Annotated in this window: 49 protein-coding genes (1 of these 49 running past the window's edge); 25 read left to right on the top strand and 24 right to left on the bottom strand. The window is 72.6% G+C overall.

Annotated elements, in window-relative coordinates:
• From CW362_RS24075 to CW362_RS24050, 6 genes are all read right to left on the bottom strand, one after another.
• Positions 1-496, bottom strand: the 5' portion of a protein-coding gene (locus CW362_RS24075) for a VOC family protein (protein WP_103551603.1). It extends 296 nt beyond the left edge of the window; only the first 496 of its 792 coding nucleotides appear in the window; it begins with the start codon at positions 494-496; the stop codon falls past the left edge of the window.
• Positions 493-1,377 (bottom strand): ATP-grasp domain-containing protein, encoded by an 885-nt coding sequence (locus CW362_RS24070; RefSeq protein ID WP_376453997.1) that lies wholly within the window; start codon positions 1,375-1,377, stop codon positions 493-495. Before CW362_RS24070 ends, CW362_RS24075 begins: the two co-directional genes overlap by 4 nt.
• A 70-nt stretch (positions 1,378-1,447) precedes the next feature.
• A complete protein-coding gene (locus tag CW362_RS24065; RefSeq protein WP_103551602.1) occupies positions 1,448-1,867 on the bottom strand; it encodes a VOC family protein in 420 nt (139 codons plus the stop codon).
• A 54-nt stretch (positions 1,868-1,921) separates the two neighbouring features.
• A complete protein-coding gene (locus CW362_RS24060; RefSeq protein ID WP_103551613.1) occupies positions 1,922-2,302 on the bottom strand; it encodes a helix-turn-helix transcriptional regulator in 381 nt (126 codons plus the stop codon).
• 171 nt (positions 2,303-2,473) lie between these two features.
• Positions 2,474-2,893: an SHOCT domain-containing protein gene (locus CW362_RS24055; RefSeq protein WP_103551601.1), complete on the bottom strand. Its 420-nt coding sequence runs from the start codon at positions 2,891-2,893 to the stop codon at positions 2,474-2,476.
• A gap of 636 nt (positions 2,894-3,529) precedes the next feature.
• Entirely contained in the window at positions 3,530-4,882 is a 1,353-nt protein-coding gene (locus CW362_RS24050) for a DUF2254 family protein (protein WP_103551600.1), read from the bottom strand.
• A gap of 482 nt (positions 4,883-5,364) precedes the next feature.
• On the opposite strand from CW362_RS24050, the gene CW362_RS24045 reads away from it, so the two are divergent.
• Complete coding sequence (locus tag CW362_RS24045; RefSeq protein WP_037620896.1) at positions 5,365-5,562, top strand: hypothetical protein; 198 nt, start codon at positions 5,365-5,367, stop codon at positions 5,560-5,562.
• A 137-nt stretch (positions 5,563-5,699) separates the two neighbouring features.
• On the opposite strand, the gene sodN is transcribed toward CW362_RS24045, so the two are convergent.
• Positions 5,700-6,095 carry a superoxide dismutase, Ni gene (sodN, locus tag CW362_RS24040; RefSeq protein WP_053662116.1) on the bottom strand — a complete coding sequence of 132 codons (396 nt, stop codon included), beginning with the start codon at positions 6,093-6,095 and terminating at the stop codon, positions 5,700-5,702.
• A 145-nt stretch (positions 6,096-6,240) separates the two neighbouring features.
• On the opposite strand from sodN, the gene sodX reads away from it, so the two are divergent.
• A complete protein-coding gene (gene sodX / locus CW362_RS24035) occupies positions 6,241-6,675 on the top strand; it encodes a nickel-type superoxide dismutase maturation protease (RefSeq protein WP_103551599.1) in 435 nt (144 codons plus the stop codon).
• Here the strand turns inward: sodX and CW362_RS24030 are convergent.
• Positions 6,579-7,208 carry a CGNR zinc finger domain-containing protein gene (locus tag CW362_RS24030; protein WP_103551598.1) on the bottom strand — a complete coding sequence of 210 codons (630 nt, stop codon included), beginning with the start codon at positions 7,206-7,208 and terminating at the stop codon, positions 6,579-6,581. The genes sodX and CW362_RS24030 overlap by 97 nt on opposite strands.
• 100 nt (positions 7,209-7,308) lie before the next feature.
• Here CW362_RS24030 and CW362_RS24025 point away from each other — a divergent pair, with 100 nt between their 5' ends.
• The 3 genes from CW362_RS24025 (at position 7,309) to CW362_RS24015 (ending at position 9,457) form a co-directional block, all read left to right on the top strand.
• Positions 7,309-8,067: a class I SAM-dependent methyltransferase gene (locus tag CW362_RS24025; RefSeq protein ID WP_103551597.1), complete on the top strand. Its 759-nt coding sequence runs from the start codon at positions 7,309-7,311 to the stop codon at positions 8,065-8,067.
• 125 nt (positions 8,068-8,192) lie between these two features.
• Positions 8,193-8,681, top strand: coding sequence for a SigE family RNA polymerase sigma factor (locus CW362_RS24020; RefSeq protein WP_103551596.1), 489 nt, complete (start codon positions 8,193-8,195; stop codon positions 8,679-8,681).
• Entirely contained in the window at positions 8,678-9,457 is a 780-nt protein-coding gene (locus CW362_RS24015) for a hypothetical protein (RefSeq protein ID WP_103551595.1), read from the top strand. The genes CW362_RS24020 and CW362_RS24015 overlap by 4 nt, the downstream gene beginning before the upstream one ends.
• Before the next feature lie 110 nt (positions 9,458-9,567).
• On the opposite strand, the gene CW362_RS24010 is transcribed toward CW362_RS24015, so the two are convergent.
• From CW362_RS24010 to CW362_RS24000, 3 genes are read right to left on the bottom strand one after another with little or no spacing between them, the layout of a single operon-like run.
• Positions 9,568-10,368, bottom strand: a complete 801-nt coding sequence (locus CW362_RS24010) for an amino acid ABC transporter ATP-binding protein (RefSeq protein ID WP_103551594.1) — start codon at positions 10,366-10,368, stop codon at positions 9,568-9,570.
• On the bottom strand, positions 10,365-11,294 hold the full coding sequence (locus tag CW362_RS24005; RefSeq protein WP_103551593.1) for an amino acid ABC transporter permease: 930 nt from the start codon (positions 11,292-11,294) through the stop codon (positions 10,365-10,367). The genes CW362_RS24010 and CW362_RS24005 overlap by 4 nt, the downstream gene beginning before the upstream one ends.
• A gap of 34 nt (positions 11,295-11,328) precedes the next feature.
• Entirely contained in the window at positions 11,329-12,294 is a 966-nt protein-coding gene (locus tag CW362_RS24000; protein WP_103551592.1) for an ABC transporter substrate-binding protein, read from the bottom strand.
• A 537-nt stretch (positions 12,295-12,831) separates the two neighbouring features.
• On the opposite strand from CW362_RS24000, the gene CW362_RS23990 reads away from it, so the two are divergent.
• From CW362_RS23990 to CW362_RS23975, 4 genes are all read left to right on the top strand, one after another.
• Positions 12,832-14,055 carry an NAD(P)-dependent malic enzyme gene (locus tag CW362_RS23990; RefSeq protein WP_103551591.1) on the top strand — a complete coding sequence of 408 codons (1,224 nt, stop codon included), beginning with the start codon at positions 12,832-12,834 and terminating at the stop codon, positions 14,053-14,055.
• Between the two features lie 351 nt (positions 14,056-14,406).
• A complete protein-coding gene (locus CW362_RS23985; RefSeq protein ID WP_103551590.1) occupies positions 14,407-15,372 on the top strand; it encodes a zinc-binding dehydrogenase in 966 nt (321 codons plus the stop codon).
• Between the two features lie 193 nt (positions 15,373-15,565).
• Complete coding sequence (locus CW362_RS23980; RefSeq protein WP_010984411.1) at positions 15,566-15,775, top strand: helix-turn-helix domain-containing protein; 210 nt, start codon at positions 15,566-15,568, stop codon at positions 15,773-15,775.
• The gene (locus CW362_RS23975; RefSeq protein WP_103551589.1) at positions 15,775-16,374 is read left to right on the top strand and encodes a Clp protease N-terminal domain-containing protein; all 600 of its coding nucleotides are present in this window, start codon (positions 15,775-15,777) and stop codon (positions 16,372-16,374) included. Before CW362_RS23980 ends, CW362_RS23975 begins: the two co-directional genes overlap by 1 nt.
• A gap of 306 nt (positions 16,375-16,680) precedes the next feature.
• Here CW362_RS23975 and CW362_RS23970 read toward each other — a convergent pair whose 3' ends face one another.
• Both CW362_RS23970 and CW362_RS23965 read right to left on the bottom strand, forming a co-directional pair.
• Complete coding sequence (locus CW362_RS23970; protein ID WP_103551588.1) at positions 16,681-17,760, bottom strand: PadR family transcriptional regulator; 1,080 nt, start codon at positions 17,758-17,760, stop codon at positions 16,681-16,683.
• Position 17,761: 1 nt separating this feature from the next.
• Positions 17,762-18,751 (bottom strand): DUF4097 family beta strand repeat-containing protein, encoded by a 990-nt coding sequence (locus tag CW362_RS23965; protein ID WP_103551587.1) that lies wholly within the window; start codon positions 18,749-18,751, stop codon positions 17,762-17,764.
• Positions 18,752-18,915: 164 nt separating this feature from the next.
• Here CW362_RS23965 and CW362_RS23960 point away from each other — a divergent pair, with 164 nt between their 5' ends.
• Complete coding sequence (locus CW362_RS23960; protein WP_103551586.1) at positions 18,916-19,755, top strand: hypothetical protein; 840 nt, start codon at positions 18,916-18,918, stop codon at positions 19,753-19,755.
• A 39-nt stretch (positions 19,756-19,794) separates the two neighbouring features.
• On the opposite strand, the gene CW362_RS23955 is transcribed toward CW362_RS23960, so the two are convergent.
• Entirely contained in the window at positions 19,795-19,977 is a 183-nt protein-coding gene (locus CW362_RS23955; protein ID WP_005312030.1) for a DUF6104 family protein, read from the bottom strand.
• Between the two features lie 182 nt (positions 19,978-20,159).
• On the opposite strand from CW362_RS23955, the gene CW362_RS23950 reads away from it, so the two are divergent.
• From CW362_RS23950 to fxsT, 8 genes are all read left to right on the top strand, one after another.
• Positions 20,160-20,672, top strand: coding sequence for a CU044_2847 family protein (locus tag CW362_RS23950; RefSeq protein WP_103551585.1), 513 nt, complete (start codon positions 20,160-20,162; stop codon positions 20,670-20,672).
• Positions 20,669-22,792 (top strand): VMAP-C domain-containing protein, encoded by a 2,124-nt coding sequence (locus CW362_RS23945; protein WP_103551584.1) that lies wholly within the window; start codon positions 20,669-20,671, stop codon positions 22,790-22,792. The genes CW362_RS23950 and CW362_RS23945 overlap by 4 nt, the downstream gene beginning before the upstream one ends.
• Positions 22,793-22,949: 157 nt before the next feature.
• On the top strand, positions 22,950-23,978 hold the full coding sequence (locus CW362_RS23940) for an AAA family ATPase (protein ID WP_103551583.1): 1,029 nt from the start codon (positions 22,950-22,952) through the stop codon (positions 23,976-23,978).
• 7 nt (positions 23,979-23,985) lie between these two features.
• On the top strand, positions 23,986-27,303 hold the full coding sequence (locus tag CW362_RS23935) for an SAV_2336 N-terminal domain-related protein (protein WP_103551582.1): 3,318 nt from the start codon (positions 23,986-23,988) through the stop codon (positions 27,301-27,303).
• A 66-nt stretch (positions 27,304-27,369) separates the two neighbouring features.
• Positions 27,370-27,753 carry an FxSxx-COOH cyclophane-containing RiPP peptide gene (fxsA, locus tag CW362_RS45680; RefSeq protein ID WP_240657998.1) on the top strand — a complete coding sequence of 128 codons (384 nt, stop codon included), beginning with the start codon at positions 27,370-27,372 and terminating at the stop codon, positions 27,751-27,753.
• A 408-nt stretch (positions 27,754-28,161) separates the two neighbouring features.
• Positions 28,162-29,397 carry an FxsB family cyclophane-forming radical SAM/SPASM peptide maturase gene (locus CW362_RS23920; protein ID WP_103551580.1) on the top strand — a complete coding sequence of 412 codons (1,236 nt, stop codon included), beginning with the start codon at positions 28,162-28,164 and terminating at the stop codon, positions 29,395-29,397.
• The gene (locus CW362_RS23910; protein ID WP_240657999.1) at positions 29,397-31,223 is read left to right on the top strand and encodes an aKG-HExxH-type peptide beta-hydroxylase; all 1,827 of its coding nucleotides are present in this window, start codon (positions 29,397-29,399) and stop codon (positions 31,221-31,223) included. The genes CW362_RS23920 and CW362_RS23910 overlap by 1 nt, the downstream gene beginning before the upstream one ends.
• A gap of 270 nt (positions 31,224-31,493) precedes the next feature.
• Entirely contained in the window at positions 31,494-34,505 is a 3,012-nt protein-coding gene (gene fxsT, locus CW362_RS23905; RefSeq protein WP_103551579.1) for an FxSxx-COOH system tetratricopeptide repeat protein, read from the top strand.
• An 88-nt stretch (positions 34,506-34,593) separates the two neighbouring features.
• Here the strand turns inward: fxsT and CW362_RS23900 are convergent, their stop codons facing one another.
• The 5 genes from CW362_RS23900 to CW362_RS23880 form a co-directional block, all read right to left on the bottom strand.
• A complete protein-coding gene (locus tag CW362_RS23900) occupies positions 34,594-38,385 on the bottom strand; it encodes a multifunctional oxoglutarate decarboxylase/oxoglutarate dehydrogenase thiamine pyrophosphate-binding subunit/dihydrolipoyllysine-residue succinyltransferase subunit (protein WP_103551578.1) in 3,792 nt (1,263 codons plus the stop codon).
• Positions 38,386-38,666: 281 nt separating this feature from the next.
• Positions 38,667-39,803, bottom strand: coding sequence for a HAMP domain-containing sensor histidine kinase (locus CW362_RS23895; RefSeq protein ID WP_240657996.1), 1,137 nt, complete (start codon positions 39,801-39,803; stop codon positions 38,667-38,669).
• A gap of 63 nt (positions 39,804-39,866) precedes the next feature.
• A complete protein-coding gene (locus CW362_RS23890; protein ID WP_037620929.1) occupies positions 39,867-40,604 on the bottom strand; it encodes a response regulator transcription factor in 738 nt (245 codons plus the stop codon).
• A gap of 113 nt (positions 40,605-40,717) precedes the next feature.
• Positions 40,718-41,395 (bottom strand): spermine/spermidine synthase domain-containing protein, encoded by a 678-nt coding sequence (locus CW362_RS23885; protein WP_103551577.1) that lies wholly within the window; start codon positions 41,393-41,395, stop codon positions 40,718-40,720.
• A gap of 1,341 nt (positions 41,396-42,736) precedes the next feature.
• Positions 42,737-43,015: a hypothetical protein gene (locus CW362_RS23880; RefSeq protein ID WP_103551576.1), complete on the bottom strand. Its 279-nt coding sequence runs from the start codon at positions 43,013-43,015 to the stop codon at positions 42,737-42,739.
• A gap of 213 nt (positions 43,016-43,228) precedes the next feature.
• Here CW362_RS23880 and lon point away from each other — a divergent pair, with 213 nt between their 5' ends.
• Complete coding sequence (lon, locus tag CW362_RS23875; RefSeq protein WP_103551575.1) at positions 43,229-45,643, top strand: endopeptidase La; 2,415 nt, start codon at positions 43,229-43,231, stop codon at positions 45,641-45,643.
• Between the two features lie 136 nt (positions 45,644-45,779).
• On the opposite strand, the gene CW362_RS23870 is transcribed toward lon, so the two are convergent.
• A complete protein-coding gene (locus CW362_RS23870; RefSeq protein ID WP_103551574.1) occupies positions 45,780-46,598 on the bottom strand; it encodes a lysozyme in 819 nt (272 codons plus the stop codon).
• A gap of 297 nt (positions 46,599-46,895) precedes the next feature.
• Between CW362_RS23870 and CW362_RS23865 the strand changes: the two genes are divergently transcribed.
• Positions 46,896-47,414 carry a MarR family winged helix-turn-helix transcriptional regulator gene (locus CW362_RS23865; protein WP_103551573.1) on the top strand — a complete coding sequence of 173 codons (519 nt, stop codon included), beginning with the start codon at positions 46,896-46,898 and terminating at the stop codon, positions 47,412-47,414.
• 28 nt (positions 47,415-47,442) lie between these two features.
• Here CW362_RS23865 and CW362_RS23860 read toward each other — a convergent pair whose 3' ends face one another.
• On the bottom strand, positions 47,443-48,231 hold the full coding sequence (locus CW362_RS23860; protein ID WP_103551572.1) for a protein phosphatase 2C domain-containing protein: 789 nt from the start codon (positions 48,229-48,231) through the stop codon (positions 47,443-47,445).
• A gap of 369 nt (positions 48,232-48,600) precedes the next feature.
• Here CW362_RS23860 and CW362_RS23855 point away from each other — a divergent pair, with 369 nt between their 5' ends.
• The 5 genes from CW362_RS23855 to CW362_RS23835 are packed head-to-tail and all read left to right on the top strand — an operon-like array spanning position 48,601 to position 54,504.
• Positions 48,601-51,657: a sensor histidine kinase gene (locus tag CW362_RS23855; RefSeq protein WP_240657994.1), complete on the top strand. Its 3,057-nt coding sequence runs from the start codon at positions 48,601-48,603 to the stop codon at positions 51,655-51,657.
• Positions 51,654-52,154: a roadblock/LC7 domain-containing protein gene (locus CW362_RS23850; protein WP_103551570.1), complete on the top strand. Its 501-nt coding sequence runs from the start codon at positions 51,654-51,656 to the stop codon at positions 52,152-52,154. The genes CW362_RS23855 and CW362_RS23850 overlap by 4 nt, the downstream gene beginning before the upstream one ends.
• On the top strand, positions 52,154-52,564 hold the full coding sequence (locus CW362_RS23845) for a DUF742 domain-containing protein (protein WP_103551569.1): 411 nt from the start codon (positions 52,154-52,156) through the stop codon (positions 52,562-52,564). Before CW362_RS23850 ends, CW362_RS23845 begins: the two co-directional genes overlap by 1 nt.
• Entirely contained in the window at positions 52,545-53,207 is a 663-nt protein-coding gene (locus tag CW362_RS23840) for a GTP-binding protein (RefSeq protein WP_103551568.1), read from the top strand. Before CW362_RS23845 ends, CW362_RS23840 begins: the two co-directional genes overlap by 20 nt.
• Before the next feature lie 34 nt (positions 53,208-53,241).
• On the top strand, positions 53,242-54,504 hold the full coding sequence (locus CW362_RS23835) for a styrene monooxygenase/indole monooxygenase family protein (protein WP_103551567.1): 1,263 nt from the start codon (positions 53,242-53,244) through the stop codon (positions 54,502-54,504).
• On the opposite strand, the gene CW362_RS23830 is transcribed toward CW362_RS23835, so the two are convergent.
• From CW362_RS23830 to CW362_RS23820, 3 genes are all read right to left on the bottom strand, one after another.
• Entirely contained in the window at positions 54,468-55,613 is a 1,146-nt protein-coding gene (locus CW362_RS23830; protein ID WP_103551566.1) for a C40 family peptidase, read from the bottom strand. The two genes, CW362_RS23835 and CW362_RS23830, sit on opposite strands and share 37 nt — an antisense overlap.
• Positions 55,614-55,721: 108 nt before the next feature.
• Complete coding sequence (locus CW362_RS23825) at positions 55,722-56,024, bottom strand: hypothetical protein (RefSeq protein WP_103551565.1); 303 nt, start codon at positions 56,022-56,024, stop codon at positions 55,722-55,724.
• A 10-nt stretch (positions 56,025-56,034) separates the two neighbouring features.
• A partial coding sequence (locus CW362_RS23820; protein WP_103551609.1) for a TetR/AcrR family transcriptional regulator occupies positions 56,035-56,708 on the bottom strand: 674 nt, incomplete at its 5' end.

Here is a 56,708-nt window from a genome sequence, read left to right as displayed (position 1 = left end):
AGACGGTCTCGGCCTCGAACACGCCCGGAGCCAGGTCGATGCTCACCTGGTCGAGCCGGCTCGTCGTCCCGTCCGGTCCCTCGGTGACCGGCGGCCGCGCGGACTGACCGTTCCAGGGCACCGCGCAGAACGGCTGGCCGCCGGGAGAGCGCAGCACGGCCCACTCCCCGTGGTCCGTGACGAGTCCGGCGCCCAGCCGCAGCGCCCGCTCCACCAGTGCCGGCACGTCCTCCACGGACAGGCAGAGGTGCGCGCCCCCGGGGCCCTCCTCGACGCCCTGCGCCTTCACGTACGCGTCGCCCCCGGCGGGCAGCAGCGTGACGAACTCGCCCCGTTCGCCCCGGCGTCCGGACAGCTTCGTGCCGGTGACCGCCGTCCAGAAATCGAGAGCGGTCCCGAGACCGGCCGCGGGCCGGTCGACGAAGACGTGGGTCCACCGGACGGCCGGACCCGTGACCGGCGGGGTGTCCTCCGCCGGAGCGCCGCCGCGGTTCACACCGTCTCCTGTGCGATCAGGGCGCGCAGCGACGTCTTCATCCGCGCGACGAAGGAGTCCCGGGCCTCGGGGGAGAGGACGTCCAGGGACAGATAGGGGTTGAGGTCCTCCAGCTCGACGAGGAGCAGTTCGCCGCCGGGGGCCCGGCAGGCGTCCACACGCTGGATGCCGTACGTGATGTCGTTCCATTCCACGAACCGCCGCGCGAACTCCCGGTCCTCGTCGGTCGGTTCGTAGGGCTCCAGGGCCCACCGCCGCTCCGGGTCGGGCGCGTACAGGGCGTACTGCAGGGTCCGGTCGACGAAGTAGAACGACACCTCGTAGCGGAACTCGATACGCGGCTGGACGAGGACGTCGCCGAACACCAGCCCGGCGAGCCGCTCGCGCGGCACGAACTCCAGGCCGATGGAGTCCGCCCCCTGCCTCGGCTTCACCACGTACGTGTCGGCCTCGGGCAGCAGGTGCAGGTCCTCGGCGCGGTCGACGGTCGGGATGACGGGGAACCCGGCCGCGGTCAGTTCCGGCAGGTAGCCCTTGCCGGCCATGTCCCCCTTGCCGGAGAGCTGGTTGTAGACGCGGACCCCCTCGGCGAGCGCCCGTTCGCGGAACGCGTCGTAGGCGGCCTGGTGGTGCAGGACCGGCCCGCTGTTGCGCACGACCACGGCGTCGAAGCCGGTCATCAGCGCGGCCGCGTCCAGCGGGTGGCAGACGGCGATGTCGAACTCCTCGCGCAGCCGCGAGGTCAGGGCGATGTCCTCGTCGCAGTACCGCCGCCCCTTGGCCGGATAGGCCAGGTCGCTGACGAACAGGACGCGGGGGCGCGCGGACGGCACGGACGGCTCCTCGAAACGTTCGGACGGTTCGTCGCGCGGGCGGATCATGCCCGCGCGGCACACGGACCCAGTGTCCCTCCCGGGTGCTCCCGCCCTCCCGCCGCCCCCGGCGTCCCGGTCAGCCGGCGGGGCGCTTCTGGGTGAAGCGCAGGAGGTTGCCCGCCGGGTCGCGGAACGCGCAGTCCCGCAGGCCGTACGGCTGGTCCTCGGGCTCCTGGACGACGTCGGCGCCCGAGGCGCGGACCCGCTCGAAGAGTTCGTCGCAGTCGGTCGTCGAGAAGATCACCCCGCGCAGCATCCCCTTGGCCAGCAGTTGGGCCATGGCCAGTCTGTCCGCGGGAGAGGCGTCCGGGTCCGCAGCCGGGGGTTCCAGGACGATCTCCACGTCCGGCTGGAGCGGCGATCCGACGGTGACCCACCGCATCCCCTCGAACCCGACGTCACCCCGGACCTCCAGGCCCAGCACGTCACGGTAGAAGGCGAGCGCCTTGTCGTGGTCGTCGACGGAGATGAAGCACTGGGACAGTTTCAGATCCATGCGTCCAACCTAGGCCCATCGAGGCCGCCCCCGCCGTTCCGTGGGCGACAGGCCCTAGAGCCGCGTGCCCGGTTCCGCCTCCGGGTTGGGGTGACGGGCCGGGCGGGTGAGCCGACGGGCCACGCAGGAGGGGATGGGCGCGCCGTGGTCGTGCGGGCGGGCCCGGTACGCGCTCGGGGTCTCGCCCACCAGCTCCGTGAACCGCGAGCTGAACGAACCGAGCGAGGTGCAGCCCACCGCGAAGCACACCTCGGTCACCGTCATGTCGCCGCGCCGCAGCAGCGCCTTCGCGCGCTCGATCCGGCGGGTCATCAGATAGGTGTACGGCGTCTCGCCGAACGCCTCCCGGAAGCTGCGCTGGAAGTGTCCGGGAGACATCAGCGCGGTGCGCGCGAGCGTGGCCATGTCCCACGGCTCCGCGTACTCGCGGTTCATCCGGTCGCGCGCCTGCCGCAGCCGGACCAGGTCGTCGAGCGGTCGGGGAATCGCCACGTCCCCAGGATGGCACACGGCCCGCCGTCCCCCGGGGGATCACTGGCCCGGGGGACGGCGGTGGTCTTCGTGCGCGGGGGTGTCCGTGCCGTCGGGCGGCCGGGACCGTGTCCGTCAGGCGGCGAGGACCTTGGCCTTGGCCCTCTCGAACTCCTCGGCCGTGATGTGGCCGTGGGTCTTGAGGTCCGCGAGCTTCGCCAGTTCGTCGGCCTTGCCGGTGGAACTGGTTCCGGCGGTCTCACGGATGTAGGCGTTCATGTCCTCCTGGCTCTTCTGCATGCGCCGCATCTCGCGCTCGCCCATGCTGCGGCCCCGCGCGATGAGGTACACGAAGATGCCCAGGAAGGGCAGGATGACGACGAAGACGCACCAGCCCGCCTTGCCCCAGCCGTTCAGGTCGTCGTCGCGGAAGATGTCCCCGATGACGCGGAACAGCAGCATGAACCAGAGGATCCAGAGGAAGAACCACATCGTGGTCCAGAAGACCTGCAGCAGGGGGTAGTCCGCTGCCAGATTGACCGTCGAGCCGTTCATGGTCGAACTCCTGTCGGTTGTGCGACATCTCCGCGAGCGTTGCCTTGGTGTCGGGCGGATCGAACTGTCGCCGGGCGCCGGGTCGCGATCTCGGGGATTCCGCCGGGCCCGGCCGGCGTGGGGTGGCGGCCGGTCGCGAGGGCCTGGCGGGTCAGTGCGCAGAGCGCGGTGGTGGGGCGGACGGGGACGGTGCCGTGGTGTCCGCCGACGGACAGACGCTCGAAGGCGGGGGGCGAGCGGGACCCCCCGGACACACGGGACGGGCCGTGACGACGCCGTCGGGTGCGTTCGGCGTGATCGGTACGACGTTCGGTGCGCCGTGAGGGGGCGGCAGTGGCCGCGTCGACGGCGTGCGCCGCGGGGGTCCGGGGAGCCGCGGTGACGCGAAGGACCGTTCGGGGTCCTCCGGGCCGTGGCGGACGGGCCCGGGGCACGGCACACCCGGCACGGGCCGGGTCTGCCGCTGGATGCAGGCCATGAGCGGTGCCCTCTCTGACGCGTGACGTCTTGCTCCGGCTCCAGAGTGCGGTCACCCCCCGCCCCGCCGGATCACCCTCCGCGGGTGAGCTCGCGGACCCGTCGGTACGGGGTCCCGGGCGGGGACCGGTCCGGCCCCCGCGGGCCCTCACCGCCCCTTCACCCGCCGTCCGGGTGCTCCTCGCCCGCCCGGCCCGCATCGCCCTCCGCGCGGCCCGCATCGCCCTCCGCGCGTTCCCCGCCCTCCGCGCGTTCCTCCGCGAGGGTCTCCCGCAGCCGGGGGAAACGGGTGTCGAGTTCGTCGTCCACCCAGGCCAGACGCCTGCCGATCGGCCCGTCGGCGCGGCCGTGGCCCGTGCCGCGCAGGTTCTCCAGCAGTGCGCGGAGGCGGATGAGGACCATCGGGGAGTTCCGGGCGGCCGGGATCACGTCGTCGAGCGCGGTCCGCAGGAAGTCCTCCCGGCCGGGCTGCGGGACGACGACGCGCACGGTGCCCGCCCGGTCGGCGACCTCGCGCTCCCGGGCCCGCGCCGGGGCCGGGCGGAGCAGCAGGTCCTCCATGGCGTCCACCGCCTGTACCGCCGTGGCGGGGTCGTTGACCGCCGGGGACAGCGCCCTGAGCGCGATGTCGGCGAGCAGCCGGAACGCGAGCCCGGGGTCCTGGTCGAAGACCCGTTCGGCGCCGGTCTCCAGGGTGCGCAGGACGGCGGAGGCGGGCAGTTCGCCGTCGTACACCTCGGCGACGGTGGTGCCGTGGCGCAGGGCGGCGCCGGGGCTCACCCGCAGGACGACGACCGCGTCCGCCGCCCGCGCGGCAGCCGCCAGCCGGTCCGTGTCCACGCGTTGCAGCACCGTGCCGGCTCCCGTCCAGCCGACCGTCGACCGCGGCCGGCCCCGGCCGGCCGGATGTCCCGGGCCCGCCGGACCCCCGGGGTCCTCGCCCCTTCCCGTGCCGCCCGCGCAGAGGAGGTCGAGGCCTCTCCGGCCCCGTTCGGAGACGGAGAGCAGCACCGGGGCCAGCTGGATCGCGGCGACGGCCTGGAGCAGAAGGCTGCGCAGCAGCGCCAGCAGCAGGAGCAGCAGGACGCCCGCGCCGACCGGCACGATCACCGAGACCTCGTCCCGGCCGGCGAGGGTCAGGGCCGCGGTGGCGCAGAAGACGGTCAGCCCGACGACGAAGGCGAAGGTCCGCCACACGATCGGCGCGTCCCGGAACAGGGTGAGCCGGGGGGTGAAGGTGGTGGCCGCCCACTGCACCACCAGGAACAGCACGGAGAAGATGACGGTGGCCGCGCCGAGCACCCCGAATCCGGTCGCGAGCAGCAGCTCGGCCACCTGGCGGGACGGCAGCACGGGGCCGCGGCCGATCTCCGGGACCGCCAGGCCGAGGCCCAGCCCGACGCCGACGGACACCAGCTGGAGGAGGCCCGCGCGAAGCCGTCTCCGGCGGCGGAACGCGGCGCGGCCGGTGCGGACGGAGGCGTTCCGGCCGACTGCCGCGAGAACGTTCATCGGACATCCTCCGGGGCGGTCCCGGGGCCGGCGGAACGCGGACCCGCCCCTCAAGGTTCGCCGCACGGGCGTCCCCCCGCATCACCGCTCGCAGACGCCCCCGGCGTCACCCCCGACGCCACCGTCCGGTGCCGGGCGACCCCGTGGCACCGCGTGCGTGTGCGCGGCCCCGCGTCACCGCTCGCCGCCCACGCGGCCGTCACGTCACCCGCCGGGTCGGGCACCCGGCCCCTCACCCGTCGAAGGTGAGCCCCGCCGTCTCACCCGCCGGCGCGGTGCCCGGATTTTCCGGCCTTTTTCCGCGTCCGGAGGGCGCGGCGCCGGGGCATGGGTGGAAGGTGGAGTGGCGAGGGTGCGAGCGGGAGTGTTCCGAGGTGGGCGGGGGGTCGCCCGCACCGGGGGATGTCACATCGGCGCGCGCGGCCGACGATGGCAGGGCATCACAGCGGACCCCGCGCCCCGGCCCCGAGGGAAGTGCTCGTATGCGCTACGAATTCCGCATCGCCGGCATTGTTTCGGACACGCTCGCCTCGGCCTTCGCCGAACTCGACAGGGTTCGTACGAAAGAGCAGACCCTGTTCTTCGGCACCGTGATCGACGACGCCCATCTGTACGGACTGCTCACCCGGTTCCAGGCACTGGGCCTGCGTGTGATCGAGATGCGCCAGTTGCCCGTGTGACCGGGGCGCGCCGGTCGCCCCCGGAAAGCAGTACGCACCCGGACCGTCGGGACGCCGGGAACGGCGACCCGCGGACCGGGTGCGGACAGGAGGGCGGCGCGACCCGCGAAACCGGGGTCGGGCGGTCCGGCCGGGGATCAGGCCTTCTTGGTCTCCCAGAAGATCTTGTCGATCTGGGCGATGTAGTCCAGCGCCTTCTGGCCCGTCGCCGGGTCGGTGGACGCCTTCGCGGCCGAGAGGGCCTTGAGGGTGTCGTTCACCAGCTGGTGCAGCTCCGGGTACTTCTCGAAGTGCGGGGGCTTGAAGTAGTCGCTCCAGAGCACCGACACGTGGTGCTTGGCGAGCTCGGCGCGCTGCTCCTTGATGACGGTGGCGCGAGCCTGGAAGTGCGGGTCGTCGTTGCCGGCCATCTTGTCCTGGACGGCCTTGACCGACTCCGCCTCGATGCGGGCCTGGGCCGGGTCGTACACGCCGCAGGGCAGGTCGCAGTGCGCGCTGACCTTGACCTTGGGGGCAAACAGGCGGGAGAGCATTGAGCTGTCCTTCCTCGTGATCGTCTTCTCAGGTGGGACATTACTCCGTGGGAGAGGGTATTTCGCGGGTGCCCCCATGGGCTTAGGGCAAAAGTCCGGGGTGAAACTGGGACTGGTGGAGGATAGGACCGGGGAGGTGCCGTTGATGCCGGAGCTGTCGCAGGAGACCGAGCGGGGGAAGGCCCTGCTGCCGTTCGGGGCGGCGGAGGTGACGGGCCCTTCGATGGTGCCCACGCTCCAGCACGGGGATCGGCTCGTCGTCCACTGGGGGGCGAGGGTGAGGCCGGGCGACGTCGTCGTCCTGCGGCACCCGTTCCAGCAGGACCTGCTCGTCGTGAAGCGGATCGCCGAGCGGCGCGAGGGCGGCTGGTGGGTGCTCGGGGACAACGCGTTCGCGGGCGGGGACAGCACCGACTACGGAACCGTTCCCGAGGAACTCGTCCTCGGGAAGGTGAGGTTCCGTTTCCGGCCGCCGAAGGCGGGTCAGCGCTCGCCGTTCGCCGTCGTCCGCTGGGCGCTGGTGGCCGCCAGGCCGGTGCTCCCCGCCCGCTCCGCCTCCAGGCGCTTGCGCGCGCGGTAGGCCGCGACGTTGGCGCGGGTCGCGCAGCGGTCCGAGCAGTAGCGCCGGGAGCGGTTGGTCGAGGTGTCCAGATAGGCGTTGCGGCACGGCGCGGCCTCGCACAGGCCGAGGCGGTCCACGCCGTACTCGGTCAGATGGAAGGCGAGGCCCATCGCCGCGATCGCCGCGTAGCCCGCGGTCGCGTTCGACGGGTGATCCGCCAGGTGCATGTGCCACAGCGGGCGGCCGTCGTCGTCCCGGTGGTCGTGCCCCGAGATCTGCGGGCTCACCGGGAATTCCAGGAGCAGGGAGTTCAGCAGGTCCACGGCGAGGGTCTCCTCACCGCCGGCCGCCGCCTCGAAGACCGCGCGCAGCCGTCCCCGTACCGAGCGGAAGCGGGTGACGTCCGCCTCCGTGGCGCGGCGGGCCGCCGAGGAGTTGCCCCCGAACAGGTCGCGGACGGCCTCGACCGAGGTCAGCGAGTCCTTGCCCCGGGCCGGTTCCTCGGTGTTGACGAGACGGACGGCGTAATCCGAGTAATAGGCCAGTTCCACTTGTAGTCCTTACGGAGGCGCTCTATCGTCGTGGCGGTGGTCAGGTAACAGATGATCGCCCTTACAGGGTATTACGTGGTCGACTGGAGGAGGGGCTTTCATGGCCATCGGCACCGGAACCGACTGGCGTGCCTGGCAGCAGAGCTGGGACCGGCAGCAGGAGTGGTACATGCCGGACCGTGAGGACCGCTTCCGGGTGATGCTCGACATGACCGAGGCGCTCGTCGGACCCGAGCCCCGCGTCCTCGACCTCGCCTGCGGCACCGGCACCATCACCGCCCGGCTGCTCGCCCGCCTCCCCGGGGCCACCAGCACGGGCGTCGACCTCGACCCCGCCCTCCTCACGATCGCCGGGGGCACCTTCGCCGGCGACGACCGGGTCACCCTCGTCACGGCCGACCTCAAGGACCCGCACTGGCGCGCCGGGCTGCCGTACGACACCTACGACGCCGTCCTGACCGCCACGGCCCTGCACTGGCTGCACAGCGAGCCCCTCACCACCCTCTACGGCCAGATCGCCGAACTCGTGCGCGAGGGCGGTGTGTTCATGAACGCCGACCACATGCCCGACGAGACGACACCCCGGATCGACGCCGCCGAGAGCGCCCAGCGGCGCGCCCGCAGGGACCGGGCCAAGGAGGACGGCGCCCTCGACTGGGCCGACTGGTGGAAGGTGGCCGCCCAGGACCCCGTCCTCGCCGGACCCACCGCCCGCCGCTTCGAGATCTACGGCGAGCACGCCGACGGCGACACGCCCTCCGCCGACTGGCACGCGCGCGTGCTGCGCGAACAGGGCTTCGGCGAGGCCCGGGCGGTGTGGCGCTCCCCCTCGGACGCGCTGGTGCTCGCGGTCAAGTAGCCCGCGCGGGGGACCGGTCGGAGGCGGTACGGAAAATCCGTACCGCCTCCGCTGCGTCCCGCGGCGCCTCCCGCCGCACTGGAAGGGTGAGACGGTCCGCGGGCGCGGGCCGGGAAGGGGGCGGGATGACGCGCGGCGAGGAAGCCGCTCTGCACGCTTTCGTGGAGGGCAGACGACCGGCACTGTTCCGCAGTGCCTATCTGCTCTGCGGCAATCGCGACGAGGCGGAGGACCTCGTGCAGACGACGCTGGTGAAGGTCGTCCTCGGCGCGCGGCGGCACGGACGCCTCGAAAGTCTCGAGGCCTACGCGCGCAAGACGCTGGTCAACACCTTCATCTCCGCCCGCCGCCGGTTCTGGCGGCGCGAGCACGCGTACGGCGAGGTGCCGGACGTGGCGGGGCGGCAGGTCGACAGCGACACCGGACTCATGGTGCGGGCCGCGCTCGCGGGACTCGCGCCGAAGCAGCGGGCCGTGCTCGTCCTGCGCTACTGGGAGGACCTGAGCGTGGCCGCCACGGCCCAGGTGCTCGGGATGCGCGAGAGCACGGTCAAGAGCCACACGGCCAGGGGACTCGCGGCACTGAGGGCCGCGGTGCGGGAGGAGTACGCATGAATCAGGAAGCGGAGACGGAGTACGTCAGGGAACTGCTCGGACGGGTGGTGGACGAGGTCCAGATGCCCGGGAGCCGGGGCAGCGAGACCGTGTTCGCGAAGGCCTCGCGGGTGCGGTGGCGGCGGCGCACGGCGGCGACCGGTGTCGCCGCGGCCGCCGTCGCGGCCGGCCTGGTCCTCGGACCCGGCGTGCTGGACAGCACGGGGCACGGCGCGAGCGTGGCGAGCACGCCCACCGCGGGCGAGTACACCACCAAGGCGGGCAAGTTCGCGAAGCTGCTCCCCCCGGGGACCGGGAAGATCAGCGAGATCTCGCTGCTGCGCCTGTTCAAGCAGGCGCCGAAGGCGAAGCAGCCCAAGTTCTTCGGCCCGTACGACGGTGACTACGCCGTCGGCCGGCCCGACGGGGTCGGCTACATCAGCGTCCACCTCACCCCTCGCCCGGCGGCCGACGCGAAGACGGGCGGCGGGGGCCTGCGGAACCCCTGCCAGGACTCCCCCAAGGACGGGAGTATCGGCTGCACCACGCAGAAGCTGTCCGACGGCAGCCTCCTGGGTGTCTGGGAGACACCGCCGACCGACCCCGCCCTGCACCCGATTCCGGCCGGGGGCCGGGAGTTCGAGGCCGGGCTCCGGCTGAAGGACGGCCGCTACCTCACGGTCCGGGCCAGCACCGGTTTCCAGGGCAAGGGGCAGCTCGGCCCCCTGCTCAAGACCCCGCCCCTGACCCGGGCCCAGCTCACGAAGCTGATCCAGAACCCGGCACTGCTGAAGTAGCGGGAAGGGCCTGAGAGCGGGGGCGAGGGAACGGGGGAGCACGGGGAAGGGGCGGTACGGGAGACCCGTACCGCCCCTTGTTCCTGCGCCCGGGAGCGCCGGTGTTCCGGTCAGAGGACCTTGGACAGGAACGCCTGCGTCCGCTCGTGCTGCGGGTTCGTCAGGACGTCGCGCGGGTTGCCGGACTCGACGACCACACCGCCGTCCATGAAGACGAGGTTGTCGCCGACCTCACGGGCGAAGCCCATCTCGTGCGTGACGACGATCATCGTCATGCCGTCCTCCGCGAGGTCCCGCATGACGTCGAGGACCTCGCCGACGAGCTCCGGGTCGAGAGCCGAGGTCGGCTCGTCGAAGAGCATCAGCTTGGGCTGCATCGCCAGCGCGCGGGCGATGGCCACGCGCTGCTGCTGGCCGCCGGAGAGCTGGGCGGGGTAGTGGCCCTTGCGGTCACCGAGGCCCACCCGGTCCAGCAGTCGCTCCGCACGCTCGCGGGCGACGGCCTTGGTCTCGCCCTTGACCTGTACGGGTGCCTCCATGACGTTCTCCACCGCCGTCATGTGCGGGAAGAGGTTGAAGCGCTGGAACACCATGCCGATGTCCCGCCGCTGGGCGGCCACCTCGCGCTCCTTCAGCTCGTAGAGCTTGTCGCCCTTCTGGCGGTACCCCACCAGGTCGCCGTCGACGTACAGGCGTCCGGCGCTGATCTTCTCCAGGTGGTTGATGCACCGCAGGAAGGTCGACTTGCCGGAGCCCGACGGACCGATCAGGCAGAACACCTCGCGCGGGTTCACCTCCAGGTCGATGCCCTTGAGGATGTGCGCGAGCCCGAAGGACTTGTGCACCCCCTCGGCCTTGACCATCGGACGGCCGCTCGTGCTCGCGGTGATGTCCTTGCTGAGACTGGTCATCGGGCCACCTCCGGGCGGCGGAAGGAACCGAACAGGCGGAGGTTCTTCTTCAGGCGCTGTAGCGGGGTCGGCGGCAGGGTGCGCGACGAACCGCGGGCGTAGCGGCGCTCCAGGTAGTACTGGAAGACGCTGAAGATGCTGGTCAGGATCAGGTACCAGATCGACGCGACGAAGTACATCTCCACGACCGCCAGCGAGGTGCTGGAGATGTCGGTGGCCGCCTTGATCGTCTCGTTGAACTGGACCGCGTAGGCGAGCGACGAGGTCTTGAGCATGTTGATGAACTCGTTGCCCGTGGGCGGCACGATCACGCGCATCGCCTGCGGGAGGATCACCCGGCGCAGCGTCTTGCCCTGGGTCATGCCGAGCGCGTGCGACGCCTCCGTCTGCCCCAGGTCGACGGACTGGATGCCGGCCCGGACGATCTCCGACATGTACGCGGCCTCGTTGAGGCCGAGTCCGAGCAGAGCCGCCAGGAACGGCGTCATCACCTGGTTCATCTCGTCCTTGTAGAACCCCAGGTTGAGGACGGGGAACACGAGCGCGATGTTGTACCAGAGGAGCAGCTGCACCAGCACCGGAGTGCCGCGGAAGAACCAGATGTACAGCCACGACACGGTGCTCGTCACCGGGTTCGAGGACATCCGCATGACCGCGAGGATCACGCCCAGCACGAGTCCCAGCAGCATCGCGAGCACGGAGATGTACAGCGTGTGCCAGACGCCGGACAGGATGGTCGCGTCCGTGAGGTAGTCCGGGATGATGCTGTAGTTGATGTTCGCGTTGGAGAACGCGAGAACGATCAGCGCCAGAACCGCGATGACCAGGACCCCGGCCACCCAGCGGCCGTAGTGGCGCACCGGGATGGCCTTGATCTGCTCCGGCGGCACGGACGACGCCGGAATCTTGTCGACAGTGTCAGTCACGATGACTGCCCTTCAGTGTTGCGTCAGGCAGGGGTCAGGAGCCGCCGTTGATCTTGGCCTCGGTCACCGCGCCGTCCTTGACGTTCCACTTCTCCAGGATCTTGGCGTAGTCGCCGTTCTTGATGATCTCGTTCATGGCCGCCTGGATCGCGTCCCGCAGCTGGGTGCTCTCCTTGGCGACACCGATGCCGTACGGGCCGGCCTCGATCTGCTCTCCGGTGACCTCGAAGTCCTTGCCGCCGCCCGAGGTCTTGGCGTTGTAGGCCGCGACCGGGAAGTCGTTCAGGTCGGCGACGGACGCGCCCTGCTTCAGACGGAGCAGCGCCTCGGGGTCGGTGTCGAAGGTCTGGAGCGTGATGCCCTTCTTGCCGTCCTTCTTGCACTTCTCGCTCTGGGCCTTGGCGATGCCCTCGGAGGTGGTGCCCTTCTGCAGCGCCACCACCTGGCCGCACAGGTCGTCCAGGGACTTGACGCCCTTGGGGTTGCCCTTCTGGACGAGGATCGAGGTGCCGGCGGTGAAGTAGTCGACGAAGTCGATGCCGTTGCCGGCCTTCTTGCCGGTGTCCGAGTCGATGCCGTTCTGGCGGTCCTTGGTGTCGCTCATCGCCGACATGACCGCGTTGAAGCGCTTGGACTGCAGACCGACGATGAGCTGGTCGAACTTGCCGTTCTGGAACTCGAACTTGACGCCCAGCTGCTTGCCGAGGGCGTCCGCGATGTCCGGGTCGATACCGACGGCCTTGCCGCTCTCCATGTACTCGACCGGCGGGTAGGCGATGTCGGAGCCGATCTTGACGACGCCCGCCTTCTTGATGTCGGCGGGGAGCTTGTCGGCGAGCGGGGCGGCGGCCGAGGCCGTGTCCGAGTCGCTGGTGCCGCTGCTCTTGTCCGTCTGGTCACCGCAACCGGTGAGGATCAGGGCGCCGGCGACCGCGATCGCACCGACCGCTGCTATCCGGGACTGAGCGGCCTTCGTACGACGGGTGGTGCGTGCGGTCATGAGGGTTCCTCCGGCGGATCAGGGAGTAGCCGATAGGTCGACGGAAACACACACCTTCGAGTGTCGCGACCTCGTGTAATGACGGCATCTTGCCATTCGGACGGCGAGATTCATGGTGACCGCTATGTCAAAATCGGATAACGGGTGACCCCCGAAGCGCTACCCGGCAGTACCTCTCGGCCGGATCATGTGCGGGAATCCTCCCTTCCGGCCGGAAGATCTCCGGTCCACCGCGACCCGCGGAAGACCGCTACGCGGCACTCGTGAACGAACGAGGACATGTCCGGAAGTGTCAATGGATCGGGGCATGAGTCATCTCACCGCCATGTGATCTTGGTTCTATGGACTCGTCCTCGACGCCGTCCGTCCGGTAAGAAGGTTCTTTACACCCCTCATCCGGGGCTCAGGGCGCGTGTGCGGCGCGCCCGTCGCGCAGCGGCCCGTACGCAACCACAGCGGCAGGGCCTGCGCGGTGCCCGCCCACCCCTCAACCAGGAGTGGCCACCCTCGATATTGAAGACTTAAGGGGTAAACAAAGTGGCAGCGGAGATCGTCAATCCTTGCAGCGGCAGCAGTACGGATCAGGAAGACGGGGCGGAGCCCCTCGATTCCTTCGACCCGGCTTTCGCGCTGCACCGCGGCGGCAAGATGGCCGTGCAGGCCACCGTGCCCGTCCGTGACAAGGACGACCTGTCCCTGGCTTACACGCCCGGCGTCGCGAAGGTGTGCAGCGCGATCGCCGAGCAGCCGGAACTCGTCCACGACTACACGTGGAAGTCGTCCGTGGTCGCCGTGGTGACCGACGGGACGGCAGTGCTCGGGCTCGGTGACATCGGCCCGGAGGCCTCGCTCCCCGTCATGGAGGGCAAGGCGATCCTGTTCAAGCAGTTCGGCGGTGTGGACGCGGTGCCGATCGCGCTCGCGTGCACCGGCGTCGACGAGATCGTCGAGACCGTGGTCCGGCTCGCTCCCTCCTTCGGGGGCGTGAACCTGGAGGACATCTCGGCGCCGCGGTGCTTCGAGATCGAGCGCAAGCTCCAGGAGCGACTGGACATTCCCGTCTTCCACGACGACCAGCACGGGACCGCGGTCGTCACCCTCGCGGCCCTGCGGAACGCCGCCAGGCTCACCGGGCGCTCGCTCGGCGACCTGCGCGCGGTGATCTCCGGCGCGGGTGCGGCCGGTATCGCCATCGCGAAGTTCCTGCTGGAGGCGGGCCTCGGCGATGTCGCGGTCGCCGACCGCAAGGGCGTCGTGTCGCGGGACCGGGACGACCTGACGGACGTCAAGCGGGAACTCGCGGAGATCACCAACAGGGCCGGGATCTCCGGTTCGCTGGAGGAGGCGCTCGCGGGCGCCGACGTCTTCATCGGCGTCTCCGGCGGTACGGTGCCGGAGCCGGCGGTCGCCTCGATGGCGGAGGGGGCCTTCGTCTTCGCGATGGCCAACCCGAACCCCGAGGTGCACCCCGACATCGCCCACAAGTACGCGGCCGTCGTCGCGACCGGCCGCTCGGACTTCCCGAACCAGATCAACAACGTGCTGGCCTTCCCGGGGATCTTCGCCGGTGCGCTCCAGGTCCGGGCCTCCCGGATCACCGAGGGCATGAAGATCGCCGCCGCCGACGCGCTGGCCGCGGTCGTCGGGGACGACCTCGCCGCGGACTACGTCATCCCCTCGCCGTTCGACGAGCGGGTGGCTCCGGCGGTGACGGCCGCGGTGGCCGCGGCCGCCCGGGCGGAGGGCGTCGCCCGCCGCTGACGCGATGCGTCCTGCACGGCCCCGCCGGGAGACCTCCTGGCGGGGCCGCCCTTGTTTCGCCCCCTCCGCCCCTTCCCGTCCCGTGGCGGGGGCGCTGCCCCGGACCCCCGCTCCTCGATCGCCGGAGGGGCTGATTTCCCGCGCCGGAGAGTTCCGGCCCGTCCGGCGAGCGAGGACGAGGCCGTCAGGCCGGCGCGGGGGCCCGGGGGCGTGGCCCCCCAGGGGCGGGAAGGGGCGGGAAGGGGCGGAGGGGGCGAAGGCGTCTTGTGCGCGGGGCCACCCGGTCGGTGGGGGACGTGTCACAGACGGAGGCGGTTCCCCCGGCCGGGGGCGGAGCCTATCGTCAAGGTCATGTTCGCTGCCTATGCCGCCCGAATCGACCGTGACCAGCCGCTGAACGGCCTGGAGTTGGGGGAGCGTCCGGCCCCCGAACAGAAGCCGGGCTGGACCACCGTGAACGTACGGGCCGCCTCCCTCAACCACCACGACCTGTGGTCGCTGCGCGGGGTCGGCCTCGCCGAGGACAAACTGCCGATGATCCTCGGCTGCGACGCCGCCGGGATCGACGAGGACGGCAACGAGGTCGTCCTGCACTCCGTCATCGGCCAGAGCGGGCACGGGGTCGGCCCCGACGAGCCCCGGTCCATCCTCACCGAGCGCTACCAGGGCACCTTCGCCGAGCAGGTCTCCGTGCCGACGTGGAACGTCCTGCCGAAGCCCGCGGGGCTGTCCTTCGAGGAGGCCGCCTGTCTGCCGACCGCCTGGCTGACGGCCTACCGCATGCTGTTCACCAACGCCGGGGTGCGCCCCGGCGACTCGGTGCTCGTCCAGGGCGCGGGCGGGGGCGTGGCGACCGCCGCGATCGTGCTCGGGAAGGCCGCCGGGCTGCGGGTCTTCGCCACCAGCCGTGACGAGGCCAAGCGGAAGCGGGCGATCGAACTCGGCGCCGTCGAGGCGCTGGAGTCCGGGGCGCGGCTGCCGCAGCGGGTGGACGCGGTCATCGAGACGGTCGGCGCCGCCACCTGGTCCCACTCGGTCAAGTCGCTGCGCCCCGGTGGAACCGTCGTCATCTCGGGCGCCACCAGCGGCGACCGTCCCTCGCACGCCGAGCTGACGCGGATCTTCTTCCTCGAACTCAAGGTGGTCGGCTCCACCATGGGGACGAAGGACGAGCTGGAGGACCTGCTGGCCTTCTGCGCGGCCACCGGGGTGCGGCCCGTCATCGACGAGGTGCTGCCGCTCGACCGGGCCCGCGAGGGCTTCGAGCGGCTGGAGTCCGGCGACCTGTTCGGCAAGGTCGTGCTGACGGCGAGCTGATGGCGTCCACGAGTACGAGGTGACGGCCACGAGGTGACGGCCACGAGGTGACGGCCACGAGCGGCGGGTCCGGGATTCCGGGCCCGCCGTTCCGCGTGTCCGGCCCTTGTCCCGGGCGGGTCCGCTTCTCCGGGGGCGCCGCCGCTTGTCAATTTTGGTTGACAGTGAGGAAGTGTCAACGTAGGTTGACATCATGACCGAAGCAACGGATCTTGCCGAGCGCGCGGGTGACCGCGATCCGCGGATCGGGCTGAGGGCGGTCTCCGCGCTGCGGAGGCTGCTGGAGCAGCTGGAGGCGGTGCAGGTGCGCAGTGCGCGCAATCAGGGCTGGTCGTGGCAGGAGATCGCCGCGGAACTCGGAGTGAGCCGGCAGGCCGTGCACAAGAAGTACGGGAGGCAGTGATGTTCGAACGCTTCACGAAGGACGCGCGTGCCGTCGTCGAGGGCGCGGTGACGCACTCCGGACGGGTGGGGGCCCGGACCGTCGAGGAGGAGCACATGCTGCTGGCCCTCCTCGACCGGGAGGGCACCCGGGGTTCCTTCGCGCTGACATCGCTGGGGGAGACCGGGTTCCGGGAATCGCTGGAGCGGGACCTCGCCGAGGCGCGGCGCAGGGGAGGGCTCTCGCGCGCCGACGCGGACGCCCTCTCCGGGCTCGGCATCGACCTGTCCGAGATCGTCTCCCGGGTCGAGGAGGCCCACGGGGAAGGGGTGCTGGAGCCGGGCGGGCGCGGCGGCGACGGCAGGCGGGGCCGGCGTCGGCCCTTCGGACAGGAGGCGAAGGACGTGCTGGTACGGGCCCTGCGGATCGCCACCGCCCGGCGGGACCGTCACATCGGGGACGAGCACCTGCTGTTGGCGATCACCTTGCGGGGCGGGGTCGCCGCCGAGGTGCTGGCCGATCACGGCGTCACGTACGAGTCGGTGACGCGCGTGCTGTACGGCGGCACCGGTGCTGGTGCCGGTGCCGGTGGCGAGAACGGTGTGGCGGAGGCGGGCTGAGCCGGGTGCCGCGAACGCGCCGGGCCCGTGGGGCCGGGCGGGCCGGCGGGGCCGTGTGTGACCCCGGGGCCCGCCCGGCCCCGAACGGTCCCGGGCGGGAGAAGCCGGGGGAGCCGATCGAGGCTCCCCCGGCCGGTGGGAGCTCCGCGGAGGGTGGTCGCGCACGTCGGCGAGAGCCGCCGGACGCGGCGGGCGACAGCCCGGAGCCGGTCCGGAGCTGGTCCGGAGCCGGTCCGGAGCCGGTCCGGAGCCGGGTCCGGGCGGCCCCGGCCGGGAGGCGCCGGAGAGCGGGGGCCGCCGACGGGACTACGGCCGCCTGCTCCGCAAGGCCGCGCCGATGTGGGCCGCCGCCGACGACAGGTGGCGCCGGATGTCACGGAGCTGGTCCTCCGTGACACCGTGGTCGCGGGACGCGTCGCGGATGTCGTCACGGAAGCGGTCCAGCAGACGGTCCAGGTCCCGGCCGGGGCTGCCGGTGGAGTCCTCGTGGGCCCATGCGGGCTCGTACTCGGCGGGGAAGTCCTCCGGAGTGGCCGAGTACTCCGGTTCCGTGGGCGTTCCGGAAGGCGTGCGGCCGAAGCCGAACTCCTTGCCGAGGTCCTTCCCCAGGTCCTTGCCGAAGTTCTTCCCGAAGTCGCCGAACTCCTTGGCCAGTTCGGTCAGTCCTTCTCGTACGCCCGTCGGCCAGTCCCCGCGCGCGAAGTGGTCCTGGACCTGGTCCTGGACGCGCTTGGCCATGCGCTGCATCTCCTCCTGGGCCTGCGCGCGGGCCTTTTCCTGCGCCTCCTTGGCCTGGCGGCGGGCACGCTGCGCCTCGTCACGGGCGCGGCGGCTCTCGTCCTTCGCGCGGCGGGCCTGTTCCTTCCACTCGTGACGGACGCGCCGCATCTCCTCCTTCGCCGCCCGCCACGACTCCCTGTCCTGGAAGTCGTCGAGGCCGCCGAATCCGCCCGCCGGGTCGTCGTGCTGCTTGGACCGAGCACCCCCCGAGGGACCGTGGCGCGCCTCCGTGGCCGCCGCCCGCATCTCGCGGCGCAGGTCACCGGCCGCACCCCGGACGTCCGCGCGGATCTCCGCCGCGAGCTCCGCGACCGACTCGCGGATCTCCAGCTCCAGATCGGCCAGTTCGCCGCTGCGGTCGGCCAGTTCGGCGCGGCCCGCGTCGGTGATCGCGTACACCTTGCGGCCGCCCTCGGAGGTGTGCGTGACGAGTCCCTCGGCCTCCAGCTTCGCCAGCCGGGGGTAGACGGTGCCCGCCGAGGGCGCGTACAGCCCCTGGAAGCGCTCCTCCAGGAGGCGGATCACCTCGTACCCGTGGCGCGGGGCCTCGTCCAGCAGCTTGAGGAGGTAGAGGCGCAGCCGGCCGTGGGCGAAGACGGGGGCCATGTCAGAGAACCTTCCTGTCGGTCGCGGAGCCGGCCGGCCGGTCCTCGGCGGCATCGGCGTCCGTCGTGCCGCCGGTCGTCGTGTCGTCCGTCGTGCCGTCGGTCGCGTCGCCCGTGGGGGTGTCCGGGCCGGCCGAGGGGGCCGTGTCCGGGGGCTCGGGGGCGTCCTCGTACGGCTCGTCCTCCGTCGGGGGCCTGCGCAGCAGGGCGATGGAGCCCGAGACGGTCACCGCCTTCAGTCTGCCGTTGCCCGCGCCGAGACGGCCGGTGATCTTCTTGGCGCCCCACTGACCGCTGACCCGCAGGTCCTCGAAGGCGCTGGAGACGCTGCCGCTCGCGGTGTTGGCCTCCACCTCGGCGTCCGCGGGGTGGGGGAGCCGGATGGCGATCTCGCCCGAGACGTTCGACAGCCGGACGTCGGTGGGCGAGCCCGTGGCGTCGAGGTCCACGATCATCGAACCGCTCACCGACTCGGCCCGCACGGAGGAGCCGGAGCCCTCGACGACGGTCAGGTCGCCGGAGACCGAGTTGAAGCGGAGGTCGCCGGTGACGGCCTGGGCCTCCAGGCTCCCCGAGACGGTCTCCACGCGCACGGGACCGGAGACGCGGACGAGCGTGGTGTCGCCGGTGACGCCCTTCACCTGCACCCGCCCGTCCGTCCCCGAGACCACGGCGGCGGCGCCGACCACGCCCACCTCGACGTGCGTCCCGGTCGGCACGGCCAGCGAGACCACGGCCGCACGGCGCCAGCCCTTGCGGTCGAGCCACTTGAGGAAGCCCTTCCAGGGAAGGTCCTCGTAGGCCACCGTGAGCGTGCCGCCCTCCTGGGTCACCTGGAGCGGGGGGCCGTCCAGTTCGGACACTTCCAGCCGGGCGGAACCCTCGTCGGTTCCCACGACGTTCACTGTTCCGTTGACGATGCGTACGTGCAGCGTCTGCACCGGGCCGTCGAAGGCGAGCTTCTCCGGCTCCGTCACGGACCATTCGGACATGGTGCAGACCTCCTCGACCGGACCGGACCCTCGCGCGGGTCCGAACTCGACGCGCCATATCGCGTCTTCCCTATTCACGATATATCGCGGATAGGGAAAGTCAAGACACCCGTTTCGGGGATCGGCTGCGCGTTGAAGTGGGCAAATCGCCCTAAAGTGGTGCCATGTCGACTGCCTCCGGTGCGTCCAGGGACGACCACCCGGTCCGGGCCCCCGGTGCCCTGCTGCTGTGCCGGGCCCGCCCCGAGTCGGCCGGTCCCGCCGCCCGGCTGCTGCGCGAGCGGATGCTGATCGCCGGAGCGGGACCCGGCTGGAGCGTGCTGGTCCCCGAGGGCAGACCCTGGCGGCACGGCGCGGAACCCGTCGACCGCGTGCTCACCGGCTGGGCCGCGGCGCTCGCCGTCGGCGCGCCCTGGCCCGTCCTCGCCCTGTGGTGGGACACCGACCGCAGCGGCTTCACCCTGGCCTCGGGTTTCCACCGCACCGTGGGCTACGAATGGCTGGCGGACGGCACCCCGGTCGGTGAGCACGAGGCGATGCACACCTTCGCCACCCGTCTGGGCCTCGACCCGGTGCTCGACGTGCAGTCGCTGGAACCGCTGACGCGGCCCGACCCGGTGGCCGACGCGCGCGTGCGCGTGAGCGGGCTGCTCGCCGTCCTCACGCGCGCGGGGGTGCTCCTCCCGGCCGGGGTCGAACCCGGGGAACCCGCGGACCGGCTCCGGGACGCGGTCCGGATCAGACCGGACGCCGAGCAGATCGAGTGGAACGGCTGGCGCGCCGCCGTGGGCGCCGAACTCGACGTCGTGGAGAGCGGCGGTCTCGGGCCCTGGCTGCGCGGCCCCAGGGCGCGCACCCTCGCCGCGGCCCAGCTGGCCGTCGGCCTCCCGGTAGCCGTCTGGGGGATACGGCGCCACAGCGGCGGCTGGATCGCCGCCGGCACGGTCCTGACGCTCCGCGGCGCCCTGGGCCTGGCGTACGACCAGCTGCGCGCCTACGACTGACGGGCCCTCGAGCGGGAGCGGTGTCCGGAGCCCCCGCCCCTACTCCTCGTCGTCCTCGTCGTCCAGCCGGGCCAGCCAGGTCGCCAGCCGCTCCACCGGCACCTCGAAGTCCGGGTTGAGGTCGACGAACGTGCGCAACTGCTCGGCGAGCCACTCGAAGGTGACCTCTTCCTCGCCGCGCCGCTTCTCAAGTTCCTCGATGCCGCGGTCGGTGAAGTACATGGATGGTGCTCCGTGGGTGAAAGGGAAGTGGAACGCTGGGAAAAGGATAGGCGGGCTCCAGGGCGCCGCGGGGGGCCTCGGGGGACGGGAAGCCCGTGGAGGGCCCCTGTCGTGCGGGGGCCGCCGCCGCTAGCCTGCAAGGTCGGCTCGTGCCACGGGGGCGTGGGGGAACGGGGGATGCCATGGGTGACGCGGTGACGCGCATCGCACGGATCGAGATGCCCGACGGAACACCGGTGTGGGCCCGGATCTCGGGGGCGGACGAGCTGGAGGACCCGGGTGGCGAGCTGTCCCTGACGGACGTCGGCTTCGCGGAGCGCGTCGAGGCACAGGTCGAGAGCCTCCAGTCGGTGATCACCGGCGTCGCCCGCTCCCTCGCCGCCCCGCTGCGCTCGGTGCGGCCCGACGAGGTCAGCGTCGAGTTCGGCATCGAGCTGACCGCCAAGGCCGGCAAGGTGGTCGGCCTGCTCGCGGACGGCGAGGCCAAGGCGGCCGTCACGGTCACGCTCACCTGGAACGGCGGCCCGCCGGACCTGGAACCCGGTGCGGATCCGGCACCCGCCGCGACCGCGGGCCCGGAACCGGACGCGGCCACGGGCCCCGAACCGCCCGCCGCCACCCCGCACGCGGGCGCGTCCCCCGGCGCCCCGGCGCACGGCGGGGCCACCGACCCCTCCGGCGGGGGCGGAGCATGACGGACGGGCACGCCCCGGGCGCACCGGGCGGCCCCGGGAACGCTCACCGTGCGCTGCGTGATCTCGTCATGGCCGCCACCGTGCGCATCCATCGCGCGGGCCCCGGGTATGCCCAGGACGAACCCGGCACGTTCCTCGGGAGCGGCTTCTTCATCGCTCCGAACTGGGTTCTGACCTGCGCGCACGTGGTCCGGAGCGGGGAGGGGAACGAGGTGCGGGTGGTGTACGAGAGGGGGCCGGGCCGCGGTACGTCCGCCGTCACCGGCGAGGTCGCCACGGTCCTTCCGGACCGCGCCGGGATCCCGGCGCGGGGCACCTGGCCGTCCCCCGACCTCGCCCTGGTGCGGCTGCGCGAGCCGGTGGACCACGACTGCGCGTACGTCACCGAACGCCCGGCCGCCTACTACGAGGAGGCCGTCGTCCTCTACTCCGGCTGGTCCGTCGTCGGCGGGGAACTGCGCCGGCTGAGCGGCACCTGCACGGTCCAGGGCACGCTCGGCGGCTGGTCCGACGACGAGCAGATCCGCCTCGGCGGTGACGTCCTGCCGCCCGGCGTCTCGGGCGGGCCGGTCGTCGACCCCGTGCGCGGCGAGGTCGTCGGCGTCCTGAAGTCGCGCACGGACCGGGGGCTCGGAGGCACCTGCACGGGAGTGGAGCGGTTACGGTCCCTGCCGGTGCCGGCGGGGGAGACGACCGCCGAGCACGACGACCCGTACCACGCCGTCTTCCACGCCCACGACCGCTACCACCGGGACCGGCAGCGCCACCCGGACACCGACCGCAACACCTGGGCCGACGTCCAGAACCAGCTCGGGGCCCGGCCCGGCCGGGTGCTCAGCCCCGAGGAGCGCACCCAACTGCTGGGCAGACTCGCCGATCTGCCGCCCCCGGTCAGCACCCGCGCCCTGCTCGGCCTCCTCGAATCCCTCACGGGCGACCGGACCGCGATACCGCATCCGGCGCCGCGCGGCTGGCGCGACGGACTCGGGACGCTGTACGAGAGCGCGCGCCACGACGCCGCCCTCGACCTCGTCCTCGACTACGCCATGCGCGCGATGTCCGCCGAACGCCCCTTCGTCACTCCGGGCACGCGGGCCGCCGAACGCGCGCTGTGGGAGTGGGTGCGCCAGACCGCCGAGGGCCGGCCCGGACCGGCGTACCGGCGCCGTCTCGGCCAGCAGTGGATCGAGCGGCTCCAGCTGGCGCCCCGCGGCCCCTCGCCGGCGGAAGCAGAGGCGGCGCACGCCACCGCGCACAGCGCCGGCCGTGCGCCCCGCCTGTTCGTCCTGCTCGAACTGGAGCAGCTGGGCTGGGAACCGGGCCGCTGCGACTGGCACGTCTCGCTGGGGCGACCCACCGGAGAGGTGGTACGGCTGCGCGACGGCGAGCGCACCCCGCTGGACGAACTGGCCCCCGTGCTCGCACCCCACCTGACGGAGGCCTTCCGCCAGTGCGACGAACCCGGGCGGCCCGCCGACCTCCAGGTGGCACTGCCCCATCTGCTGCTCGGACTCGACGTCGACGCCTGGCGGCTCGGGCCCGGCGAGGCGCCGCTCGGCGCCCACCGGCCCGTCGTCGTGCGCTGCGCCGACCGGGAACAGCTGCCCGGACCGGCCGGTCCGGCCGCCCGGGACGGCGAGCCGCTCCCCGCCGACGAGGAGCGGCACGAGCGGGAGGCCCGCTGGCGCTGGATCCACGCGCACGGCGCCCAGGCCGAGATCCTCGACTGCGAGGACGGGCTGCGGGTACCGGTGCCGACGGCGGAGTCGCTGCGCGGCCTGCCGCACAAGACGATTCCGGTGCTCTGCCGCTACGGCGACCACCGCTTCGAGGACGACCCGGTAGCCGTCGTCCGGATCGTGCACGGCGGATACGGCGTCGCGCTGTGGCGCCGCTGGCGCGGCCAGTCCGAGGCGGTCTGCGGCGAGTTCCACCGCAGGGCCGGCGACACCGTGGCGGGCGCGGGCGGCGCCGACCGGCTGCCCGAGCTGGTGCACGCGCTGCGGGCCGGACTGAGCGAGGGCCGGCCCGAGACGTACTGGGCCCACGGGATCGCCCTGTTCTACGACGATCCGCGCCGGCCCCTGCCCGGGACCGGAGACCTGCTGGAGGCGCCATGACCGCAACGGCCGGCCCGCTGTCGCGCGCTGCCCGGGACGGGCCCGGACGGACTGCCGCGAGCCCCTCTCGGGACCTTACGGGGCCCTCCGCGGATCGATACGGTGAGGCGACGATCGACGGCTTCAGGTGTGGACGAGTGACGACGAGGACTGGGCAATGACCGATTCCAGCGAGTGGCTCATCTACCGAGGCGCAGGCGAACCCCACGACGGCCTGGACCGGCTCCCGGCCCCGCCGCCGTGGCGCGACTTCGCGAGCCGGGACGCCGCCGGGAGCGACGGCGACGGCTCCGAGGACCGCAGGCTCGGCGCGTACCGGCACCTGGCCGAACTGCACCGGCCCGGCGCCGAGGAACTGGAGATGATCAACGCGGCGCTCTATCTGCGCCGGCCCCTGCTGGTCACCGGCAGCCCCGGCGCGGGCAAGAGCACGCTCGCGCACTCGGTGGCGTACGAACTCGGCCTCGGCAACGTCCTGCGCTGGCCGATCGTCAGCCGCTCGACGCTCCAGGACGGGCTCTACCAGTACGACGCGATCGCCCGGCTCCAGGACGTGCAGATGGCCGCGCCGCAAGGCGCCGACCCGGCCGCTCCCGGCGCCCCCGGCTCCGTCGAGGGCATCGGCAGCTACATCCGGCTCGGTCCGCTCGGCACCGCGCTGCTGCCCTCCGACACCCCGCGCGTCCTGCTCATCGACGAGCTGGACAAGAGCGACATCGACCTGCCCAACGACCTCCTGAACGTGCTGGAGGAAGGCGAGTTCGCGATCCGTGAACTGGAGCGCGTCGCCGACCGGCTGCCCGGCGGCGAGGCCGAGGTCCTCACCGCCGACGGCACCAGGGCGAGGGTCCGCGACGGCCGGGTGCGCTGCCGCGCCTTCCCCTTCGTCGTGCTCACCAGCAACGGCGAGCGGGACTTCCCCGCCCCGCTGATGCGCCGCTGCATCCACCTCGAACTCGGCCGCCCGGACCACAGGCGGCTCGCCACCTTCGTGCGCGCCCACCTGGGCGACGAGGCGGCCCGGGCCGGGGACGACCTGATCACCCACTTCCTGGAGCGATCGCGCAGCGAACTCGTCGCCGCGGACCAGCTGTTGAACGCCATCTACCTCACCGACGCCGCGGCCCCGGCCAGCCGCGACCGGCTCGCCGACCAGCTCATCCAGCGACTCGACCGCCCGAGGTGACGCGCTGATGCCCGGCGGCGACCCGATCGCCGAACTCATCGCCCGGATACGGCAGACCGGGCTCGATCCCGATGCCCGGCAACTGGCCGACGCGCTGTGGCTGGCCCGCTGGTCGCGCCCGACGGACCAGGACGGGAGCGAACGGGGGAGCGCGCCGCCGTCCGGCCGCGGGGCGACGGCCGAGGACCCCGCCGCCGGGCGCCCCGACGCCCGTACGGACGAACGGCCGGCGCCTCCCGCCGACCGGAGTGGACCGGTGTGGCGCGACCCGCGGGAGGACCGGCGCGTCGCGCTGTACCCGGTGCCGCGCGACGGCGCGCCGCGCGGCACCGGACCGGGCCGCTCGCCCGTGCTGCCGGTCGGCGTACCGGCCGCGCCCGCGTTCCCCTCTCCTCTCGAACTCCAGCGCGCATTACGCCCGTTGCAGGGCTACCGCACCGCGGCACCCCCCTTGCGCACCGTCCTCGACGAGACGGAGACCGCGGAACTGACGGCCCGCGCGGGAGGACTGGTCCTGCCGGTGTTCCGCGGGGTGACCCGGGCCGACGCCGCGCTCCAACTGGTCATGGACGCCTCCTCGTCCATGCGCGTGTGGGACCGGATGTTCGCCGAACTGGAACAGGTCTTCGGCCGGCTCGGCGCCTTCCGGGACATCCAGGTCAGCCATCTCCACCAGGGCCCGGACGGAGAGCCCGTCGTCAGCCGCAGCCCCGAACCCGACGCGGCCCCCCTGCACTCCGCCGACCGGCTGAGCGACCCGACGGGCCGCCGCGTCACCCTCCTCGTCAGCGACTGCGCCGGCCCCCTGTGGCACAGCGGGCACGCCCACCGGTTCCTGCACCACCTCTCCCGGCTCGGTCCCGCCGCGGTCCTCCAGCCCCTCCCGCAGCGCATGTGGAACCGCACCCGGCTCCCGGTGTCGTACGGCGAACTGACCCGCGGCGAGGCCCTCGCGGGCGCCGCCACGCTCAGGGTCCGGCTGCCCGCCGGCACCCCGCCGGAGGCACGCGGAGGCGCCCTCCCGGTGCCCGTCCTGCCACCGGAGCCCGCCGCGCTCGGCGCCTGGGCCCGCCTGCTGTCGGGAGCCGGGGCCGGACCGGTGGCCGGTGCCGTCGGCTGGGTGCGCCGGTACCACGAGCCCGCCCCCGGAGCCCGGCCCGGACGCCGGATGTCCGGACTCGAACTGGTCAGCCGGTTCCGCTCCACCTCCTCGAAGGCGGCCGGACGGCTGGCCGGCTATCTGGCCGCGGCCCCGCTCAGCCTCCCCGTGATGCAGCTCGTCCAGCGCACCATGCTCCCCGACTCCGGCCCCTCCGAACTGGCCGAGGTCCTGCTCAGCGGACTCGTCGTCCGTGCCAGGACCGAGGAGTACGGCGCGGACGGCACCCAGTGGTACGAGTTCGCCCCGGGTGCGCAGGAGGCCCTGCTGTCCCCGCTGGGCCTCGACGAGGCCATGCTGGTGCTCAAGCACTGCTCCGAGTACATCGAGCACCGCTTCGGCAAGGGCGGCCCCAACTTCCCCGCCCTGGCGCTCGCACAGCTCGGCGAAGGAGGTCCCGGGCCGGTGTTCTCGCCCGGCGCCGGATACCCGGGCGAGAACGGTGACAACGGCGGCGCCACCCTCGTCCCGCAGCCCTTCGCCGAGGTCGCCGCACGCGTGCTGGAGCGCTTCATGCCGCTGCCGGACCACTTCGCCACCTACGCGCCGCCCCGCGGCCCCGACGACCCGTCCGACCGGCGGCCCACCCACCCCGCGGTGCTCCGCGCCCGTGCCCTGGCCCTGCGGTTCGGCAGCGACGCCATGGTGCAGGACCTCATCGACGCCGTACAGCTGCTGCGCGGCGCCACCGAACACGAACTGCGCCCCGGCACCGACCCGGAACTGTGGGCCGAGTACGCCAACTGCGTGCTGCTGCTGTGGGAGGTGCAGGGCGGTGCGGACCTGCTGCGCGAGGCCGAGGCCGCCGCCGAACGGGCCGTCGCGCATCCCCGGGCGCTGCGCGAGCGAGCCGTCCTGGCCCGGGTGCTGCACGCCGCCGCCACCGACCGCAGGCGGCGCGGCGACCGGCGCGGCGCGCTCGACCTGCTGCAACGCGCGGACCGTGAGTACGCGGTGGCCTGCGCCGCGCCGGACCTCGACGCCACCGAGGCCCTGCGGCTCACCCTGGAGCGGGTACGGGCACTGGAGGCGCAGTGGCGCCTCGGCGGCGACAGCGCGCTCCTCCAGGGCGCCGTCGGCATGCTGGAGGCGTTCGCCGACGCCTGGCCCGACCGACGCAGTCGCCCCTCGGGACTGCCGCTCGCCCACGGCCGGGTCCTGCTGCGCCTGTCGGGCGCCACGGCCGACCACGAACAGGCCAGGCTGTACGCGGAACAGGGCGCGCGCTCCCTGCGCGACGCCCTGGAAACCGCACCCGGGAACGGCTCCGCCACCGACGGTGCCTCCGCCCGTGTCCGCATCCTCCTCGACCTCGTGGACGCGCTCCTGAGGTCCGGCGGCGCGCTGGACGACGCCCGGGGCCATGTCGACGAGGCGCTCGGCCTCACCCGTGAACAGGGCCTGCGCTCCGCCCTGCTGGTGCGGGCCGGGCGCATCCACCTCGCCCGGTACGCCGACACGGGCGATCCGCGCGAACTCCAGGACGCCGCGGCCCGGTTCGAGCAGGCGTCCCGCGGAGTGCCCCGGGACGCCCCGGCGCACGCGGACGTCCTCGCCGAATGGGGCGAGGCCCTGCTGCGGCACGCCGTGCTCGACCACGGGCGCGCCCCGGGCGAATCGCTGTACCGGGCCATCCGGGTGCTGCGGGACTGCCGCACCGAGACGCCCGCGGGCAGCGCCGAGCTCGCGTACCGCCTGCTGCTGCTCGGCCGCGCGCTGATGCTGCGCTACCGCACCCGCGGCGACCGGGTCGACCTGCGGGAGGCCGAGCACCTCTTCGGCCTCGCGGCCCTCGAGGACGGACCGCCGCTCACCACCGCCCAGTGTCGGCTGGAGCTCGGACAGGCACAGTTCGAGGCGTACCAGAGCCTCGGCCGCAAGGCGCGGCTGGACGAGGCCGTCGACGCCTTCCGGGCCGCGGCCGAGTCGGCGCGCGAGGCCGAGGAGGAGGCCGAGACGGAGCGCACCCGCCAGGAAGCCGTGGAACTGGCCGCTCGGGCACAGCACTGGCGGGGTATGTCCTACGAAGCGGCGGCGCGCCCGCGTGCCGCGCGCGAGGCCTACCGGGCCGCCCGGACCGAGTGGTCCCGGCTGCCGGAGGGCGTCGCGAGCACGGTCGAGCCGACGGCCCGGCAGACGGCACAGCGGCTGGCCGAGCTGGAGTGAGAAGCGCCCGCGGGCGGTCGCCGGGGCGGAGTCGGAGTCGGAGTCGGGGAAGGCGAGGGAGACGACATGGGCGCAGGGGACGACACAGGGGGCGGCGCACGGGACCGCCGAGCCGCGGCGGGGTACCGACTGCCGTGGCCACCGGCTCCGCCGATCCGGCAGGTCCCGCCGACCGGCCTGGACCCGTTGGCCGACCTGGACCCGGTGGCCGCACCGGATCCGGTGGGTGAGCCGGAGCGGACGCCGACGCCGGGTTCGGTACGGGCGGCGGAATCCGAGGACGCGGGGACGCCGGACCCGGCGGACCTCCTCCTTCCCGACCTCCTGGATCTCGACCTCGCCCAGCTGCGAACGGTGCAGCATCCGGTCCTGGACGAGGTGCTGGCCGACCTGCGGGCCAGGTCGGCGGAGCCGAGCGAGATGCTGTGGGGGTTCAACAACGCCTTCTGAAGCGCCGGGTGAGCGATGGTTCGGTGAACTGTCGCTCACAGGTGGTCGGTTCAGGTCCGGTCCTGTGAATGAACCGGACAACTTCGCGCGGCGGGTGTTTGTGGCCGGGGCGCGGCCGGGAATGCCGCCCGGTACGGGCAGGGGGCCGTGGCGCGGTTCGCGGCGTGGGATCGAGCGGCCGTACACCATGGGGGTGCCGGAGTGTCTGCAGAGGCGACCTCCCCGGCACCCGCACCGACACCCGCCCCCGGGACCCCCTCGGCTTCCACGGTCTCCCCGGCACCGCGGCCGGTGCCCGCCCCCGCGGCCTCCCCGGCACCGCCGTCCCCACCCCGGCCCCCGGCCGGTCGGGGCCCCGCCCCCGGAGCCCCCGCGCCGCACCCCGAACGGGCCGCGCGCGACCGTCCCGTGCCTGAACCGCCTTTTCCCTTCCGGCAGTTCATCGTCAAGGTGCACGGCCGCTGCAACCTCGCCTGCCGCTACTGCTACCTCTACGAAGGCCCCGACCGCACCTGGCGCACCCGTCCCGCCGCCGCCCCTCCCGGGGTCCTGGCGCGTACCGCGGCGAGGATCGGCGAGCACGCCGCAGCCCACGGCATGACGGCCGTGTCCCTGGTCCTGCACGGCGGTGAACCCCTGCTGGCCGGCGCGGACACCCTCGCCCGGTTCACCGGCCTCGTCCGCGACAGCGTCCCGGACGGCTGCACCGTGCACGCCACCGTCCAGACCAACGCCACCCTGCTCACCGAGCGGCGGCTCGCCGTCCTCGCCCGGCACTCGATCCGCGTCGGCATCAGCCTGGACGGGGGCCTGCCCCGGCACAACGCGCAGCGCACCGACCACGCCGGGCGCCCGTCCTGGCCCGCGGCCGCGCGCGGCGCCCGCCTGATCGCCGAACGCCGGCCGGAGGCGTACGCCGGGATCCTCACCGTCGTCGACCCCACGACGGACCCCGTCGAGCTGTACGAGTCCCTGCTCGCACTCCGGCCGCCCGCCCTCGACCTGCTCCTCCCGCACGGCAACTGGTCCACCCGGCCGCCGCACCGCGAGGGCCCCGGAACCCCCTACGGCGACTGGCTGTGCGCCGTCTTCGACCGCTGGTGGCGGGCCGGGCGACGCGAGACGCGGGTACGGCTCTTCGAGGAGTGCCTCGCCCTGCTCCTCGGGCTGCCCGCCGCCACCGAGTCGCTCGGCCTCGCCCCCTTCGACGCCGTCGTCGTGGAGACCGACGGCTCCATCGAGCAGGTCGACTCCCTCAAGTCCTGCTACGAGGGGGCGGCCAGGACCGGCCTCGACGTCTTCCGGAACAGCTTCGACCAGGCGCTGCGCCACCCCGGCGTCGCGGCCCGGCAGGCGGGCGCCGCCTCGCTGGCCGCGCGCTGCCGGGCCTGCCCCCTGCTCTCCGTGTGCGGCGGCGGACACTACGCGCATCGATACCGGGCCGGACACGGCTTCGCCAACCCGTCCGTGTACTGCGCCGACCTCCAGCGCTTCATCCGCCACGCCGCCCGGAGGCTGGCGGAGACCGTCCCCGCCCCACCGGCCGTCCCCGCCCCACCGGCCGTCCCCGCCCCACCGGCGGCCGCACCCGCACCCCAGGCCGCCCCGGCCGTCCCCGCCGCCCCCGAAGGAGACGCCCCGTGATCCTGCCCGCGGTCCCGGACCGGGCCGTGGACGAACTCGGCCGCACCGAAGGCGGCCCCGAGACCCTCGGGCTCCTCGTCCGCGACCAGCACACCCGACGGCTGCTCCTGCTCCGAGCCGTCCTCGACGCCGCCGAGGCGGCCGCCCCGGACATCTGTCCCGCCGCCGCCCTGGCGCGGCTGCGCGACGACTGGTCCCTGCTGGAGGAGGCCGAACGGCTGGAGCCGCCCGCCCACCGCCGGGGACGGCACCTCGGGGACGTTCCGGGCGACGGACGCCCGGACGGCCCCGTGCCGGGGCCCGGGTGGCCGGGGGGTTTCGGGCCGGAGCCCGGACGGCCCGGAGACGCCCTGCCGGCCCCCGGGCGGCCGTACGGCTTCGCGCGGGCGTCCGCGCACGCGTCGGCGTCCCCGTTCTCGTCCCCGCCCCCGGACGGTCGGACGACGGCACCGGCGTACGCGACCACCGGTTCCCCGCTCGTGCCCGAGGAGGTGTACGGGCCTCCCGGTCCCTCATCCGTGTCCGGGGGGCCGTACGGGCCTCCCGGCTCCCCGCTCGTGCCCGACGGACCGGCCGGGCCCGCCGGTCTCCCGCCGGTGGCCGAGGAAGGCACGACGGCCCGGCGCCTGCCTCCGCCGTCCCCCGTGCGCGCGCTCCTCCTCCACCCCTTCATCGGCCCCTGGGCCAGGGACGCCCTGCGCACGCTCGGCGCCGGAACGGGCCCGCGCACCGCCGGGGACATCCACGAACAGGCCCTCGCCCTCGCCCACTTCGGGGCCCTCGCGGCCGTCGCCGCCGCCCGGGCCGGCGTGTCCTACCGGCTGCGGCTGACCGCACACGACGGCGTCCTGACGCTGCCCTCGCTCGGCGCGCTGCGCACGGGCGGTCCCGGTTGCGGGGCGAGGGACGTGACCGTGGTGCACCGGCGCGGACGGCTGACACTCCGGGCGCGGGGCGAGGCGGACGTGGTCGTCCGCCTCGAGAGCGGGGCCGGCGCCTGGTCGGAGGCGGCGGCCTGGACGCCCGCGTACACGCTGCCCGGCCTGCTGCCGGGCTCGGCTCCCGTGCCGCTGGACGACCTCGACCCGTACCGGACCGCCCGTGGCGGCCCCCGCCCGGACACCCTGAGCGGCCCGGCCGACCTCGACGAGGCCGACCGCAAGCACTGGCTGCACACCTGGTCGGGCACCGCCGCGGCGCTCGGGACGGGCGGCGAACGCCGGCTCGCGGAATCGGTGACCCTGCTGCGCTGTCTGGTCCCGCTGGCGGTGCCGCCCGGATCGGTCCCCGGCGGGACGGGCGGTAGTTGCAGCGGCACCCGGCGCGAGGCCTTCGGCGCGGTCCTCAGCAGCGCACCGGCGACGGCGACCGCGTTCGCGGCCACCCTCGTGCACGAGATCCAGCACACCAAACTCGCCGCCCTCGGCGACATGACGGCCCTTCATCACGCGGGGCCCGCACCGAGGCACTTCGCGCCCTGGCGTCCCGACCCCCGCCCGTACGACGGCCTGTTGCAGGGCGCCTACTCCCACCTCGCGCTGGCGGACTTCTTCCAGCGCAGCGCGCTGTCCGCCACGCTCACCACCCGGCGGGACGCCGCCTGGGCGCAGCACGCGCGGTATCAGGCACAGGTCGGCGCCGTCCTGCCCGCCCTCGTCGGATCGAGCGATCTCACCGTACGGGGGCGCCGGTTCGTCGACCGCATGGTCGAGGTGTACGAACGGCTCGCCGAGCAGCCGCCGCCGCGCGGACACGCGGCGCGCGCGACGGCGTACGTCCGGGCCGCCCGGACGCTGTGGAACCAGCGCCACGCACCGGGCGGATGAACCGTGCGTCCAGGGTGTGCGCGGCCCCCGCCGACCGGACCGGGCGGGGCCCGCGGCCGTGCCCGCACGCCCGTCGAACGCGCCACGCTCCACCACGATTGAGCCATCCTCGCCGAAAGCGGCGGGTTCCCGGACGAGCGCGTGACGGTACGTCAAGATCGACGCTGAACACGTATGGGAAGGAACCGTGGAGCAAGCGACCGGTGTGCGTCTGCGCCCTATCGCCGACCCTCGCGGCGGTTCTAAAATCACGCGCGGGGAGGCCGCTGCATGTCTGGAGCTCGTACACCGGTCGGGCCGTCCGAGAGGGGGCCCGCGAAGCAGACCGTCACCATCAGCTTCGCCGGTTTCAACCGGGCCTGGGCGGCCTGGATCGGGGACCGTCTGGAGCGGCGCGGACATCGCGTGGTGTACCAGCGCTGGGACTCCCCGGCCGAGGTGCCCCTCGTCGAACTGCTGCGGGACCTGACCCTGGCCAAGGGCCGCATCCTGATCGTCGTCAGCGAGTGGTACTTCCAGCTCGGACCGCGCACCCACGACGAGTGGAACGCCGCGCTGCGCGAGGTCGTCGCGCCCGACCCGTCCCGCTTCGCCGCCGTCTCCGTCACCAACAGCACGCTGCCGACGGCCACCACCGTGCTCGGTGCGGTCGACCTGAACAACATGGGCGCCGACGAGGCCGAGCGCCGCGTCCTGGAGCGCCTCGACCTGCCCTCCGACCCCCTTCCCGAGGCCGCCGAGGGCACCCGGCGCGGTCCCCGCTTCCCGGCCGCCATGCCGGAGGTCTGGGGCGGCGTACCCCGTCGAAACACCCGCTTCACCGGCCGCGAGCCGCTCCTGAACGAGGCCTACCACCTGCTCCAGGGCGCCGAGGCGGGCGCGGGCGTGGTCACCCTGCACGGCATGTCGGGCGTGGGCAAGACCCAGCTCGCCGCCGAGTACGTCTACCGCTTCGGCTCCGAGTACGACGTCGTGTGGTGGGTCAACGCCGAGAAACGGGTCACCTACCGGCGCCGACTGGCCGAACTCGCCCCCCAGTTGGGACTGACGACCGGCGCCGAATACGGCGAACGGCTGCGCGCCGTACGCGACTCGCTGCGCCGCGGCGACCCGTACGCCCGCTGGCTGCTGATCCTGGACGGCGCGGACGAGCCCGACCAGATCTACGACCTCGTCCCCACCGGCCCCGGCCACGTCCTGATCACCTCGCGCAACCCCGAGTGGAGCGAGCACAACAGCAGACTGCTGGAGGTGCCGGTCTACGCCCGCGACGAGTCCGTCGCGTTCATCCGCCGCCGTGCGCCCCGCCTGACCGAACCCGAGGCCGACCAGCTCGCCGAGGCGCTGGAGGACCTGCCCCTGCTGCTGGACCAGACGGCCGGCTGGCTCAACGACTCGGACTTGTCCGTCCAGGAGTACATCGCCCTCCTGGACGGAGGCATCGACCAGGACGTCGTCAAGGTCTCCGCCGACTTCCCGGTCGCCTTCCAGACCGCCTGGTCGATACTGCTGAACAAGCTCCGCGACACCGTCCCGGAGTCCGTCGACCTGCTCCGCCTGTGCACCTTCTTCGCACCGGGCTTCATCCCCGTGCGCCTCCTGAAGGAGATGCCGCACGACCAGCTGCCGGAACAGATCGCGGGCCTGCTCAACGACCCGCTGCTGTGGAACAGGGCGATCAACCAGCTCCGCCAGTACTCCGTCGTCCGCCTGGAGTCCCACGAGGCGGCCGGCGACGAGGCGGCCTCCTCCGGCGAGTCCCTGTACCTGCACCGCATGGTCCACCAGATCGTCCACAAGGACATGCCCGACGAGGACCGCCGCGAGTTCATCGACGTGGTCCGGCGCGCCCTGGCCGCGGCGGACCCCCGCCGCCCCACCGACACCCGCCTGTGGCCCGGCTACGCGGAGATCGCTCCGCACCTCAAGTACGCCGACGTCCTACAGAGCGATGATCCCACCGTCCAACGGCTCGTCTTCAACTGCCTTCGCTACATGTACATCTCGGGCGAGTACGTGGCGGGCATCAAACTCGGGGAACGCGCCATGGAGACCTGGCGGGCCCTCCTCGGCGACACCCACCCGCGCATCTGGGAACTGACCCACCACTACGCCAATCTCCTGCGCGCGGTGGGCGACTACGAACGGACGGAAGCCCTGGAGAGGGCAGCCGTGGACCATCTGCGCCAGGAGCGGGGCGAGCACGACCTCGATCATCTGCGGGCAGTCGGCGGACTCGCCGCCGACCTGCGGGGCCTGGCTCGCTACGACGAGGCGCTGGAGCGCTCCGAATGGCTCCTGACGGCGTACCGGGACCTGCTCGGCGAGACGGATTCGCGCACCTTGAACGCCCAGAACAACGTGGCTGTCTCGCTGCGTCTGCTGGGCCGCTACGACGAGGTCCTGGAGATCGACCGGCGGATGCTCGAGGCGCGCCGGGCACTGCTGCGCGGACGACACCCCTGGACTCTGTACTCGGAGATCGCCTACGCGACCGACCTGCGTCTCCTGGGGCGTTACACCGAGGCCGAGTCGATCCAGGCGAAGAGTGTCCGGGAGCACCGCATCGTCATGGGCGCCGATCACCCGGAGACGCTGCGGGCGGAGCACAACCTGGCCCTGTGCCAGTACCGGGCGGGTGACCGGACCCGGGCCGGGGCGATGCTCGCCGGAGTGCTGGAGCGCAGCGAACGCGTCCTCGGGGAGAACCATCCGACCACCTTGAGCTTCGCCGTCAGCGAGAGCTGTTTCGCCCGTGAGCACGGGGACATCGACCGGGCGAGAGAGGTCGGCGAAGCCGTCGTCGCACGCTACGAGATGCTGCTCGCCGAAGGCCATCCCTATCTCGCCGGCGCGCGGGCCAACCACGCGCTGGTGCTGCGCAGCGTGGGGGAACGCCAGTCGGCGCACGCGGCCGTCGAGCAGTCCCTGGCCGAGATGACCGCGGCGGTGGGGGAGCGCCACCCCTGGACGCTGGGATGCGCCGTCAACGCCTCCGCCCTGCGCAATCTCGTCGGGGACCCGGAGTCGGCGGCGGAGCTCGGCCATCTGACGGTCGTGAGGGCCACCGAGATGCTGGGCCGCGTCCACCCGCTGACCCTTTCGGCGCGTATCGCGCTGGCGGCCGATCTACGCGGCCTGAGGGAGCATCAACAGGCCGAGAAGTTCGAGCAGGAGGCACTGGAGGACCTGGCCGCCACTCTCGGGGCCCAGCACGTCCACACCATCTCCGCGCGCTCCCGCAACCGCCCCTTCTGGGACTTCGAGCCCTACATCACCTGAGGGACACGCACAGGAAACGGTGAAAAGGCCCGGCCCCGAGTCCGTTCGGACTCGGGGCCGGGCCCCTTTCTGCTGCCGTGCCGGAGGCCTACGCCTCGAACACCTCACGCACCAGCTGCTCCTGCTCCGCCTGGTGCCGCTTCGCGGAACCGACGGCGGGGGAGGAGGAGTGCGGACGCGAGATGCGGCGCAGGCGCTCGGAGCCCGGGACGTCCGCGCCGACCGCGAGGTCGAGGTGGTCGATCAGGTTGAGCGCGATGAACGGCCAGGCACCCTGGTTCGCCGGCTCCTCCTGGGCCCACAGGTACTTCTCGGCGTTCGGGTACTTGGCGATCTCCGCCTGGAGCTCGGCACCCGGGAGCGGGTACAGGCGCTCGATGCGGATGATCGCCGTGTCCGTGACGCCGCGCTTCTGCCGCTCGGCCTCCAGGTCGTAGTACAGCTTGCCGGCGCAGAACACGACCTTGCGCACGGCGGCCGCGTCGACCGTGTCGTCCCCGATGACCGGGCGGAACTGGCCCGTGGTGAACTCCTCCGCCTTCGAGGCGGCGGCCTTCAGGCGCAGCATCGACTTCGGGGTGAAGACCACCAGCGGCTTGTGGTGCGGGTTGTGCACCTGCCACCGCAGGAGGTGGAAGTAGTTCGACGGGGACGTCGGCTGGGCGACCGTCATGTTGTTCTGGGCGCACAGCTGGAGGAAGCGCTCGATGCGGGCCGAGGAGTGGTCCGGGCCCTGGCCCTCGTAGCCGTGCGGCAGCAGCAGGGTGACGCCGGACGTCTGGCCCCACTTCTGCTCGGCGGCCGAGATGTACTCGTCGACGACCGTCTGCGCGCCGTTGACGAAGTCGCCGAACTGCGCCTCCCACATCACCAGCGCGTCCGGACGGGCCAGCGAGTAGCCGTACTCGAAGCCCATGACCGCGTACTCGGAGAGCAGCGAGTCGTAGACGTTCAGACGGGCCTGCTCGTCCGAGAGGTACTGGAGAGGGGTGTAGTCCTCGCCGTTGACCCGGTCGATCAGCACCGCGTGGCGCTGGCCGAAGGTGCCGCGGCGCGAGTCCTGGCCGGACAGCCGGACCGGCGTGCCCTCCAGGAGCAGCGAACCGATGGCGAGGGTCTCGCCCATGCCCCAGTCGATCGTGCCGTCCTCGATCATCGCCGCGCGGCGCTGGAGCTGGGGGAGCAGCCGCGGGTGCACGGTGACGTTGTCGGGGATGTTGACCTGGGACTCGGCGATCCGCTTCACGATCTCCTGGGAGACCGCGGTGGACACGGCGACCGGGAACTCGGCCTGGACGTCCGGGACGTGGGCCTCGGGCGCCTGCGCGACGGCCTCGCGGACCTCGGTGAAGACCTTCTCCAGCTGGCCCTGGAAGTCCTGGAGCGCCTGCTCGGCCTCTTCGAGGGTGATGTCGCCGCGGCCGATCAGGGACTCGGTGTAGAGCTTGCGCACCGAGCGCTTCTTGTCGATCAGGTCGTACATCAGCGGCTGCGTGAACGCCGGGTTGTCGGACTCGTTGTGTCCGCGGCGGCGGTAGCAGATGAGGTCGATCACGACGTCCTTGTTGAACGCCTGACGGAACTCGAACGCGAGGCGCGCGACGCGGACGACGGCCTCGGGGTCGTCGCCGTTCACGTGGAAGATCGGCGCCTCGATCATGCGGGCCACGTCGGTGGCGTACATGGAGGAGCGCGACGACTCCGGGGCGGCGGTGAAGCCGACCTGGTTGTTGATGACGATGTGGACCGTGCCGCCCGTGCGGTAGCCGCGCAGCTGCGACATGTTGAGCGTCTCGGCGACCACACCCTGGCCGGCGAAGGCCGCGTCACCGTGCAGGGCGACGGGCAGGACCGTGAAGTCCGTGCCGCCCTTGTTGATGATGTCCTGCTTGGCGCGGACGATGCCCTCGATGACCGGGTCGACCGTCTCCAGGTGGGACGGGTTGGCGGCCAGCGAGACGGCGATCTGCTCGCCGTCGAGGCCGGTGAAGGTGCCCCGGGCGCCCAGGTGGTACTTCACGTCGCCGGAGCCGTGCATCGACTTCGGGTCGAGGTTGCCCTCGAACTCGCGGAAGATCTGCGCGTACGACTTGCCGACGATGTTGGCGAGGACGTTCAGGCGGCCGCGGTGGGCCATGCCGATGACGACCTCGTCCAGGCGGGACTCCGCGGCGCTGTCGATGACGGCGTCGAGGAGCGGGATGACGGACTCGCCGCCCTCCAGGGAGAAGCGCTTCTGGCCGACGTACTTCGTCTGGAGGAAGGTCTCGAAGGCCTCGGCGGAGTTCAGCCGGCGCAGGATGCGCAGCTGCTCCTCGCGCTCCGGCTTGGAGTGCGGGCGCTCGATGCGGTCCTGGATCCACTTGCGCTGCTTCGGGTCCTGGATGTGCATGAACTCGATGCCGGTGGTGCGGCAGTACGAGTCGCGCAGCACGCCGAGGATGTCGCGCAGCTTCATCAGGGACTTGCCCGAGAAGCCGCCGACCGCGAACTCGCGCTCCAGGTCCCACAGGGTGAGCCCGTGCTCGGTGATGTCCAGGTCGGGGTGCTTGCGCTGCTTGTACTCCAGCGGGTCGGTGTCGGCCATGACGTGGCCGCGGACCCGGTAGGAGTGGATCAGCTCGAAGACGCGGGCGGCCTTGGTGACGTCGTCGTCGTGGCTGGCGTCGATGTCCTTGAGCCAGCGGACCGGCTCGTAGGGGATCCGCAGCGACTCGAAGATCTCGTCGTAGAAGCCGGTCTCGCCGAGCAGGAGGTTCGCGACGATCCGCAGGAACTCGCCGGAGGCGGCGCCCTGGATGACCCGGTGGTCGTACGTCGAGGTCAGCGTCATGACCTTGGAGATGCCGAGCTTGTTCAGGGTGTCCTGGGAGGTGCCCTGGAACTCCGCCGGGTAGTCCATGGAGCCGACGCCCATGATGACCGACTGTCCGGGCATCAGGCGCGGGACCGAGTGGACGGTGCCGAGGCCGCCGGGGTTGGTCAGGGAGACCGTGACCCCGGTGAAGTCGTCCATCGTCAGCTTGCCGTCACGGGCGCGGCGGACGATGTCCTCGTAGGCCTGCCAGAACTCGAAGAAGTTCAGAGTCTCGGCCTTCTTGATGCCCGCGACGACCAGCTGGCGGTCGCCGTTGGGCTTCACCAGGTCGATGGCGAGGCCGAAGTTGACGTGCGCGGGCTTGACGAGGGTGGGCTTCCCGTCCTTCTCCGCGTAGTGCCAGTTCATCGACGGCATGGCCTTGATGGCCTGCACCATCGCGTACCCGATGAGGTGGGTGAAGGAGATCTTCCCGCCCCGGGCGCGCTTCAGGTGGTTGTTGATGACGATGCGGTTGTCGAAGAGCAGCTTCACCGGGACCGCGCGCACGGACGTGGCCGTGGGCAGCTCCAGGGAGGCGTTCATGTTCTTCGCGACGGCACCGGCGGGACCGCGCAGGGTCACGTACTCGGGGCCCTCGGGCGCCTCGGCGGCCGGGGCGGCCTTCGGCTGCGCGGCGGCCGGAGCGGCCTTCACGGGAGCCGGGGCGGCGGCAGCGGGCTTCGGAGCCGCGGGAGCGGCGGCCGGAGCGGGCGCGGCCGGGGCCTGGGGAGGAGCCTGGCGCGCCGCGGGCGGCACGGGAGCGGCCGGCGCGGCCGTGGTGGTGGTCCCTGCGGCCCCCGCGGCCGCAGTACCCGCCGGAGCCGCGGCGGCAGGTGCCCCGGGCTTGTAATCGGCGAAGAAGTCCCACCAGGCTCGGTCTACCGAATTCGGGTCCTGGAGGTACTGCTGATAGATCTCGTCGACGAGCCACTCGTTGGCACCGAAGGCAGCCGCGGGGTTCTTCCCGGTGGCTTGGTCATCGGTCGAGATACTCGAGTTACTGGGGGACTGTGGCGACACGGCGCTAACCGCCCTCTTCCGCTTCGCAAGGTGATGGACAGCGGGAATAAAGGCTACGCCTCCCTGGCCGAGAAGGTCAGGCCGGGCCCGTCCAACGTTGGCTAAGTCACATCGGAACCAGTGTTTCGGCTGTGGAAATGGCGGGAAACAAGCGAGGTTCCGCCTTGGAATGGGTACGTCGACCGAGGGCCGCGGCACGGTTCACGCGGTCCTGTGCCTGATCACACGTGTACGCCGGCGGCGACAGTGGTGGATCTTGCTGCTCCGGTTCGAACTTTACGTCAACTTGGCAGAGAAGGGAGGCCCGGAAGAATGACCTGGATCCGGCAACCCCGCTGAGATTCGGCCACACCGATGCGTCCGCCGTGCAGATCCACCGCCCAGCGGGCGATCGCGAGGCCCAGTCCCGTACCGCCGTCGCTGCCCGGACCGTGCGGCGCGGGCACCCCGCCGCGGTTGAACCGCTCGAAGACGCGGTGCCACTCCGACTTCGGGATGCCGGGCCCCTCGTCCAGGACCTCCAGGGCCAGCGACTCGGGATGGTCGCCCCGCCGGGCCCGGACCGTCACCCGGCCGTGCGGGGGGCTGTGCTTGACCGCGTTGTCGATGAGGTTCGCCATGACCTGGTGGATCCGCTCCGGGTCCGCGTGCGCGGTCAGCTCCGGCGGGGACACGTCGAGGTGCAGATGGACGTCCGTGCGGGTGTGACCGCCGCCGGAGCCCGAGGCGAGGTCCGCGCGCGCGGAGGCGACCATGTTGGCCTCCTTCAGCACCCCGGACAGGTACGGCCACACCTCGAAGCGCCGCCTGCGCAGCGGTACGACGCCGTTGTCCAGCCGGGACAGGTCGAGAAGGGTCTCCACCAGCCGCCCGAGGCGCTCCGTCTGCTTCAGCGCGGTGCGCATCGTCTCGGGATCGGCCTCGGAGACGCCGTCCACGACGTTCTCCAGGACGGCCCGCAGCCCCGCGATGGGGGTGCGCAGCTCGTGCGAGACGTTCGCCACGAGCTCCTTGCGCTGACGGTCCTGGGCCTCCAACTCGTCGGCCATGAGGTTGATCGTCTGGGCGAGGTCGCCCAGCTCGTCGCGCCGGTCGTCCCGCACCCGGCGGGTGTAGTCGCCGTGCCAGATCGAGCGGGCCACCGCGTTCATCTCGTCCAGCGGCGCGGTGAGCGAGTGCGCCACGAACTGCGTGATCAGCAGGGTGGCGATCATCGAGAAGACCGTGATGAAGCGGAGTTCCGTCTTGGTGTGCACCGCGATCATCGACAGACCGGTGGTGATGAGCACGGAGATGACGACCAGCGCGCCCAGCTTCGTCTTGATCGAGAAGGGGCGCACCTCGCCCCAGCCCGAGCTCCTGCGCTCCGCGGGCACGCGCTCGCCGAGCCCGCGCCCCCGCTCTCCGGGTCCGCTCATCACATCAGCCCCTCACGCGGGTCCCGGTCGAACGGGTCCCGACGTCTCCTGCCAAGGCCCGGCTCAGGGAGTCGGGGTCTCCAGTGCGTAGCCGACGCCGTGGACCGTGCGGATCCGCTCGGCGCCGATCTTGCGGCGCAGCGCCTTGATGTGGCTGTCGACCGTCCGGGTGCCGGAGGCGTCCGCCCAGTCCCACACCTCGGCGAGCAACTGCTCGCGCGAGAGTACGGCACGCGGGGTGTTCGCGAGGCAGACGAGGAGGTCGAACTCGGTCGGAGTGAGGTGCACGTCCTCGCTGCGGACCCGCACCCGGCGCTGCGCGTGGTCGATCTCCAGCTCGCCGAGCCGCAGGATGCCGCTGCGCGGGGTGGAGGCCGCGACCACCGCGCGCTCGACCCTGCGGAGCAGGACGTGCACCCGGGCGGCCAGCTCGCGCATGGAGAACGGCTTGGTCATGTAGTCGTCGGCGCCGACTCCGAGCCCGACCAGCATGTCGGTCTCGTCGTCGCGCGCGGTGAGCATCAGCACCGGCACCGGGCGGGCGGCCTGCACGCGACGGCAGACCTCCAGGCCGTCGAAGCCGGGCAGCATGATGTCGAGGATCAGCAGGTCGGGCTGCCATGCCTCGGCGGTGTCGACGGCGGCCGGGCCGTCGCCCGCGGTTTGCACGAGGAATCCCTCGGCTCGCAGACGGGCCGCGATGGCGTCGACGATCGTGGGGTCGTCCTCGACGACCAGGACCCGGCGCTGAGCGCCCGGGGTCGCCGCCGTGCCGTTCTGGGAGGTGTGTGTCTGCTCCATCGCCCGCCCCTGAAGTGTGCTTTCCGGAATCCGTGGGGTGATCCCATGACTGCGCTTGACGCTTGAATGATCCGCGCCAGGCAAGCAGGGTACGGGCAGTCGGTGCGCCGCGGCTATCCAGGTCTTACCGCGAGGTGCACCACGTCGGGAACGCCCCGGGCAACGGGGATCACTTCGGTACGAACCCGTCGGAATCCGGCATTTCGCAAGGTTCCTTCAAATTCCGGAGAGGGCTGCGCCGACCATACCGCGAGGACGCCGCCCGGCCTCAACACCCTTGCGCAGCTTGCGAGTCCGGACTCCCCGTACAGCCCCGCGTTGCCTTCGGTGACCGTCCAGTCGGGTCCGTTGTCGATGTCGAGGCACAGGGCGTCGAACGTGTCGGAGGTCTCATTGACGTATTCGACGAGGTCCCTCTCGACGATGCCGGTGCGCGGATCGGCGAGCGCCGGGGCCGAGAGCGAGGCGAGAGGGCCGTCCCGGTGCCAGTCGATGATCGCCCGTTCGCGCTCGACGACCGTGATGCGTCCCCAGCGGCGGTCGGCGGCGGCGTGCGCCAGCGAGAACCCGACGCCGAGCCCGCCGATCAGCACGTCCGGCTCCGGGCGCCCGTCGAGGGCGTCGTGGGCCGCGTCCATGAGCAGTCGCTCGGAACGCCCGTCGGAGGTGTCCATCAGGAAGCACCCGTTGGCGATGATCTGCAGCAGCGCGCCGTGGCGCCGCAGCACGACCTCGCCGTACGGACCCTGGCGGCGGTCGATGACCTCGGGGGTGTCGTACGAGGCAGTCATGGCCGCCATCCTGGCACTTTCACCTGTACGGGTCGCGGGAATTGCCGGTGAGGCGCCCCGCGGCCGGATCTTTCGGCAGTGCGGGTGCGGGTGCGATCGGGAGGGTCCGGTGGTCCTCGGGAGTGACGACGGATCCCGCGAGGTTGACGCGACGGCCGGCCGGGGCCCCGGGTGCGCCCCCGGGCCCGCGCTCCTCTCCCTCTCTTCTCCTCTCCATCTCCTCCTCCTCTTTCTCCTCCTTCTCCTTCGTTCCTCCTTTCTTATGGGACCTGTGAGGAGGGGCCGGCTTTCTCGAGGAGTTGCTGAGAACCGTCCCGCGTGCGGCGCCGGTCCTGGGCGGCGGTGGAGGGGACGCGAAGGGTGGTGGGCGACGGAAGGAGCGCCGCGCCGTGGACCCGGGCACCACCGAGCGAGCCGACGCGCCCATCGGGCCGGTGCCGGGCACATCCGGTCCGGGCGACGCGCCCATCGAGCCGGTGCCGGGCACACCCGGTCCGGTGGCCGTGCCGGGGGCCGCGCACACGTCCGCGGCGCCGAGCCGGTTCGGGTCGGCGGCGGGCGTTCCCGCCGCCGGCCCGTCCGCCGCGGGGGTCCTCGCGGCCGTCCCCCGGGCGGCCCGGAGTGCCGTTCCCGGCCGGCCACGCGCACCCCGCGCTCGTCCACTCCCTGCACCAGGCGTCCAGCACGGACGTCGCCCACCTCGTGCGGCATCCCGTGCTCGCGCTGATCGCGAGCGCGCTGTGGATCGTCGGCGGGACCGCCTCGCCGTACGCGGCCGGCTTCCTGCTCGGGCACGTGGTGGCCACGCTCGTCACCGAGCTGCCGGTCGGCGCGGCCGTGCCGACGGGCGTCCTGCCCGTCGGCTCGCTGCACCGGCTCGACTACGGCGTCAGCTTCGGCGTCGCCGCGTGCGCCGGTTCGCTCGCGGGGCTCGTCCCTCCCCGGCTCGGTCCTCACCCGGGACCTGGTCCTCCTCGCCGACCCGGTGACGGACGCGGGCCACCTGATCGCGCCGGCGGTCGGCGTCGCGACCTGGCCGCCGGCACGGCGACGGCACCGCCGCCGTCCTCCCGGACCGGACGCGCGGTCCCGGGGCGAGGCCCCCCGAGCCGTCCGGGCGTGCTCCGTCCGGGCGTGCTCCGATCGGCCCAGGAGCCCTTCTCCTCCGGATCGCCGGATGCGACCCGGTTGAGCCGTCCGGGGCCGGGCGCCCGGCCGGGGGCGTGCCCGCGTGACGCGAGCGCGTCCGGTGCGCTCACGCGGGTGATCCCGCGCCGGGGCCGGCCGTGCGACCGGTCCCGGACCCCGCCGGAGGGCGGAGACCGTCCTCGGTCCGGAGGGCTAGCGGGTGTGCGAGCCGTTGTGCGCGTCGGACGCGGACTGCCACGCCTGCAGGCCCGCCATGGAGGCCTCCTTGGCCCGGCGCCACTGCTGGGCCGCCTGCTGGGACGGCGGCACGTCCATGGTCCGGACCATGCGCCGGCCCGCGGCGAACACGGCGGCGGCCGCGATGACCATGCCGGTGCACGCCACCAGGGTGCCGGCCACGGTGAGCGCGGCGCCGGTCGTGACGAGCCGGGTGTCGATGTCGAGCTTGTGCTGGGAGAGATGGTGGTTCATGACTCCACCATCCGGCCGCCGGTGGCCACCTGCATCCCGAGCGCCCCGCGACCCGGGTTTCCGGCGTCCCCGGTGACGGCTCGCGGGGCTGGACGGGACGCCCGTACGGATGTGTCACAAGCGATCGCTCACAGCGAACAGCCGTCAGGGAACATCGCGGGGCTCCCGTGCATTGAGTCGACATAGCTCAACTTGACTGCCGAAGGGGAGATCATGGCTTCGACGTCCGCATCACTCACCTTGCCCGTGCTGCCGCTCGACGACGAGGTAGTGCTGCCCGGAATGGTGGTTCCGCTGGACCTGAACGACACCGATGTGCGCGCCGCGGTGGAGGCCGCACAGGCCGCCGCCCGTTCAACACCCGGCAAGCCCCAGGTACTCCTGGTGCCGCGCATCGACGGGACCTACGCGAGCACCGGCGTGCTCGGCACCGTCGAGCAGGTCGGCCGACTGGCCGACGGCGACCCCGGCGCGCTGATCCGAGGGCGCGGGCGCGTGAGGATCGGCGCGGGGACCACGGGCCCCGGCGCGGCCCTGTGGGTCGAGGGCACCCGGGTCGAGGAGACCGTCCCGGACCTTTTGCCCGGCCGGGTCGCCGACCTGGTGAAGGAATACAAGGCCCTGGCCACCAGCTGGCTCCGCAAGCGCGGCGCCTGGCAGGTCGTGGACCGGGTGCAGCAGATCGACGACGTCTCCGCCCTTGCCGACAATTCCGGTTACTCACCTTTCCTCAGCGTGGAACAGAAGGTCGAACTGCTGGAGACCGCCGACCCGGTGGCCCGGCTCAAGCTCGCCACCGAACAGCTCCGCGAGCACCTCGCCGAGCAGGACGTCGCCGAGTCCATCGCCAAGGACGTCCAGGAGGGCGTCGACAAGCAGCAGCGCGAGTTCCTGCTGCGGCGCCAGCTGGAAGCCGTGCGCAAGGAACTGCGCGACCTCAAGGGAGAGGGCGGCGAGGACGAGTCCGACGACTACCGTGCCCGTGTCGAGGCCGCCGACCTCCCCGAGAACGTCCGCGAGGCCGCGCTCAAGGAGGTCGAGAAGCTGGAGCGGTCCAGTGACCAGTCGCCCGAGGGCGGCTGGATCCGGACCTGGCTCGACACCGTCCTGGAGCTGCCGTGGAACGAGCGGACCGAAGACGCGTACGACATCAGGGGCGCCCGGGCCGTGCTCGACGCCGAGCACGCCGGTCTGGAGGACGTGAAGGAGCGCATCACCGAGTACCTGGCCGTGCGCAAGCGGCGCTCGGACCGGGGCCTCGGAGTCGTGGGCGGCCGCCGCGGCGGTGCCGTGCTCGCGCTCGTCGGCCCGCCCGGCGTCGGAAAGACCTCGCTGGGCGAGTCCGTCGCGCACGCCATGGGCCGCAAGTTCGTCCGCGTCGCCCTCGGCGGCGTCCGGGACGAGGCCGAGATCCGCGGCCACCGCCGCACGTACGTCGGCGCGCTGCCCGGCCGGATCGTCCGCGCGATCAAGGAGGCCGGGTCGATGAACCCGGTGGTCCTGCTCGACGAGATCGACAAGGTCGGCTCCGACTTCCGGGGAGACCCGGCGGCGGCACTGCTCGAAGTGCTCGACCCGGCGCAGAACCACACCTTCCGCGACCACTACCTGGAGGTCGAACTCGACCTCTCCGACGTGGTGTTCCTCGCCACGGCCAACGTCCTCGAAGCCATCCCCGAGGCCCTGCTCGACCGGATGGAGCTGGTCCGCCTCGACGGCTACACCGAGGACGAGAAGGTCGTCATCGCCCGGGACCACCTGCTGCCGCGCCAGCTGGAGCGGGCCGGTCTGGAGAAGGACGAGGTCGTCCTCGACGAGGGCGCGCTGCGCAAGCTCGCCGGGGAGTACACCCGGGAGGCGGGCGTACGGAACCTGGAGCGGGCGGTCGCGCGGCTGCTGCGCAAGGTCGCGGCCCAGCACGAACTGGGCGACCGGGAGCTGCCGTTCACGGTGACCGACGCCGACCTGCGCGGTCTCATCGGGCGCCCGCACCACGTGCCCGAGTCGGCGCAGGACCCGGCCGAGCGCCGTACGGCGGTGCCCGGTGTCGCCACCGGGCTCGCGGTCACCGGCGCGGGCGGCGACGTCCTCTACGTGGAGGCGTCGCTGGCCGACCCGGAGACGGGCGCGGCCGGTCTGACCCTCACCGGTCAGCTCGGCGACGTGATGAAGGAGTCGGCGCAGATCGCGCTCTCCTTCCTGCGCTCGCACGGCGCGGAGCTGGAACTGCCCGTCGGCGACCTGAAGGACCGGGGAGCGCACATCCACTTCCCGGCGGGCGCGGTCCCCAAGGACGGCCCGAGCGCGGGCGTCACGATGACGACCGCCCTGGCCTCGCTGCTGTCCGGCCGGCTGGTCCGCACCGATGTGGCCATGACCGGTGAGGTGTCGCTGACCGGACGCGTCCTGCCGATCGGCGGGGTGAAGCAGAAGCTGCTCGCCGCGCACCGGGCGGGTGTCACGACCGTGATCATCCCCAAGCGCAACGAGGCCGATCTGGACGACGTCCCGGCCGAGGTCCTGGAGAAGCTCGACGTCCACACCGTCACGGACGTCCGCCAGGTCCTGGAGCTGGCACTGGCGCCGGCGACGAACGGCGCGGTGCCGGAGGTTCCGGTGGCGGCGTAGGGGGCACCTCCCAGGCGTTGAGCACTGGGGGAGGACGCCACCGGAAGGGAAGGCCCGGGTCCCGTGAGGGAGGCCCGGGCCTTCCCCGTGCCGTGCGCGGAGCGCCTCCGCCGTTGCGGCCGGGGCCGTTCGGCCCTCAGCCGTTGGCCAGCGCCTTCACCCGGTCGAGGGCTCCGTTGAACTTGTCGTGGTCCCCGACCGTCGGTCCGGACGACGTGTACTGCCACATCGTGTAGTAGTCCCAGCCCGCCGGCAGCGTCCCCGGGTCGGAGGCGTAGCGCGCGATCCACAAGGGGTTGGACGAGGCGAAGCCGCCGTAGTTGCCGGTGCACTGCGTCCACCAGCTCGCGGCCGTGTAGATCACCGCGTCACGGCCGGTGCGCGCCTTGTACTGGTTCAGGAAGCTGCTGATCCAGCTGACCATCGCGCTCTGCGTCTTGCCGTAGCAGGCGGCCCCGTACGGGTTCCACTCGATGTCGAGCGTGCCGGGCAGCGTCCTGCCGTCGCCGGACCAGCCGCCGCCGTGGTCGACGAAGTAGTTGGCCTGGGTGGCACCGGTCGTGGTGTCCGGGGTGGCGAAGTGGTACGCCCCGCGGATCATGCCGATGTTGTAGGCGCCGTTGTACTGCTGGGCGAAGTACGGGTTCGTGTAGTACGTCCCCTCGCTCGCCTTGGTGTAGGCCCATCTGACCCCGCTGTTCCACAGCGTCGACCAGGCGACGTTGCCCTGGTAGCCGGCGACGTCCACGCCTTCGGTCTGGGTGGCGTCACCGGTGGACGGCGTGCCGTCCTGGCCGTCGTGGGCGGCGACCCCCATGCCCATCCGGGCGGAGCCCCGGGCGGGGACGTCGGCCGCGGAGGAGGGGAGGGTGGGGAGGAGGGAGAAGGCGGCGAGCAGGGTTCCCACCGCGAGTGCCCGCAGGCGGCGGGCCGTTCCGGATCTGTGCACGGGCATGTGCGTGCCTCCGAAGGGCGATGGAGCTCCGGGGCTCGGGGGAGCCCGGTGGAGCTCGGTGGGGGGAGAGCGCGGGCACGCGTGCCGATAGGGGGATCAGGCCGTTCCCGGCCCGGGGTGGCGTGCGCATGCCAGCAGATAAGTGTCTGATAAAGAAGCTACGCACGTAGACGACGACGTGGAAGAGGGGCCGGAGGCTGCCGTTGGTCTACGCCTGCGAAATACTGGCGGAGCTGCGGCAACGGCGAGTTCTGGCAGAAACTTTCAGGATCGGGAAACCGGGTCAGGGGTGCTGACGTGCACGAGGGCGGGAACGACGGCGGACGTCCGGTCGAATCCGGTGTGTCGGGAAATGGTGTGGACCGGTCCACGGCGCCCGGCGGGGCGGAGCGGGAGTTCCTCTCCCTGGAGCGAGAGTTGACGGTCTTCCTGCGCCGCGCCCGTGCCAGCCAGGGAGAGATGGCCCGCGAGGTCCATCCGGACCTGGAGTCCGCCGCGTACGGACTCCTCGTCCGCCTCGAGGAGTGCGGCCGCCAGCGCGCCACGGAACTCGCCGCCTACATCGGCGTCGGCAAGGCCACGATGTCCCGGCAGCTGCGCGCCCTGGAGGAGCTGGGCCTGGTCGCGCGCGAACCCGACCCCGCCGACGGGCGCGCCTGGCTCGTCCACCTCACGGAGGAGGGCCGCGGCCGCGTCTCCAGCGTCCGCGAGGCCCGCCGCGCCCGCTACGTCCGCCAACTCGCCCACTGGGACCAGGACGAGGTCGCGGAACTCGCCCGGCTGCTGAACCAGCTGAACCGCGGCATGGAGAAGTAGCCCCGGCCCGCCCGCCGCCCGCGTCTCCTCACAGCTCCACGAACACCACCGACGCGTCGTCGTGCGGCTTGCCCCGCCGGACGCCCGGCCGCTCCAGCGCCTCCGAGTGCTCCAGTCGCCGTACGCGCTCGACGAGCGAGGCGGAACCCTCCTCGCGCACGAGGGCGAACAGCTCGGTCCAGTCACCCGCGTGGAATCTCTCCACCCAGCGCCCGGCGCCGTCCGTGAGGGCCGCCAGGGCGCGGACCGACGACCGGGGGAGCGTGCCCGTCACCGCGCGCGAGGCCACCGAGGGGTCCGCGGCCGCCGTGAAGAAGCCGCCCTCCTTGTTGCGTACGGTCGCGTCGGCGACGGCGTCCGAGACGAGGGCGGCGCGGGGAAGCCGGGAGAGGCGGTCGTCCAGCAGGGCGGTGACCTCGCCCGTGGGGGATTCCACCAGCAGGGCCGAGTCGGAGAGGACCAGGTACTCGACCTGCGCGGGGGACCACCGTGCGAGGACCACGGTTGCCTGAGGCGTGCGCGGGTGAGAAAGGTCACAGGTGCCGGCGTGCGCGTCGGCGACACGGCGAATCGCCCGCGACAGGACCTCCGGCAGGGACAAATCCCCCTGCGAAACGGACAGTTCGGTCAGCGCTCCGCCCAGCCGCGCGGAGAACCACGGGACCGGATGCAGACAGCCGTACCCGTCCCGGGGCGGTGTCACCCCGTCGAGCACGACCAGTGAACCGCCCTGTCCTGAAGCTGAAAGCCCGACCGATGCGAAGTCCTCATTGGGGCGGCCCGGGTCTCCGGGCTCCGACACGAGTTCGCTGCGCATTCCGCCAGTCTGCACGAGCCCTTCACGAGGGCGCGGAAAGGCCGCCGGGGAACGTCCGGCGTGCGGTCCGGCGGCCCGGGCGCCGGGTTTGGCACGGAATGATCGACTCCGGCAAAACGTGGCGGCGAATACTGCCAAAGCCCGTCCCGGACGTCCAACCGGCCCGCTGCGCGGGCCCCCCGCGGGCGCCCCGAAGACTTGCTCGCCAACTCCCCTCCGATGTTCACTCCTTCGGGTGGCGGGTCAGGTGATGCGGGACCACTGCCCACCGGCACTGGGAGGGTCGGGAGCCGTACCGGGCGTACGCCTCGATTGACGGGACGTCACCCGGGCCCCAAATGGGTACACGAGTCAGGAATGCGAGCACCGGTGCAGAAGACGCGGCCGAGGCGCACAGGCAAGAAGACGGCCTCCAACTCCACAGAGGGCGGCGTCGTCGGCGACGCCACCGACTCCACGGGCCGGGGCAGGACCGCCCACGTACGCAACCGGCTGATCGTGGCCGTGGCGGTCGTCGCGGCCGCCATCGCCGGAGCCGGCGCGCCCATGGTGCTGTCCGCCTCACAGCAACTGAACGATTCCCAGAATCTGGTGACGCTCGCCCAGCGCACCCAGCAGGCGCTGACCCTCGCGCACGCGCTGGCCGACGAGCGCGACGAGGTCACCTCCTACGTCGCCGCGGGCAGGCCCAAGGCCAAGGCGCCCTCCGAGCAGCGCAGCGCCCAGGTCGACCGGCAGGTCGACGAGCTGCGCGCGGACGCGGACGCCCCCGCCGCGCTGCTCGAGGACCTCGACGGCATCGCGACGCTCAGGCGGGCGGCGCTCACCGGGAAGAGCTCCGCCCTCGAGGCGCACCGGGCGTACTCCGGGGCCATCGCCGACCTCCACGCACTCGCCGAGGACCTGGCCGACCGGATGCCGCCGCGCGCGGGCTCCGGCGCGCACGCCCTCGCCGAGCTGGACACCGCCGTCCAGCAGTCCGCCGAGGCCCGCGGGCTGCTCCTGGCGGCCCTCGGCGTCCCGCACACCACCCAGAGCGTCTACAACCCGGTCACGGGCCTGACGTCCACCACGAACGTCTCCTCGCCCGCCGACGCCAAGCAGCGCGACGCGCTGAGCGCCGCCGCCCAGCAGGCGCGCCTGCGCTCCGACGCGGCGATCGCGGACTTCCGCGAGACCGCGCCCAAGCAGGCCGCGACGTCGTACGACTCCACGGTCACCGGCCCCGACGTCGCCTCCGCGGACAAGTACCTGGCGAACCTCACCGGACAGCCCAAGCTCTCCGACTCCGCGCTCGGCACCGACGCCAAGAAGCTCGGCGCCGCCCTGTCCGCCCGGATCGACCTGATGCGCGGCGCCGAGGCCTCCCTCAACGACCACCGCACCAAGGACCTCGAGAAGCTCCGGGACGACGACGTCACCGCGCTGGAGCTCCGCGTCACCCTCCTCGGCGTCCTGATGCTCGTCGCGGCCGGCATGACGACGGCCATGGCCCGCAGCCTCACCCGGCCGCTCGCCGTCCTGCGCCTCGGCTCGGCCCGGCTCGCCGCCGACCCGGCCTCCGGGGAACCGGTCAGGTTCACCGGCCGCAACGACGAGTTCGCCCAGGTCGTCCGCTCCGTCAACGCGCTGCACGCCCACGCGGCCGGACTGCACGAGCGGATCGCCACCCTCGAGACCGACCGCAAGCACCTCGTCGGCCAGCGCCAGCAGATGGCCGACGAGCGCGACCGGCTGCGCGGCGAACTCGCCGAGGCGGCGGCACACCTGGAGCAGGTGCGCGGCACCATCCACAGCACCTTCGTCAACCTCGCGCTGCGCACCCTCGGCCTCGTCGAGCGACAACTCGGCGTCATCGAGGGCCTGGAGGAGCGCGAGCAGGACCCGGACCGCCTCTCCACCCTCTTCAAGCTCGACCACTTCGCCACCGTCATGCGGCGGCACAGCGAGAACCTCCTCGTCCTCGCCGGTGCCGAGCACGTCCAGCACCACGCGCACCCGGTGCCGCTCGTCGACGTCGCCCGGGCCTCGGTCAGCGAGATCGAACGGTACGAACGGGTACGGATCGCCGCGCTGCCCCCGCACGCGCACATCGCCGGGTTCGCCGCCGACGACATCAGCCACCTGCTGGCCGAACTCCTGGAGAACGCCACCTCCTTCTCGCCGCCCGACGTGCCCGTCGAGGTCTCCGGCTGGCTGCTGGAGAGCGGCGACGTGATGCTCTCCGTGCAGGACGAGGGCATCGGCATGACCGACGAACGGATGAGGCACCTCAACGCCCGCCTCACCGAGTTCGACCCCGAGGACACGTACGACCAGGAGAGCGGCGAGGGACTCGGGCTCGGCCTGTACGTCGTGGCCCGGCTCGCCCACCGGCACGGCGTACGGGTGAAGCTGCGCGAGCAGAAGCAGGGCGGGGTGGCCGCCGTGGTCGTCCTCCCGAAGGCGCTGCTCGCCGCCGCGCCGTCGTCGACCGTCCCCACCTCCGTCCGGATCGTCGGCGGAGCCCCCGCCGTGACCCTGCCGGGCGCCGACGCCGAGGCCAACTCCAACGTGCTGCGCGGCCGTTCGATCCGGCGCGCCTCGCTGCCGGCCCCGGCCGACGGCGAGGACCCGCTGATCGCGGCGGCCGAGATGGCCGTGCAGGAGTCCGGTTCCGAACCGGAAGCGGATCCCGAGCAGGCACCCGCCCCCGAGCAGCCACCGGCCCCCGAGTCCGGGCAGGCCGCGCGGACCCCGGTCATCCCGGCCCCCCGGGAGCCCGAGCCGGCCGCGGAGCCGGAGCCCACGTCCGAGACGACGATGGAGCTGCTGCTCCCGGAGCTCGCCCCGGAAGTCCCCGCGTCGGAGACCACCGGCCCGGACGCGGCCGGCGAGCCGTCCGGTACGACCGGTGCGCCCGCCCCCGGGAGCCCCGAGACGGCCGGAGCCCCCGTGGAGCCGGCCCCCGGCGCCGCCGAGGCCGCCGCCTCCCTTCCGGGCGGACCGGCCGATGAGCCCGCCCCCTCGGCGGGCCCGTCCGCCGAGGCACCCGCGGCCCCGGCCGCCGCCGACCCCTACGCCATCGGTCCCGACCACCACGAGCGGGTCCCCGACGAGCAGCCCAGGCTCACCGACAAGGGCCTGCCCAAACGCACGCCGAAGATCTCCGCCCCCGCCGCCGCACCGCGGCCGCGCGTGGGCGGCGTGGACGCCGACGCCCTGCGCCGCAGGCTCGGCGGGTTCCACCGGGGAGCGATCGAAGGCCGCCGCGACGTGGAGGCCGAGATCGCCGAACGGACGGGCGAGACCCCCACGCCCGAAGGACAGGCCCCGGCGGCCCCCACACCAGCACACGCGTCCGCAGGACCCGCGCCCACCGCGCACCGGACCGACGCGCAGGACGTAGAAGCATCGGGGGGCAAAGTCGAGGAGGCAAGCAATTGACCGCGACCAGTACCTTCGGCCTGAGCAGCGAAGCACGTAACCTGCACTGGCTGCTGACCAATCTCGTCGAGGAGGTGCCGGGCCTCCAGTCGGTCGCGGTCGTCTCCTCCGACGGCCTGCTCCTGCTCTCCTCCGACCCCGGCCACAACGCCGAGGCGAGGACGGCCGACAGCACCCGGCCCAAGGGCCCCAAGGGCTCCGCGGCCGACCTCGCGACCATCGTCTCCGGCATCGGCAGCCTCACCCTCGGCGCCGCCAAGCTGATGGACAACGGCGGCGTGAAGCAGACCATGGTCGCGATGGACGAGGGCAGCCTCTTCGTCATGGCGATCAGCGACGGTTCGCTCCTCGGGGTGCACGGCTCCGCGGACTGCGACATGAGCGTGGTGGCGTACCACATGGCGCTCTTCGTCGGCCGGGCCGGACACGTCCTGACCCCGGAGCTGCGCATCGAGCTCCGGAAATCCCTAGAGGCCGACGCTTCCGGGAGCGCCTGATGACCGCGTCGAAGGGCGTCAAGAAACTCCCGGTGCGCGGCGGGGACCGCAAGCCGGCCCGCGTACGCCCCTACTCGCTCACCGGCGGACGGACGCGCTTCGGCCACGTCCTGCTGGTGGAGACGTTCGTGGCGGCGCTGGACGCCCCGGAGGCGCGCAAGGAGCTGACCGGGGGCTCGCTCACCGCCCGGGTCATGCCCGAGATGCGGGCCATCGTCGAACTCTGCCGCCGCATGCGTACGGTGGCCGAGATCGCCGCTCTTCTCAGGATGCCGCTCGGAGTGGTCCGCGTGCTCTTGAGCGACCTGGCGGACCAGGGAAAGATCCGTGTGTACGGAACAGGTCACGGCCCGGGACAGCCGGACCGTGCCCTGCTGGAAAGGGTGCTGAGTGGACTCCGTCGTCTCTGACGCCGAACCTGGCGTCGCCCCCGACGCCGAAACCGGTGTCGACCCCCTCCTCGAAGAAGAGGAGAACCTGCAGGCCTGGCAGACGGACCGCACGCGCGCGCCGATCGCCACCAAGATAGTGGTGGCCGGCGGCTTCGGCGTCGGCAAGACCACCCTCGTCACGTCCGTCTCGGAGATCACGCCCCTCCAGACGGAGGCGCTGATGACCCAGGCCAGCGAGGAGACCGACGACCTCACGGGTACGCCGGACAAGCTGACCACCACCGTGGCCATGGACTTCGGGCGCATCACGCTCGACGACGACCTGGTGCTCTACCTCTTCGGCACGCCCGGCCAGCAGCGGTTCTGGTTCATGTGGGACGACCTGGTGCGCGGCGCGATCGGCGCGGTGGTCCTCGCCGACACCCGCCGCCTCTCGGACTGCTTCCCGGCGCTCGACTACTTCGAGAGCTGCGGACTGCCGTACGTCGTCGCCGTCAACCACTTCGACGGCAGCGACGAGTACGAGCCGGACGACGTGCGCGAGGCCCTCACCGTTCCCTCGCACATACCTGTCATGATCATGGACGCGCGCCGCCGGATCTCGGTCGTCGAGACCCTGCTCGCGCTCGTCGGCCACGCACTCGAAGTCAGCCCCGAATAAGCAGGGCCCCCGAGGACTGGGAGAAACAACCCGCATGCGGAAGATACTCGTCGTCGGAGCCGGCCAGTCCGGACTCCAGCTCGCCCTCGGACTCCAGTCGCACGGGTACGAGGTCACCCTGATGTCGAACCGGACGGCGGACGAGATCCGTTCCGGCCGGGTCATGTCGACGCAGTGCATGTTCGACACGGCGCTCCAGCACGAGCGCGATCTCCAGCTGAACTTCTGGGAGTCCCAGGCCCCGAAGATCGAGGGGCTCGGAGTCTCCGTCGCGGTCCCCGGCTCCTTCGACCCGGGCCCCTCGCAGCGCGCCATCGACTGGGTCGGCAAGCTCGACGGCTACGCGCAGTCGGTCGACCAGCGCGTCAAGATGGCCGGCTGGATGGAGACGTTCGCGCAGCGCGGCGGCCAACTGGTCATCCACGGCGCCGCGGTCTCCGACCTCGACTACTTCTCCCGCGCGTACGACCTGGTGCTCGTCTCGGCGGGCAAGGGCGAACTCGTCTCGATGTTCGGCCGTGACGCCGACCGCTCCCCGTACACCGAGCCGCAGCGCGCCCTCGCGGTGTCCTACGTGCACGGCCTGGGCCCGCGCCCGGAGCACCCGGACTACGACGCGGTCCGCTGCAACCTGGTTCCCGGCGTCGGCGAGCTGTTCATCATGCCGACCCTCACCACCTCGGGCCGCGCCGACATCCTCTTCTGGGAGGGCATCCCCGGCGGCCCGCTCGACGTCTTCAACGGCGTCAAGGACCCCGCCGAGCACCTCTCCCTGACCCTGGAACTCATGGAGCGGTTCACGCCCTGGGAGTACGCCCGCGCCACGAACGTCGAACTCACCGACGCGGGCGGCACGCTGTCCGGGCGGTACGCCCCCACCGTCCGCAACCCGATCGGCCGCCTCCCCGGCGGCGGACTGGTCCTCGGCGTCGCGGACGTCGTCGTGGCCAACGACCCGATCACCGGCCAGGGCTCCAACTCGGCCTCCAAGTGCGCCGCCGCCTACCTCGCCTCGATCGTCGAGCAGGGCGACAAGCCCTTCGACGAGGAGTGGATGCAGGCGACCTTCGACCGCTACTGGGACACCGCGCAGCACGTCACCAAGTGGACCAACGCCATGCTGGGCGTCCCCCCGGAGCACGTCCTCAACCTCATCGGAGCCGCGGGCCAGCTCCAGCCCGTCGCCGACCGCTTCGCCAACGGCTTCGACAACCCGGCCGACTTCGAGAACTTCTTCTTCGACCCGGAGAAGACGGCGGCCTACCTGGCCTCGGTCACCGGGGCGGCGGAGGCGTAGCCCTCGTCGGATCCCTCCGCGGCCTCCTCGGGGAGCTTCGGCGGCGCGTAGTGCCGCAGGGGCTCCCCGCCCGGGTCCGGGCGCACGGCGCCCAGCAGCGGGTTCGCCGCGATGGGGGACACCTTGATCCTCGCCCCGGGCCGCGGCGCCTGCACCACCATCCCGTCGCCGAGGTAGAGGGCGACGTGCGTGGCCTCGGGGAAGTAGACCACCAGATCGCCGGGACGCAGTTCGTCCAGCGGGACCCTCGGAAGCTCGGCCCACTGCTCCTGGCTGGTGCGCGGGATGGGCCGGCCGGCCCGCTCCCAGGCCTGTGACGTCAGCCCCGAGCAGTCGTAGGCCTTCGGCCCCTCCGCGCCCCACTCGTACGGCTTCCCGATCTGCTCGACGGCGTAGCGAAGCGCCTCCTCGCCCTCCCGCGTGGGCGGACGCACGCTGCTGAGGGCACCGGACGCCATGATCTTCTTCTGTGCCGCGGCCGTTCCCGACCGCTCGGCCCGGTCCAGTCCGGCGATCTGGTCCGCGGTCAGCGAGGCGAGCAGCCGCTGGACGTCGTCCAGGCGCTCGCGCACCTCGTCCTGCTCCTTCTTCTGCCGTGCGGCCAGGGCGAGTTGCCCGTCCAGCGCCTTGCGGGCCGCGCGCGCGAGCGCGTCGGCCCGCTTCTCGCCGCCCGCGACCCGCCGCACGGTCGCGGCCCGCTCCAGCGACAACTGTCCGATCAGGTGCCCCTGGTCGAGGGCGTGCTGCGGATCCCGGGCGAGCAGCAGCCGTACGTACGGGGAGATCTCGTCCGCGCTCTGGTACTGCTGCCGGGCCAGCCGTCCGGCGGCGCCCCGGCTGTCCTCCAGCGACAGACGGGCCCTGGCGAGCCGGGCGTCGAGCCGGGCGACCTCCGCCCGCTGCTCCTTCAGCTTCTCGGCGGTCCCGTTGTACGCCTCGGTGGCGCGCTCGGCGTCCCGGTACAGCCGCTGAAGGTCCGTCAGCAAAGAAGCCGCAGACCGCTCGGAACCCTGGCCCGGCTCAGGAGCGGCCCCCGCGGGCGCGGAGGGAAGCAGCGCCCCGACCGCGACCGCCCCCGTGCAGACCAGGCGCAGCAGCCTTCCTGACACAACATCACCTCCGGTGCCGGGGCGGCCCGTCCACCGCCCGTCTCGCACCGCAGGATCGGACCGCCGCGTCCCGCACGCGCGCCGGAAGGCCGCTTCGGCCCAAGAACGTCACTCGTCGGCGTTGCTCTCCGGCGTGGCGCCGCCCTTGCGCGATGACCACGGCAGCTTGAACCGGCGCTCCGACGAGCCGCCCTCGGGGTCGTACTCGTACTTCCACCCCTGGTGGAGCCCGAGCCGCTTGCTCGTCGCGGCCTGGACGCGCCGGTAGACGACCACGGTGGACGGGCCGCCGTCGACTCCGGGCACCGGGATCCGGTACGTCTTCGGCGGGTGCCCCGTGATCCCGATCAGGACGGGCAGGACGCGCCCGTCCAGCGGGCCGCCGACAAAGGGGGTGTCTTCGCTCTTCACCGGACCAGTGTCACAGCAGGTGGGCCGCGTTCCCGACAACGGGCAGCACCCGGCGGACCAGCACCCCCGTGACACCGTCGGGCCGCTCCATCACGAGCGCCGCCCGGACCGCCGCCGCGGTCTGCGCATCGCTCCCGGCGCTCGCCACGAGCGCCGCCACGAACTGCTCGACGAGCCAGTCCCGCAGCTCGTCCAGCGGCGGCTCCTTGTCCTCGTCGAGCCAGATCAGCGAGGCGGCCTCCACGGCCGTGATCCACATCCGCACGGTCATCCGCAGCCGGGGCCCGGGATCCTTCACCACCAGATGATCGAGGATGTGCTCCGCCGCGGCCCTGCGCACTCCGTCGACTATGGCCGTGGTCCGCGAGGTCTCGATGACGCTCCCGCCCTGCAGCAGAGCGCTGAACCCGGCGTCGTGCTGGTCCACGAACGCGAGGTACCGGTCGAGCGCCCGGGAGAGCCGCTCGGTCAGCGGCCCCTCCGCGGGCTCCGCGAAACACTGCTCCAGCTCCTCCGCGGCCGACCGCAGGGCGGCCTCGTACAACTGCTGCTTGCCGCCCGGGACGTACCGGTACACGAGCGGCCGCGACACCCCGGCCGCCTCCGCCACGTCGTCCAGCGAGACGTCCTCGGGCGCCCGCTGGGCGAACAGGGACAGCGCGGCCTCGAGCAACTGACTGCGCC

The organism is Streptomyces populi (assembly GCF_002911015.1).
GTDB lineage: Bacteria > Actinomycetota > Actinomycetes > Streptomycetales > Streptomycetaceae > Streptomyces > Streptomyces populi.
The sequence above is the reverse complement of the archived record's forward strand: the minus strand, read 5'-3'. Positions and strand labels throughout refer to the sequence as shown.

Coding starts and splice junctions, on each gene's coding strand:
- CW362_RS24070 (WP_376453997.1), bottom strand. CDS start 1,377: ATGATCCGCCCGCGCGACGAACCGTCCGAACGTTTCGAGGAGCCGTCC.
- CW362_RS24065 (WP_103551602.1), bottom strand. CDS start 1,867: ATGGATCTGAAACTGTCCCAGTGCTTCATCTCCGTCGACGACCACGAC.
- CW362_RS24060 (WP_103551613.1), bottom strand. CDS start 2,302: ATGAACCGCGAGTACGCGGAGCCGTGGGACATGGCCACGCTCGCGCGC.
- CW362_RS24055 (WP_103551601.1), bottom strand. CDS start 2,893: ATGAACGGCTCGACGGTCAATCTGGCAGCGGACTACCCCCTGCTGCAG.
- CW362_RS24050 (WP_103551600.1), bottom strand. CDS start 4,882: ATGAACGTTCTCGCGGCAGTCGGCCGGAACGCCTCCGTCCGCACCGGC.
- CW362_RS24045 (WP_037620896.1), top strand. CDS start 5,365: ATGCGCTACGAATTCCGCATCGCCGGCATTGTTTCGGACACGCTCGCC.
- sodN (WP_053662116.1), bottom strand. CDS start 6,095: ATGCTCTCCCGCCTGTTTGCCCCCAAGGTCAAGGTCAGCGCGCACTGC.
- sodX (WP_103551599.1), top strand. CDS start 6,241: ATGCCGGAGCTGTCGCAGGAGACCGAGCGGGGGAAGGCCCTGCTGCCG.
- CW362_RS24025 (WP_103551597.1), top strand. CDS start 7,309: ATGGCCATCGGCACCGGAACCGACTGGCGTGCCTGGCAGCAGAGCTGG.
- CW362_RS24020 (WP_103551596.1), top strand. CDS start 8,193: ATGACGCGCGGCGAGGAAGCCGCTCTGCACGCTTTCGTGGAGGGCAGA.
- CW362_RS24015 (WP_103551595.1), top strand. CDS start 8,678: ATGAATCAGGAAGCGGAGACGGAGTACGTCAGGGAACTGCTCGGACGG.
- CW362_RS24010 (WP_103551594.1), bottom strand. CDS start 10,368: ATGACCAGTCTCAGCAAGGACATCACCGCGAGCACGAGCGGCCGTCCG.
- CW362_RS24000 (WP_103551592.1), bottom strand. CDS start 12,294: ATGACCGCACGCACCACCCGTCGTACGAAGGCCGCTCAGTCCCGGATA.
- CW362_RS23985 (WP_103551590.1), top strand. CDS start 14,407: ATGTTCGCTGCCTATGCCGCCCGAATCGACCGTGACCAGCCGCTGAAC.
- CW362_RS23980 (WP_010984411.1), top strand. CDS start 15,566: ATGACCGAAGCAACGGATCTTGCCGAGCGCGCGGGTGACCGCGATCCG.
- CW362_RS23975 (WP_103551589.1), top strand. CDS start 15,775: ATGTTCGAACGCTTCACGAAGGACGCGCGTGCCGTCGTCGAGGGCGCG.
- CW362_RS23970 (WP_103551588.1), bottom strand. CDS start 17,760: ATGGCCCCCGTCTTCGCCCACGGCCGGCTGCGCCTCTACCTCCTCAAG.
- CW362_RS23965 (WP_103551587.1), bottom strand. CDS start 18,751: ATGTCCGAATGGTCCGTGACGGAGCCGGAGAAGCTCGCCTTCGACGGC.
- CW362_RS23960 (WP_103551586.1), top strand. CDS start 18,916: ATGTCGACTGCCTCCGGTGCGTCCAGGGACGACCACCCGGTCCGGGCC.
- CW362_RS23955 (WP_005312030.1), bottom strand. CDS start 19,977: ATGTACTTCACCGACCGCGGCATCGAGGAACTTGAGAAGCGGCGCGGC.
- CW362_RS23950 (WP_103551585.1), top strand. CDS start 20,160: ATGGGTGACGCGGTGACGCGCATCGCACGGATCGAGATGCCCGACGGA.
- CW362_RS23945 (WP_103551584.1), top strand. CDS start 20,669: ATGACGGACGGGCACGCCCCGGGCGCACCGGGCGGCCCCGGGAACGCT.
- CW362_RS23940 (WP_103551583.1), top strand. CDS start 22,950: ATGACCGATTCCAGCGAGTGGCTCATCTACCGAGGCGCAGGCGAACCC.
- CW362_RS23935 (WP_103551582.1), top strand. CDS start 23,986: ATGCCCGGCGGCGACCCGATCGCCGAACTCATCGCCCGGATACGGCAG.
- fxsA (WP_240657998.1), top strand. CDS start 27,370: ATGGGCGCAGGGGACGACACAGGGGGCGGCGCACGGGACCGCCGAGCC.
- fxsT (WP_103551579.1), top strand. CDS start 31,494: ATGTCTGGAGCTCGTACACCGGTCGGGCCGTCCGAGAGGGGGCCCGCG.
- CW362_RS23895 (WP_240657996.1), bottom strand. CDS start 39,803: ATGAGCGGACCCGGAGAGCGGGGGCGCGGGCTCGGCGAGCGCGTGCCC.
- CW362_RS23890 (WP_037620929.1), bottom strand. CDS start 40,604: ATGGAGCAGACACACACCTCCCAGAACGGCACGGCGGCGACCCCGGGC.
- CW362_RS23885 (WP_103551577.1), bottom strand. CDS start 41,395: ATGACTGCCTCGTACGACACCCCCGAGGTCATCGACCGCCGCCAGGGT.
- CW362_RS23880 (WP_103551576.1), bottom strand. CDS start 43,015: ATGAACCACCATCTCTCCCAGCACAAGCTCGACATCGACACCCGGCTC.
- lon (WP_103551575.1), top strand. CDS start 43,229: ATGGCTTCGACGTCCGCATCACTCACCTTGCCCGTGCTGCCGCTCGAC.
- CW362_RS23870 (WP_103551574.1), bottom strand. CDS start 46,598: ATGCCCGTGCACAGATCCGGAACGGCCCGCCGCCTGCGGGCACTCGCG.
- CW362_RS23860 (WP_103551572.1), bottom strand. CDS start 48,231: ATGCGCAGCGAACTCGTGTCGGAGCCCGGAGACCCGGGCCGCCCCAAT.
- CW362_RS23845 (WP_103551569.1), top strand. CDS start 52,154: ATGACCGCGTCGAAGGGCGTCAAGAAACTCCCGGTGCGCGGCGGGGAC.
- CW362_RS23835 (WP_103551567.1), top strand. CDS start 53,242: ATGCGGAAGATACTCGTCGTCGGAGCCGGCCAGTCCGGACTCCAGCTC.